This is a genomic window from Thalassotalea sediminis (assembly GCF_030295915.1).
GTDB classification, from domain to species: domain Bacteria; phylum Pseudomonadota; class Gammaproteobacteria; order Enterobacterales; family Alteromonadaceae; genus Thalassotalea_C; species Thalassotalea_C sediminis.
In genome coordinates this window covers 2,018,507-2,076,177 of record NZ_AP027361.1, presented here as the reverse complement: position 1 = coordinate 2,076,177, position 57,671 = coordinate 2,018,507, and the positions used below count along the sequence as shown (strand labels likewise).

Below are 57,671 nucleotides of genomic sequence, written 5' to 3'. Positions count from 1 at the left end.
ATGCCTCTTACGATTCGCTAAAAGCAAGTTTTTTGCCTGTTGCATGTTCAAATATAGCGCAACTTTTCTATTATCCCACTTTTTATTAGAAAAAGGCAATTAAATCGTCAGTTTATTTACGCGATTATTCTATATTTTATGATAAACTTGCGCATTATGAACGATATTACAAAACCACAAGTTCGATTTATTACTGTAGATGTTGAAGATGCAGGTCAAAGAATCGATAACTTTTTATTAAAGACCCTTAAAGGGGTACCTAAAAGCATGATATATCGTCTTCTAAGAAAAGGCGAAATTCGTGTTAACAAAAAACGCACTAAACCCGATTACAAGTTAAATGATGAAGATGTACTTCGTATTGCACCAATTCGTGTTTCAGAGAAGTCTGCCCCCGTTTCTACTCAGTTAAATGTAGTTGCAAACCTAGAAAAGCAAATTTTGTTTGAAGATGATAGGTTACTAGTGATCAATAAGCCCTCAGGTATGGCTGTTCATGGTGGCAGCGGGGTAAATTTTGGCGTGATCGAGGCATTACGGGCATTAAGACCTGATGCACGGATGCTTGAACTTGTGCATCGTCTTGATAGAGATACTTCAGGGTGCTTAGTTGTCGCTAAAAAGCGTTCTGCGTTAAGAAACTTACATGAGCAACTTCGTCATAAAAAAGTTCAAAAATTTTATCATGCATTGGTAAAAGGTCGATGGTCATCAAAATTAACACGGGTAACAGAAGGCCTCAAAAAGAACGATTTGAAATCAGGTGAGCGGATTGTTGTTGTCGATAACATTAACGGCAAAGAGTCAGAAACCCGTTTTAAAGTTTTGCAATACTTTAAAGATGCGACCTTAGTGCGTGCGTTTCCTGTTACAGGGAGAACACATCAGATAAGGGTACATTGTCAAACAAAAGGTCATCCTATTGCAGGTGATAATAAATATGGACACCCTGAATTTGACGCACAAATGAAGTCATTAGGGTTAAAACGTCTTTTTTTACATGCTGCGAGTATTGAATTTACCCACCCATTAACAGAAAAACGGGTAAAAATAGAAGCGCCGCTAGAGAAATCTTTAGAAATACTACTGACGAAATTAACCGCAGAGAAACCATCATGAAACAATACCAACTGGTAATTTTTGATTGGGATGGAACATTAATGGATTCTATCGCGCGTATTATTTCTTCGGTTCAACAATTGGCAATGAGTGAAAACCTTGCGTTGCCAAATGAAGACGCGATAAAAGGAATAATTGGTCTAAGTTTAGATGAAGCATTAACAACGTTATTTCCTAATGCCGATAGCCATGATGTAGAACAACTTAAACGGGGTTATAAAAAGCACTATGTTGACCTTGATCCTACTCCTGCACCAATATATGACTATGCTCACCAACTGCTATCAGGGTTAAAAAATCGAGGCAAGTTTCTCGCTGTAGCAACAGGAAAAGCTCGAGAAGGACTTCATCGTGTTTGGCAAGAAGCTGCGCTCTGTGATTATTTCGACAGTTCGAGATGTGGTTGCGAATGTACTTCTAAGCCGCATCCAGACATGATCGAGCAGTTACTTGAAGAGTTTAATATTGCACCTGAGAACGCAGTTATGATTGGTGATTCTATTCTTGATATGGAAATGGCCAAAAGAGCCGGTGTAGATAGCATCGGGGTAACACATGGCGTGCATGAACGAGAAAAACTAAGTCTATATTCTCCCACAGCCATCGTTAATTCGCTTCAAGAAATAGAAGAACTCATAAATTAAAAGCACCCTAAGGTGCTTTTAATTAAATCGCTTTAGTAACATCTACCGACAGTTTTATTTTTTGGCCTGGTTGTAAATATTTTTTGCGGCTAAGGTTATTCCAACGCTCAATTTCTCTAATGGTGACGTTAAACTTATTTGCAATTCGCGCAAATGAATCACCTTTACGTACTCTATAGGTAATATTTCTTACGATTGGGTTTGATGATGGAGAGTTAGCGTAAGCAACTTTCGCTTTACGCCAAATAACCAGTTTTTGACCTATCCTGAGCGAGTCGCGCGGTGCCATGCCATTCCACTTCGCAAGTTTACGATAGTTAACACCGTAAGCACGGCTCAAGTCCCAAAACGTATCACCGGCTTTAACGATATGGGTAATTTTCTCTGAGCCTCTCGGTTTATTTTGTTTTTTCGCTAAACGTTGGTCACTTGATAAGATATATTTATCAAGTGACTTAGCTGCAACAGGTATTAATAAATGCTTACCTTCACGAATTTGCGTGCCGCGTATATTATTAATTTGTTTAATAACACTAATATCTGTATTGAAGCGTTTCGCAATTATGCCAAGGCTATCGCCACGTTTAATTTTATATCGTTGCCAAGCAAGTCGTTCTTTGGTCGAAAGTTTACTTAAACCTGATTTGAATGCGTCGACTTTATTGTTTGGTAATACTAAATAATGTGGACCATTTGGATCAGTTGCCCATCGATTAAACCCTGGATTTAAATGCTGTAACTCTTTTAAGGATAATTTTGCAAGTTCAGCAGCTTTTGCTAAATCAATCTGAGAACCAATATCAATGGCTGATATTACAGGTTCATCTGCAATAGCATAAAAGGAAACATTAAACGCTTTAGGGCGTTTTACGAGATCAGCAAGTGCAAGTAACTTTGGTACGTAAGCACGAGTTTCTCTGGGTAAATCAAGTGACCAAAAGTCAGTTGGCTTGTTTTTTCTTTTATTGGTTCTAATCGCTCGTTGAACACGACCTTCACCTGAATTGTATGCCGCTAATGCATGCATCCAGTTACCATCAAAGAATTTATGTAAATATTTTAAATATTTAATAGCACCTTTAGTTGATGCAACAACATCACGTCGACCGTCGTACCACCAATTTTGTTTCATACCAAAGCGCGTACCAGTACCAGGTACAAATTGCCACATGCCAGATGCTCTGCCGTGGGAGTATGCAAATGGATCAAAGGCACTTTCTACAATAGGTAACAGTGCGATATCCATAGGAATACCTGATGCCTCTATCTCTTGAACGATAAAGTGCATAAATGGTTCGGCTCTTTTTGCTACGCGATCTAAATATGACTGATGTTTAGCGTACCAATTACGTTGTACAATAACGCGTTTGTTTTGTGGTATGTCAAAGACAAGTTGGTTCCGTATGCGTTGCCAAATACCATCATTAATGATGGCACTATCGTTTAATGGAATATTGACATCAGCAACTGGATGAATAACGTCTGCTGTTTCGTCTGCCAAGAGCGCATGACTAACGTCTTCAGGTGAGGCAAGCTTATTAGCAATGTGCGCAGGGAGCTGATTTTTTTGTGCTAGTGTACTGTTGTTACCACTGATTGATTGGCAACCCGTTAGCATCACTAGTGCAGATATAGATAAACTTAAATACTTCATGAAAGCCTTTTTTCTAATTCGTTAAGCTAAGTGTCACTTATTTCAATGTGTTATTCAATAACGTTGCCGCTATTGTTTAGAATTTGTCTTTTAAAGTACGAATTGTTGTAAAGACAGACAATTCATCTTGATGTTTAATTTGCGCATACTCATCTGCACTGTGACGTATTTCATCCTGTTGACATCGAAGAAAAGGGTTTATTGCTAATTCTTGTTTAATCGTAGAAGGTAAAGTGATCATATCTTGTTCTCTCATTTTCACCACTTTATTGTAGTAATTAACTAATTCAGTATTGCTTGGTTCAATTGTTAGCGCAAAATTAACATTAGCAAGGGTATATTCATGAGTGCAATACACGCGCGTATTTTCTGGCAATGAGGCTAAATACTTCAATGAGTTGAGCATTTGTTTAGGTGTGCCCTCAAATAAGCGGCCGCAACCAGCTGAAAATAACGTATCTCCGCAAAATAACATGGTATTATTGAAATAAGCGACATGTTCCAGTGTATGTCCGGGTAGTGCGATTACCTTTAATCGTAAAGATAGTGTGTTGATTTCAATGGTATCATCATTATTTACAAAGTGAGTAATGCTGGGGATTTTGTCATGTTTTGGTCCAAATACGTCGACATTCCAATGTTTCTGCGCTGAATATTCGATTAATTCGTCAATGCCACCAACATGATCAGGGTGGTGGTGAGTAATAAGAATGGCGTCTAATTCAAGATTGTTTCGTTCAATATAATCAATACAGACCGAGGCATCGCCAGGATCGACTAACACTAATTTAGAAAACCCAGCGATATGAAGTGCCCATATATAATTGTCAGTAAATGCTTTTATTGCATTAACTTGTATGGCAAGGGGGTGTTGAGACTGTGACATAACAAACCTTAAGTGATAACATTCTAACCTGGTAATTGTATCTATTATTTACTATGAAGAACACTATAATAGTGTGAGAGTAAATATCCATTATTCACGTTTTATTGGCATTTATAATCTATGAAACCTGCACTTTCGTTCAGACAGCCACATTCTCCCTCATCATGGGAAAAGTTACCAAACGGGAAACTCATTGTTGAAGCCATTGATACAGTACTAGCACCTTGGTGGCCTAAATTTTTTGGCTATCATTTATTAAAAATAGGAGCCCTTAGCCATAACATAGATACAACCGCATCGGCTATACAACATCAAGTGACAATATCAGATCATAAACAACACGCAGACATATATGCTGAAACTGATGATTTACCTATTTTAGAGCATAGTGTCGATGTATGTTTACTAAGTCATGTTTTGGAATTTACACTAGACCCACACCACGTGATCCGAGAGGCAAACAGAGTATTAATTCCTAACGGATACCTCGTTATTACTGGCTATAATGCGTTTAGTTTGGCAGGCTTAAATAGTTTTGTGCCATATCGACGGCAGCAACCACCGTGGAATGAACGTTTTTTTTCACCAATGCGGGTTAAAGACTGGCTACATTTAATGGGATACGAAATTCTGAGTGATGAGCGTTGTTTGCATTCAATGTTAGCGTCTAATATCAGCCATAACTTTGTCGCAAGACATTGGTGTCAATTTACACAACGATTTCTACCGGGGCTTGGCTCTATCTATGTTATTGTCGCCAAAAAACGTGTGTTGCCGTTAACACCAATAAAACCTCGATGGAAGCTAAAACCAAAGCTAGCACCCATTAATGTTTCTTCCATGCATTCAAAAACAAAGCCAATTGAAAAATAATACACAGAGTTGAGAACATCTATGAAAACCGTTGAATTTGAACACTATTTGAATACATTATTAAAACCGGAGCAAATTAAAGATTTTTGTCCTAATGGATTACAAGTGCAAGGAAAAGATAGCATTAATAAAGTTATTACCGGCGTTACTGCGACACAAGCACTAATTGAACGCGCTATCGATGAAAACGCAGATGCAATTGTTGTTCACCATGGCTATTTTTGGAAAAATGAATCCTACGTTATTCGTGGCATGAAACACCAAAGAATTAAGGCGCTATTGATGAATGATATTAATTTGTTTGCCTATCATTTGCCACTTGATATTCATCCAGAGATCGGAAACAACGCACAACTTGCGTCAATATTAGGTATTGACACAACAGGACCTTTAGAAGATGGCAATCCTTTAAGTGTATCTTTACAAGGGCAATTAAAAATAGCGCAATCAGGCGAACAATTTGCTCATTTGATTAGCGAAAAACTTGCTAGAACCTGTTTACATATTGCTCCAGAAAATAATAAAAAAATCAAAACCGTTGCGTGGTGCACTGGTGGTGGTCAAAACTACATTGAATTAGCTGCTGAACAGGGAATAGATGCTTTTATTAGTGGCGAGATATCGGAACAAACAACTCATGTGGCCAAAGAAATGAATATCCATTACTTTGCAGCCGGTCATCATGCAACAGAGAGGTATGGAGCTAAAGCACTTGCTAAAAAAGTAGTATCAGATCTTTCACTTGATGCAACGTTTATTGATATTGATAACCCCGCTTAATAAAAAAGGGGCGCTAATTTTGCGCCCTTGACTAATTTACTGTTAACTCGAAATAAACTGAACAATTCTGCCCATAGTTTCATACCAGGCATGTGATGTTTGTTTTAGGCTTTCAACTTTAGGCACATAATAAGACCAGTTCTTTTCTTGTTCGAGACCTTTTACCCAAGGACTTGCTGGCGCCGGGATTACTTCAACGCCTTGTAATTTAAAGTAGGTTACACTGCGCGGCATATGGTCAGCGTTTGTGACTAACACAACTTGCTTGCCTTTAACCCTCGGTGCTATTAATTCTGATTCTTCTTTTGTATCTTTTGGAAAACTTTCAACATATATTTTTTTACTTGGTACACCAAAACTCATCAATGCACGTTTTACCATAACTGCATTTGGTGTTGGATCTCCTAACGCTGCCCCAGAGGTTATAAATTGTGCTTCAGGGTGTAGCTTCGAAATGCGAAAACCTTCTACCATTCGTTGTAATGAACATGGTTTTAATTGCGATGTAGGAGGTAGCTTAGCATCGGTTGTGTGACCACAGCCGAGTATCACAATATAATCAATAGGCGTATGGTGCTTTTCGAAGGCGGGGTAGCTTTCTTCTATCGGAGCCATTAATCGATCGCTCACCCAAGGGGTCGATAACACGACTAAAAGTAGTAATGCTGATATTGCAGCTCTATAACTCCATTTACGTGATGAGCTCCATAATATCGCAGCAGTAACTAATAGTAATATACTGATACTCATTGGCATAAGTAAAAAACCGACTAACTTTTTAAGAAAAAACAAATCCATAGATAAAAGCCTATATAACCCAATAAAATTGATACAGAAAACGCTTATAGCATATCAAGTTAACGAGACATTTTGTATGGCAGATCAGTAAAGAGTATTTTTATTAAAAGAGGCTTGTAATTTAATTTCATATAACGTTTAATAGCGCTATCTCAAAATTAGAATATTTGCTCAATTTTGATGATCCAGAAGAGGTGCGATAGCCAGGTAGTTAACTCTAGGAACCACATTCCAATGAGAGTTAATGAGGGGGACTATCGCCGAGGACTTATTTTTAGTGGAAAAATAATGTTCGGTTACTAAGGTTGAATCCTTAGGGCTGTCACCTCTGTTGCAAAACAGATGGGGTGGAGGGCTTCTGGCTGATAGAAAAGCTGTATCTTCACACTTGTTCTTCTCAGTCATGCTCTTCCTAATGTATTAATTGCCAAGAATTTGGCCAATGGGGAGACCTTTTAACATGTTACTTTTAACAATTTATACTAATACTTTTCAATGCGTTGAGGTGTCAATATGACGTCATTAACGGTAGCTAAGTTTGGCGGTACAAGTGTCGCTGATTATGCAGCAATGTTACGTTGTGCTCAGATTATTAAAAATAATCCTGACAATAAGCTCGTTGTAGTGTCAGCAAGTGCTGGTGTTACGAATTATTTAGTACGTTTATCACAAGCGAATGTACCTGAAAGTGAGCAGCGAGAAATTATTGAAAGTATTGCTAACATTCAGTTTAACATCACACAATACCTTACTGAACAAACGATTATTGATCGAGAAATTTCAGTGTTACTTGATGAGTTAGCTGCTTATGCAAGCGCTAACGCTTTAAACCATAGTGCTCGTATTTCTGATGCCATATTGTCATTTGGTGAGCAAATGAGTTCGCGTATCTTTGCAATGGTATTGCGTTCTATTGGTGTACCTGGCCAGTATTTTGATGTACGACAAGTCATGAAAACCAATGACTTGTATGGACAGGCAGTCGTTAACATTGAAAAGTTACAACAAAACGCAACAACAATCTTAGCGCCACAATTGAGTACTAACGTTCTAGTAACACAGGGCTTTATCGGCCAAAATGATGCTGAATATACTACTACATTGGGTCGAGGTGGATCTGATTATAGTGCTGCACTTCTTGCGGAAGCATTGAATGCAGATAATCTCGCTATTTGGACTGATGTTGTCGGTATTTTTACCACCGATCCTCGTATTACCGATCAAGCACGTTCTATTAAAGAAATTAGCTTTGGTGAAGCAGCAGAAATGGCGACATTTGGTGCAAAAATATTGCATCCAGCCACGTTAATACCTGCTATGCGTAAAAATATTCCAGTGTTTGTTGGCTCCAGTAAAGAGCCTGAAAAGGGAGGAACTCGTATTCAGCAGTCAGTGGCATCCAAGCCGACTTATCGTTCTATCGCATTACGACGAGAGCAAACACTGGTTACGGTTAAAAGCCCAGCAATGCTGCATGCAAGTGGTTTTCTAGCCAAGGTTTTTACGGTACTAGCAAAACATGAATTGAGTGTCGATTTAATCACGACAAGTGAAATTAGTGTGGCAATGACTTTTGATAATCCAACGGGGTCTACGCAAGCGCTATTAAACTCTACCGTTGTTGAAGAGTTAGAACAGTTGTGTGAAGTAACGGTTGAACATGGCTTATCGTTAGTTGCCGTTGTTGGTAACAATATCCATAAAACAAATGGTGTAGGTACTGATATTTTTGACGCTTTATCGGGTGTAAACGTGCGTATGATTTGTCAAGGTGCGAGTGAACATAATCTATGCTTTTTAGTTGATGAGCAACAAGCTAATTTAGCCGTAGAACAATTACATACGAGTCTTTTTAACGTGGCTTAATTTATACAGCGCCGACGGTTTAGTCGGCGCTGTAGCTAAGTAGATAGGATACTTAGCTAATCTCATAGGCTAAAGGGTCGACGGCTTTATTTTCACTGAAGGCTTCAAGTCGTTCTTGGCAAGCCCCACATTTTCCACAGGCTTTTTCTCTACCGTTATAACAAGTCCATGTTTGGCTGTAATCGAGTCCCATGGCTAATCCATCGGTAAGAATAGCCGTTTTACTGACAGTCAAATAAGGGCTGTATATTTCTACTGCTTCATAATTTGCAATTTGGCAGACGTCATTCATTTTTTGTACAAATTCGGGGCGGCAATCTGGGTAAATAGCATGATCACCAGAGTGAGCACCATAATATACTTGGCTTGCGCCGACAGATACAGCATATCCAACAGCTAAAGAGAGTAAAATCATATTACGATTAGGCACTACTGTTGATTTCATCGAAGACTCTTCATAGTGACCTTCAGGAATGTCAATATCGTCTGTCAATGATGAACCTGCTAGCAATTGGTTGATTGCTGAGATGTCGATAATTTTGTGAGCAATGCCCAGAGAAGAACAAACATTTGCTGCGCAATCTAGCTCTTTAATATGACGTTGACCATAGTTAAAAGACAGCGCGTAAACTTCTTTACCGTCTTGCACGGCTTTATTTAATACAGTAAATGAATCCATCCCGCCTGAATAAATTACTACGACTTTATTACTCATATTTGTTCTCACTAGGGTATAATAGAAATCCTGCGCATTTTACTTGAATTCGTTTAACCATTAAATAGGCAATCTGCAAAGCAACATGAGCGTTACATATAAAATCAATGAATTATTTGAAACTATCCAAGGTGAAGGTAGTTTTACCGGGCAACCTTCAATTTTTTTAAGAATCCAAGGGTGTCCTGTTGGATGTGCTTGGTGCGATACAAAACATACCTGGGATATTGAGGTTGTCGATCAAGTTACGCCAAACGAAATGGTAAATAAGCAGGAAGAGTCAAAAGCTTGGGCGAACCTGTCTGAACAAGATATTTTAGAGATATTCTCACAACAAGGTTTTAATGCGCGTCATGTTGTTATTACTGGTGGTGAACCATGTATGGTTGATTTAACACCACTTTGTAAGCTTTTAGAATCAAAAGGTTATTCTACACAAATTGAAACCTCTGGAACCTTTGAAATTAAAACCACGGAAAGTTGCTGGGTAACGGTTTCACCAAAAATTAATATGAAGGGTGGATACCCGGTATTAAAAAGTGCATTAGATCGCGCCAATGAAATTAAACACCCAGTGGCAACAGATGCGCATGTCATGGATTTAAAGGCGTTACTTTCACAACATAACATTGTTGATAAACCCATTTATTTGCAACCAATCAGCCAAAAGCAGCGTGCAACTGAATTAGCAATAAACACCTGTATTGAGAATAATTGGCGCTTATCAATTCAAGTACATAAATATATTGGTATCGAGTAAACCCAATAAAGTCATGTTAGCTTCGTATCATTGCGCTGTGTTTATTAGTTACTAATCTACTATGGGAAGTTCTATCGTAACCGTAACACCACCAGGGCTGTGATGATCACTCGCAATGATGCTACCATGATGAAATTCACAGATCAGTCTAGCGATATAAAGACCTAGACCTAAGTGAGGGCGTTTGTCCCGCTCTAAATCATGCCTGTTATCACGAATAGAGACCATTGAATCAAATAACCGTTCTGCCATTACTTGCGGTAGGTGTTCGCCATTGTTGCTGATATAAAGGCAAAACTTTTGTTGCTTTATCGCTGTACTGACAGTGATTTGTTGATCACAACTAAATTCAACGGCATTTGAAAATACTTTATCAAGCAGCTGTGCAAAATGTTCAGGAGAACCATTAATGACTACTGCGTCTATTGTATTGTGAAAATTAATATGATGATCAGTATAAATTTGTTGATAGCCCATTAAGCAACCATCTAAAACTTTAATAATATCAAAAGGTACAGTTTCAGTATTCTTGAGCATTTGCGTTAAGTTAGTTGCTTCACTCATATTGGTTAAAATTAAATTGAGGCGTGTTAACCCCCCTTGAGCGCGCTCAACCGTTTTTGTTGTTGATTCAGGTAATGGTTGTAGTGATAGATTTTCTAACGACGTTCTTACAACAGCAATTGGTGTTCTAAGTTCGTGTGACAATCGTGAAGACATATTCTCTAAGTATTGGTTATACTGATTTAAACGGCTAACTGCAGTTGAAAAACTACGAGACAAATCACCTATTTCATCATTAGTGGTCGCTGCAGGTACAAGCTGCTTAATACGTCCATGCTCATCTATCGCTTGTTCTGCCTGGTTTCTTAACGATCTAATTCTATTTGTGATCCGACTGGCAAAAAAGAAAAATGCTAAAATACCGAATATCATAATAGCGAGAATGCTAGTGAACAGCTTTTCTAAAGCTTGGTTGCGCACCGTTCTTATGCCATTGTTAGTTTCTTCAACAATAACAGCGCCCTTTACTTGGTTATTGATGTAGATAGGGTATGCTGCGGTTAAAATCACAGCTTTTTTATCTGCTGACAAGCGCCATTGGCTTTTGGGCGTGCCAATCAGTGCTGATTCTATGTGTTCACCCGTAACGTTTTGGGCATCATAAAGTTGGTCAACAAAATCTCGAGGAGGTTGTGTGAGTAACTTTTCAAAGAGTGGGGTCAACCAGTCTGCAAAAATTTCATGCCACTCATTTTGCTCTGCAATACCTGATGTTTTGTGCCAAAGGCCCTCAGCATTTGTAATGTCTCCTGCACGGGCTAAAACGCGATTATGTTGATCGACAACCCATATACTTGATTGTGTATATCGCATACCTTTTACGATTCTTTCAATCTCCGGTGAGGGTACTAAAATTGTGCCGAGCGTTTGAGCACTAGTCGTGTCTGCACTAGCTATAGTAGAACGTGTTTCCCCAAACTTTTCATCAACATCATGTACAGCGAAAGCCAGATTATCGCTAATATTATCTTGAGGAATACGCAATTCAATATTGTAGCCTTGATTGGTATTTAACCATTTTCCCTGTATGAACGGTGCTCGTTTCGGATATTTTTCGCCTTCAATCAGCCTGAATGCATCAAGCCATCCTGCCGATTTATTACTAATGATGTATCGTTGAAATTCACCGTTTGGTGTAATAAACGCGAGCTCGATTCTATCGTTTAGTTGTATGCTAATGGCATTTTCATCTCTAAAAATAACCTTATCATCAATAATACTTAAGTAGAAATAGAGGTATTTGTCATATTTGCCAACAGCCGCAGTGTAATTTAGCGTTAATGGTGAAGTTTGCTTATTTTGTGATAAAACGTTTTCAGCTCCGTAAAAATGCGCTTTAGTGAGGTAATTTGGCCAATCAAAATGTTGACCATCTAAATTAATGGGTTGTGACAGTGGATACGTATATAAGTCTTTACCTTTTTCGACACTAGGTAAAAAGCTTGCTTGGTTATTAAAGAGGTTAGGCCGTTCATGGAGCGCTGTAGCAAGAGCTCGAGCTGTACCTAATATTGTTTGTTCTTGTCCAAAACGTAGGTATTTTTCCATTTCCCACACGTATTGATAACCAAACCATGGAATTGTTACTAAAAAGCTCGATAATAAGAGTAGTTTACTTCTTAAGCCAAAACGCAATGACATGATTAGCACTCGGCTTTCTTAGGTTCATTCCAACGATATCCCATACCATATACTGTTTCGATACAATCAAATTGTTGATCAATTTGCATAAACTTTTTACGTATACGTTTGATATGTGAGGTGATAGTACTATCGTCGACAAATATTTTTGAATCTTGCATGAGTTGTTGGCGATTTTTTACATGACCAGGAGATTTGACGAGCGCATGCACCATCCAAAACTCTGTTATTGTCAGGTCAACATGTGAAGTATGCCATTTTACTGTCATTCGTTGTGTATCAATGATTAATTGGCCAAAGGACAATAAGTGATCTTCCTTGGTAGGTTTATGCTGAGCTTCCAAGCGCCTGAAAATAGCGGCAATGCGAGCCGTTAAATGCGGTAAACTGATATCCTTAGTTAAGTAATCATCTGCTCCGATCCGTAGCCCTGATACTGTGTCGACATCGTTATCTCGCGCTGTTAAAAAGATGATGGGTAAAGTTTGCGAAATGCTCCGTAACCATTGGCATAATGTAAATCCGCCATCGTATTCTTGTTCGAGGCCTATATCTAAAATGACCAGTTGAGGCAGCTTGATACTAAATGCTTTTGTTGCAGTTTCTCTATTGGCATATGTTTGAACTTGATATCCCTGTGCGCGTAAAACTTCCGCGTAATTTTCGCGAATAGCCGCTTCGTCTTCAACAATAGCTATATGCTTCAATCTATAAATCTCTTTTTCTATTTAATGAATGCACTATATAAAAATTTTTTCCTAAAATCGCGAAAAATTGACAATTGCCATATTGTTGCCACATTTGATCGCCACATTGCCATTTTAGATACGCATAATTGCCTGATTCTTTTGGTTAAATAACTTTCATCAACGAAATAGTTAACTAACCATAAATAGGAAGAGATAATGAAAATTAAAAATAATGCGAAAAGAAGTCTAATAGCAGCGATAACGTTAAGTGCAATGGTTGCTCCGACAACTTATGCGAGCGAACAGGAGAGCGATGAAACTAAATTGTTAACTCATGAACAAGAAAAAAATAATGTGCATATTGGGTTTGGATCTGGTGCTGTAATTGGCGCCGTCGTCGCCGGGCCTTTAGGCGCTATTGTTTCGAGTGCAATTGGTGCTTTTGCTGCAAAACATTATAACGCAAACGAACAAAGAGAAGGGCTAAGCGCTAAATTGAGTCAGTCTCAAGAGAAATACCAACTAGCCCTTAAAAGCTATCAAAATAAGCTACAGCAGGCTGAGCAAGAGTATCAGCAAGAGTTAATGGCAATGCAGCGTGAACATCACAACACTTCGCAGTTACAGGCAGAAAACTTACTTATGAGTATTCAATTTTCAACGGGGGAAAGTGAATTAAAGCCTCATTATAAAAGCCAGTTAGATGCATTAGCTCAGTTATTGGCAATATCGCCAAAAGTTAACGTTGATTTGTCTGGTTACACAGATTTACAAGGTAGTGAAGAGCGTAATAAAGCATTATCGATTGCACGTGTCAATGCAGTAAAAAAAGCGCTGATAGAACGTGGTACTGAGCCCGACAGAATCAACTTGTTTGCATTTGGTGAACAAGCACCTGTTGTAGCGAATAATGAAAACGAAGTGAGCTTTTATGATCGACGGGTGGTGATAAAGCTTCAGCATAATGAATCTTCAAGCACAGACATTAAAACGGTAAGTAATAATTAAGGAGGTGAACATTCTAATAGCCAATTGTTAAACCAGAGCTTTGCTCTGGTTTTTTTCTTCTGCAACGAGTGTGTTATGGTGTATGGGATATATCGTCAATAAAATGTGAGTAGCAATGGCAAAATTTTGTGTACCGTTATTAACTGGCTATGTGCTTTTCATTTTGTGTTTTAATACCTTTGCACATGATCAAACGCTTATACTTAAAAGTGTTGAGAGTGCTGACCTACAAGAGCAAACGCTAACAGGAAATACAAAAATCACCTATTTAGGCAATGAAGCTTTGCTTATTAATGCATCAGGGCAAAAAATACTGTTTGACCCGTTTTTTAGCCATGACTTTGGTATTTATCAATTAGTTCCTGCACCAATTACTCAGGCTATTTTGACAAATAAAGCGCCATTTGATGATATTGATGCAATATTTATTAGTCATGCTCATCGCGATCATTTTTCAGCTGAACAAGTTGCTAAATATCTAGCAATGTATCCAGGTGTAAGGCTGTTCGCTTCTCAACAGGCAATTTCACAAATTAACGCAGTTAAATTGTATAGCGATGATATTTTACCTAAACAGTTACATGCTATTGCGCTTAACTTTGGTAGTAAACCTTGGCAAAAAACGTGGCAAAACTTTGTTATCGACGCTGTTAGAATTCCTCATGCTGGTTGGCCTGCGCGCGCTGATGTTGAAAATTTTGTTTTCAGGGTTACATTTAGTAATGGCGACTCTGTCATGCACATGGGAGATGCAGATCCTGATGATCAACATTATATTCCTTATATGTCACATTGGGCGAAAACACGTGTTGATGTAAATTTTCCACCTTATTGGTTTTTTATGTCAGCAGAAGGCCGAGATATTTTATTTGAAATACTAAATGCAGATAAACATATTGGTATTCATGTACCGAAAAAGGTACCTCGTCAATTGAATAAACAAACTAAAGATTATTTTTCGATACCTAAAAGCACGCATTTCATTAAGTAACCGCTATACTTATTTCCGATGAATAATAACGAAAAAGGACTTTTATGCGCATAATAAATCTTTGTTTATTTTTCATATTGTTAACAGCAAGTAGCGCGACACGTGCTAACGTAAAAACAATGAATATTAGTATAGTAAATGACTCGCCTGTCTTGCTTTGGTATAAAAAATATATAGAACATGCATATAATCTTATGCAGTATCGTGTTGCGTTTCGTCAATTACCGGCTGGCAGAGGAGCGGTAGAGGCAAATAAAGGAAATATTGATGCTTTAACGATCAGAACGTCGGTAGTAGAGGCGTCGTTCCCAGACTTTGTTCGTGTACCTATATTGTTAGCTAAAGGCAAGTTAATGCTATATTGCCAACATAATATTGAATGTAATGAAGCCATTGTAAATCAAGCAGGTAAAACAATTGGTACCGTGGCAGGTGTTAATGTCACCATGCTTTATATGGCTGATAAAAAAGCTAATATTTATGAAGTAGCATCAGGCTTTAAAGTGGCAGAAATGTTTCAGAAAAATCGTTTAGACTATATTTTAACGATTAATTCTCCTGACTTTGGAAACTATGTTTCTATTGAGCATGGAAGTTATCAAGAGGTAACATTAATGGAAATAAATGCGTACCATTATATTCATAAACGCCACAGCAAGATGCTTCCTGAACTTGAAAAAGCGTTATCGGCAGCAGTTAAAGAAATTGGCTCAATACCTAAATCTTTTGTTAACCGAGTAACGAACGAATAGTTTTCTGTTTAGCTGCGTTTGTAAGGAGGCAGTGCAGCTAACAAGTCTTGACCATAACGTTTAGTTTTCAAACGTTTATCTAAAATCGTGATCACACCTGTGTCTTTTTCATTTCGTAAAAGTCGCCCCGTTGCTTGGACAAGTTTTTTACTTGCTTCTGGAACACTTATAGACATAAAGGGATTACCCCCTTTAGCGGTTACATACTCAGCATGTGCTTCTTCGACAGGACTTGTAGGCACTGAAAAGGGTAATTTTGTAATGATCAAGTTTGTTAAATACTTTCCAGGTAGATCTAGCCCTTCAGAAAAACTTTGTGTGCCAAACACAACGCTTGCTTTTTGCTCATCACAGCGCTTTTTATGGTTTTCAATAATATGTTGTCTAGACTGCTCACCCTGTAATAAAATAGTTAACTGGTGCTTTTCGCGCAATGCTTTTGCTACCGCCTCCATTTGCCAATAAGACGAAAATAATACCAGTGTTGCTTTATCCTGTTTAATCAGCGCAGGTAATCGCCTAATGAGTTCGTCTGTAAAACGGTCATCACTTGGTTCATGGTCGGTATCGATAATGTTAAGGTGAGCACTGTTTCGATAATCAAAAGGAGAGTCAACCTTTTGGTATTGTGTACCGTCAGTATTATCTAATCCTACTTGGCGTCGAAAATGGTCAAATGAATTTAATGCCATAATAGTTGCAGAACATAAAACAGCTCCTTCGCATTTTGACCATAATTTATCCTCTAATGTAAAGCCAACTTCTATCGGTGAAGCTGCTAGCAAATAATCAGTTTGCTTATGCTCGGTTAATTCGCACCAACGGGCGATAGGCGCACCTTTTTCGCTATCTGTTTTTGCGTACATTGCCCATAAGGCATGAAAATTTTCTAACCGTTGATTTAAAAACCCGTATTCAGAGAGTAAAGGCTCAGCTAGATAACTTGCTACTTCACCATCTTTCACGGCTTCCATGAGCAGAAAGTAAAGCTTATTAGCGTTGTTTAAGCACTTTTTACTTAGCTCTTCCAAATCTTCTGCAGGTTGTTTAATTGCCTTAGGCAGTACACCGTGCTCAAAGCGGTAAATAGTAGCGTCTTTTGCTGACGAAAATTTAGTGTGTTTTTGTGAGGTAAAGTAGTGACTCTTGTTGGCTTCAACAAACGTAAGTACTTTTTGTAAGTCGGTTAATAAATCAGTGCAGTCATCGGCCAATTTTAATGAGGGAGATATGGCACTTTGTGACTTGATTAATTTTGCCATTTTTGCAGATAAGTCTTTTAATTTTTCTAGCCATTCTGTTGCGCCCTTTAAACCAATTGCAGCACTTGAATGATCACGCGTGATTTTAGGTAAATGATGTGCTTCATCAATAATGTAATAAGTATCTTCTGGCTCTGGTAATATTTTACCCCCACCCATTTCTAAGTCGGCTAACAGCAAACTATGGTTTATTACCAATACGTTACTGTTGTCCATTGTTTCCCGCGCCTTATGGAATGGGCAATGCGTGTGTTCAGCGACATTGCGTAAACAACTATATTTGTCTGATTGTATTAACTGCCAAATATGTTGTGGGATAGGATCTGTCCACGAGTCCCTATCTCCTTGCCACCGGTTTTCTTTTAATGCCTCATGTAAATGTTTGAGCAGTTTTAAATCAAATTCAGAGGGCTTTTCAGCAAAGGTAAAGCCTGCTTGAGGTGTGTCTTGAGCGCTAACCGCAGCGGCTAACTTTTGACGGCAAACATATCGCTGGCGTCCTTTTACGAGGGTGAACGAAAAATCAATACCACTATGTGACTTTAAGAATGGGAGATCCTTTTCTACTAACTGTTCTTGTAACGCTACCGTTGCAGTTGAAATACAAACTTTTTTATCTCGTGCGATAGCAAGAGGAATAGCACCTAACGAATATGCAAGTGATTTACCTGTGCCTGTTCCAGCTTCAATCGCAATAAGTTTACGGTGTTTGCTGTATTCACCCGCAAGGGTTTTTGCGATTTCGGCAATTAAAAAAGTTTGCTGTTTTCTCGGATTAAAGTTCTCTAAATTTTCACCAAAGGCTTTATAAGCCGTTCTAATTGCTTGTTTTATTTTGTCGGAAAGCATAGAAAGCTTTAACTCCCTGTGACAGTTTATTCTAACGTCGTTTTAATTTACAATGCTGTATATAATAACAGTTCGATTAACTGATTGATAACGTTTTAAGGAATTTATTTGCTGCAGTTAAGCAACACGATTAAAGGCTTTATTTTAACAAGGCATGCCTATGATAGTCGAAATGGCATTGTACTGTCTTATTGGGTTAAAACCGTTGATAAGATATGCCTTGTTAATGTTTATGGTGAGCAAGCTTTATTTTTTATCGAAAATGATCAGGTTAATAAGGCGCTATCCATTCTAAAAACTGGCAATGTTAACGTGAGTAAAACCGTAGCGTTAGCGTTAAAAACGTTTTTACAAAAGCAGGTTACTGGTTTTTATTTTGATTCGATGCAACATTTTTATCGCGCAAGAGAATTATTATCACAACATCATATTAAACGTTACGAAGATGATATTAGACCTGATGAACGATATCTTATGGAACGTTTTATAACTGCTAATGTAGAGTTTGTCTGCCGGCACGTCTCACCCAATGAGTTATCTGTCCCTGCTAGTTATGTAGCAATTAGAAGCCGAAGTCTTGTTGAGGGTAGGTTACGTTTCCCTATCAATTTCTCCATTGTATCGTTAGATATTGAGTGTGCGTTGAGCGGAGCCTTGTTTTCAATTGGACTGCATTTGAAGACCGATCAGCAAAATACTGTTAATACTGTTTTTATGATAGGCAATGATACCGGTTGTTATTCAAAGAAATTACAACATGATGAGGCCCATGAAATATACCAGCATGTTGTCTGGTGTAAAAATGAAAAGCTTCTACTGGTAGCATTACTAGACTGGTTTAATCATTATGACCCTGACATAGTTATTGGCTGGAATGTCATTAATTTTGATTTTCAAATATTACAGCAGCGATTTGATTTATATCGTATAGATTTTTCTATTGGTCGAGATGGACATTCACCTCGATGGAGAAAAAACCGAACCAGTGAGCAACAGTTTATTGATGTTCATGGCCGCGTTATTCTTGATGGTATTGATGTACTTAGAACAGCGACATACTCTTTTGCGAGTTTTTCATTAGATGCGGTTGCTTCCGAGTTGCTTGGGGTGGGAAAAAAAGTAGAAGATGTTGACAATAGGGTAGCAGAGATTGTTGATAACTTTCAAAGAGATAAGCTTGCACTCGCCGCATATAACTTACAAGATTGTATATTAGTAACACGAATTTTTGAGCAAGCAGATTTACTGTCTTTCGCTAAATTACGAGCTGAGTTAACCGGTTTATCAATAGATAGAACAGGTGGCTCTGTTGCCGCTTTTACAAATTTATATTTACCCAAATTACATCGTGCGGGCTATGTTGCGCCAAATTTAGGCGATGGCATGAAAGATCTCGTATCTCCGGGCGGTTTTGTGATGGATTCGTTACCAGGTCTCTATCAAAACGTATTAGTACTCGACTTTAAAAGCCTGTATCCAAGTATTATCAGAACTTTTAAAATAGATCCAATGGGGATGGTAGAAGGACTTCTAGACAAGGATCATAGTATAGAGGGCTTTGACGGAGCGTACTTTTCTCGCGAGGAACACTTTTTACCAACAATTATTGAAGAGCTTTGGGCAGAGCGAGATAAAGCCAAGGCTGAACAAAATGACGCGCTATCGCAAGCGATAAAAATTATTATGAATTCATTCTACGGTATTTTGGGTTCAACAGGTTGCCGCTTTTTTGACCCTCGATTGGCGAGTTCTATTACTAAACGTGGACATGAATTACTAAAAACAACAAAAAGCTGGATTGAAAAACGTGGCTACCAGGTTATTTATGGTGATACCGATTCTATATTTGTCAGTGTGCCAGACCACCTTGATGAGCAAGCATGTCGAGCTAAAGGTGAAGCGCTTGCAACCTATATTAATCAACGTTGGCAAAGTGATTTAGCGGATCGTTATGGAATTAATAGTCAATTGGAAATTGAATTTGAGACGCATTTTCTCAAATTTTTTATGCCGACAATACGAGGTACGGATGTAGGTACCAAGAAACGGTATGCCGGTATAATAAACTATCAAAGTAACAATAAGATTATATTTAAAGGTTTAGAAAGTGTTAGGTCTGACTGGACGCCACTTGCTAAACAATTTCAAAAAGCGCTGTATTTAAAGGTTTTTAATGACGAACCCGTTGCCGATTATGTTTTAGATATTGTAAAACAGACGTTGCAAGGAGAGTTGGATCATCTATTGATATACAGAAAGCGCATTAGACGAAAATTAGAATTATACGTTAAGAATGTACCTCCTCATATAAAAGCGGCACGTTTGGCAGATGAGTTAAATCGAAAAAATGGGAAACCACTGCGCTTTCAAAACAAAGGGTGGATTGAATATGTATTAACAACAGCGGGCCCTCAAGTTGTCGGCTATGTTAATGCACCTCTAGATTATCAATTGTATATTGACCGTCAGCTATCGGCAGTTGCAGATGCCATATTACCATTTATAGGAGAGTCTTTTGAGCAGATCGTGGCACCGCAACAATCTTTATTTTGAATATTTGAACACTGCTACATAGATCACTAACGATTAACTAATAACAGAACTAGCTGAAAAAAAGCGTGCGTTTCTTGCCAATAAGCAGTAAGTTGTATTTAGATGGCTAGATAGCTAAAAAAGATAAGTGAATGATATGAAAAAACAAACTCAGATAATAAATGCAGGACGAGATAGTAAGTGGACACGTGGTGTTGTAAATCCACCCGTTGAACGCGCGTCTACTGTTGTATTTGATTCCGTTAAAGAAATGAAGCATGCAATTGCTAATCGTGGCAATCAAACCCTTTTTTATGGCCGTAGAGGTACATCTACCGCGTTCGCCTTCCAAGATGCAATGGTTGAATTAGAGGGCGGAGAGGGATGTGCGTTGTACCCGTCAGGTACCGCAGCAATTACGAATGCCATCCTTGCGTTTGTAAAAGCTGGAGATCACATATTGATGGTTGATACTACCTATGAACCAACTCGTGACTTTTGTGATAATGTACTTGCAAAATTTGGTGTGGAAACGACGTATTATGATCCGTTAATTGGTGAAGAAATTGAATCACTTATTAAAGATAATACACGGCTTATATTTTTAGAGTCGCCAGGCTCGATCACGATGGAAGTGCAAGATGTACCAACCATCGCCAAAATTGCTCATCAACATGATTGTATTGTAATGCTAGACAATACTTGGTCTGCGGGCATTTACTTTGATCCTTTTGCTCACGGTGTTGATATTTCTATACAAGCGGCGACCAAATATATTGTTGGCCATTCAGATGTTATGTTAGGTACGGCTGTCGCAACTGAAAAATATTGGCCACAATTACGTGAAAATAGTTATTTAATGGGGCAATGTACTTCTCCTGACGATTTATATCTTGCTTTGCGTGGTATTCGAACGTTAGGCGTACGCTTAAAACAGCACCAAGAAAACGCATTAAAAGTTGCGCGTTGGTTAGAGAGCCGTGATGAGGTAGATGTTGTTTTACATCCTGCTTTTGAATCTTGTCCGGGTCACGAGTTTTTTACACGTGATTTTACAGGCTCAAATGGCTTGTTTTCTTTTGTGTTGAAAGATAGCAATACGAAAGCATTAAATGAATTCTTAGATGGTATGCATCACTTTAAAATGGGCTTTTCATGGGGAGGTTTTGAAAGTTTGATCTTAGCAAACAATAATATGGCGCGCTTACGAACTGCCACTGATGTTCGGTACAATACAGCGGTTATTCGATTGCATATTGGTTTAGAAGATCCCGATGATTTAATAGAAGATTTAGCTCAAGGGTTAGAACGCTTGAAGGCGTCGTTATCGCAATAATGAGATTATGGCTAAGGTCAATGTAGTGTGTATTTCTAGGCATTGAAACAAATATAAGGAAGTTACAACATGAAAAAAGGGTTATTAGTAAATGCGTTTGTTTTATTTAGTGTGATGAGTCAAGTGAGTTTAGCTGGTGAATATACTGAGCAGCTAGGTAAGTGTTTAGTGTCATCAACCACAGAGGATGATCGCAATAAACTCGTGCGTTGGATGTTTGTCGCTGCGTCTAATCACCCAGCAGTTGATGATCTCGTGCAGTCATCCGCTGACAAACTTGATATGGCAAACAAGCATTTAGGGCAGTTGATAACACGTTTGGTTACCGTTGCTTGTAAAAATGAAACTAAGCGCGCAATTGAAAATGAGGGTGAGGTTGCACTTGAAGCTAGCTTTAACGTACTTGGGAAAGTAGCAGGGCAAGAGCTTTTTTCTCATCCTTCAGTCGCTATTGGTCTTTCAGGGTTAAGTCAGTATGTAGACGGGGCAGCGATAAATAACAGTATTAATTAGTCACGAGTGTTTCTTAAACGCAAAAAGCCAAGCGAATGCTTGGCTTTTTATTAATCATTACAGGGTAGCAAGACTAAAATGCAGATGTATCTGTGAATAAGCCAACTTTTAAGTCTTTCGCTGTATATATCTCTTTACCATCAACAAGTACGCTGCCATCAGCTATACCCATAAATAATTTGCGTTTGATTACACGCTTTAGGTTAATTTTATAGGTTACTTTTTTTGCCGTAGGAAGTATTTGGCCGGTAAACTTAACTTCTCCCACACCTAATGCTCTACCGCGACCTGGACCACCTGCCCAAGCAAGGTAAAACCCTACAAGTTGCCACATTGCGTCTAAACCTAAACAACCTGGCATTACTGGGTCGCCTTTAAAGTGGCAATCAAAAAACCATAAATCTGGTGTAATGTCTAGTTCGGCAATGATTTCACCTTTGCCATATAAACCACCTTCTTCAGTAATAAGGTTGATACGGTCCATCATCAACATGTTATCTGCAGGTAATTTACTGTTTCCTTCGCCGAAAAAGTCGGTTGTGCCCGCTAAAACGAGCTCTTCTTTTGTATATGAATTTTGTTGTGCCATTCGCTTTTCAATTTACTAGACTAAATTTTAAAGGCGCTACTTTAGCGAACACTTGTACACTAAACAACTCTGAGCAGTGAAATTTTTTAAGATTTGTTTGTTTAAAGCACTGGAGAAGGTTAGAATAAAGTAACGCATAACCATTTTAAATTAGTCAATAATGTCAGCTAAAGATATGAATGATAAGAAGAAAACTCGATTAACAAATGCAGAGAAACAAAAACGTTATCGAGAAAGGCAAAAAGAGCGTGGAAAACAGGAAATTCGTGGTTATATGTCGAAAGAAGCAAAAGAGTGCTACCGGTTAATCACTGAACAAACAGGATGGAATGACAGTGTCATTATGAGTAATGCTGTGCGCCTTACCTATGCAGCCTATAAAAATGGACAGATAGCGTTGCTAAACAACTGGTTGAAAAAAAATAATTTATAAGCTGTTCGGTCGTCTATAATTCATCAATGAGTTATAAAATATAAGTCACAGCAGCCATATTTTCCATTGTGTTGCTTGAGTTTTAACTATATTCTAAAGAGCTTAGAATCTTAGTTTCGCAAATAACAACAAGTAAATTTTAAAGTGTAAGGTAGTCCTCCGTTGATTAACGTTTTATTAGTAGATGATCATGAGTTAGTACGTACAGGTATTCGAAGAATACTTGATGACGTTAAAGGTCTTAAAGTTGTTGGTGAATGTAAAACGGGTGAAGAGGCCGTTAGTTTTTGTCGTAAGGACGAACCAGATGTTGTATTAATGGATATGAACATGCCAGGCATTGGTGGATTAGAAGCGACTAAGAAAATAATTCGCTATGCGCCGGATGTTAAAGTCATCGTGTTAACTGTGTATTGTGAAGATCCGATACCAACAAAAGTCATGCAAATAGGTGCTGCTGGGTATTTAACTAAAGGTGCGGGCTCGGATGAAATGGTAAATGCCATTCGTGCAGTAAATAGTGGTCAGCGTTATTTAACTCCAGAGATTGCTCAGCAAATGGCTTTGAATCAATTTAAATCTCCTGAAGAAAACCCTTTTAATGTGTTATCTGAAAGAGAACTCCAGATCATGTTGATGATTACACGCGGAGAGAAAGTCCCTGATATTTCTGAACAACTCGTTTTAAGTACTAAAACAATTAACAGCTATCGCTATCGTATGTTTGAGAAATTACATGTTAGCAATGATGTTGAACTTACTCACCTTGCTATTCGTCATGGTATGTTGAAAACAGAAACCTTGTAATTTGTTTTGTCTAAACAATTAACTCCTTTTGATCATAAAGCTTTCCTCGCATCTGTTACGGAACAGCCTGGCGTTTATCGCATGTATGACGATAAACGCACGGTTATTTATGTTGGAAAAGCAAAACAACTTAAAAAAAGACTTTCAAGCTATTTTAGAAAAGATGTTGGTAGTAATAAAACTCGCGCTTTAGTTAAACAGATCTGTGCGATTGACGTAACCGTCACTAATACAGAGGGTGAAGCGTTAATACTCGAAAATAATTATATAAAAAAATACCTGCCTAAATACAACATCTTATTACGGGATGATAAATCATATCCTTATTTACTGATCACCGATCATAAACACCCAAAACTTGGTTTACATCGCGGTGGTAAGAAAGTTAAGGGCGATTATTTTGGCCCATACCCGAGTGCGGGCGCTGTTTGGGAAAGTTTACGATTAATGCAGAAACTCTTTCCTATCAGGCAATGCGAAGATAGTTATTATCGCGCACGAAGTAGGCCATGCTTACAATACCAACTAGGTCGCTGCTCTGCGCCATGTGTAGATAAAATTAGTGAACAAGATTATCGTGAGCAAGTAAATCTTGCTAAATTATTTTTGCGAGGCAAAAGCTCCACCGTCATCGCGGATTTAGTAAAAAAAATGGAAGTAGCAAGCGAAGCGTTAGCTTTTGAACGTGCAGCGGGATATAGAGATCAAATATCGACTCTTAGAAAAGTACAACAACAACAATACGTTAGCGGTATCGCGGCTGAAATGGATGTCATAGGTTTTTGCCGAGAAAGAACTCAGGTTTGCATTCATTTGTTGTTTATTCGAGATCATAAGGTGTTAGGTAGCAAAAGTTATTTTCCTACGGTACCTGGTGATACTAATGACCAAGAAATAGTAGAAGCGTTTATTCAACAGCATTATTTTGGCGATACCTTAGATACAGGTAAAACGCCTAAAGAAGTAGTTGTTCCGTTAGCCATTGAAAACAGCGATGAATTAGCCGGTTTATTAAGTCAACAAGCAGGGTTTGATGTTAAAGTTTCACATAGAGTTAAATCAGAGCGCGCCCAGTATATAAAACTTGCGACAACAAATGCACAAATCGCACTACAAAGTAAGAATGCTCATAAAGAATCGATGCAAAGCCGGTTTGATGCATTAAATGAAGTCTTTGAAATGGCAAACGGTATACAACGTATTGAATGTTTTGATATCAGTCATACAATGGGTCAGCAAACAATAGCGTCTAATGTTGTATTTAATCGAGAAGGGCCGTTAAAGAGTGATTATCGCCGTTATAATGTTGTTGGTATTACACCTGGTGACGATTATGCCGCGATGGCCTTTGCGCTTAATAAGCGTTATGGAAAGCTTACTAATGAAGATAACTTGCCAGATATCGTTTTTATTGATGGCGGTAAAGGTCAATTAGCGAAAGCTGAACAGTTTTTTGCTGAGTTAAATATAGAAAACACACCTTTACTTGTAGGTGTTGCTAAAGGTGAATCTAGAAAACCAGGATTAGAGACGCTTATTTTAGCAGGTTCTCATCAGTTAATATCTTTACCTGGTACTTCACCGGCACTTCATCTAGTACAGCATATTCGTGATGAGTCACATCGATTTGCTATTGCAGGTCATCGCGCTAAAAGGCAAAAAGCAAGCAAAAAATCTACGTTGGAAAGTATTCCTGGCATTGGTGCTAAAAAACGTCAAGCCTTACTGAAGTTCCTCGGTGGATTACAAGAAGTACAAGCTGCAGACAAAAATACTTTGTCAAAAGTACCAGGGATCAGTAAGGCGCTTGCAGAAACTATTTATGATGCATTACATGACAATTAACACCAGTTGTGTAAAATGTCCCAAACGATTGTAGACGTTGGCTAAAACGAACCACGTTAATCGATATTATAATGAGCCTTGAAGTAATATGTGGACCATCCCAAATCAAATCACTTTGTTTAGAATTATCTTAATTCCTATTTTTATTACTGTATTTTATTTACCGATATCGTGGAACCATTTTGGCGCATTTGCGGTGTTTTGGTTGGCTGCAGTAAGTGATGCACTGGATGGTTATTTAGCCCGTAGACTGAATCAATCATCTGCTTTTGGCGCTTTTATCGATCCAGTCGCTGATAAACTAATGGTCGCTGCAGCATTAATTATGATTGCGGCAGATTTTGAAGTTTGGTACATCGCAGTACCTGCAATGATTATGATCTCTAGAGAGATATTTATCAGTGCTCTACGTGAATTTATGTCGTCAAAAGGAAAACGAGATATTGTTGCCGTGTCTACTTTGGGAAAATATAAAACAGCAGCGCAAATGTTGGGTGTAATGGGGCTGATATGGCAACCTGATTATGACATTCCATTGATCTTGTTTAATTTTCCTCATGAAATACTTATGTTTGCAGCTTATGGCTTTTATTATATTGCTACGATACTTACCGTTATAACAATGGTCAGTTATTTTAAAGCGGCTTGGCCTGAGTTAAAGCACTAAAATGGACAGAAATTTAGTAAAAAATCGACAGATTAGTCGGTTTTTAACCACTTGAAATAAAATTGATATTAAATTGTTGACTCACATAATTTTCTATGTAGAATGCACCTCCAGTTGACAGGGAGTCAGCGAAATGAAGCGGCTGTAGCTCAGTTGGTAGAGCATCACGTTGCCAACGTGAATGTCACGAGTTCGAGTCTCGTTAGCCGCTCCAATTTTTATAAGGAAATAAATTTGACTACCCACGTGGTTGATGAAACGGCGGGTTGGCAGAGTGGCTATGCAGCGGATTGCAAATCCGTGGACCTCGGTTCGACTCCGGGACCCGCCTCCACTTTGCCCGGGTGGTGGAATTGGTAGACACAAGGGATTTAAAATCCCTCGCTGGTAACAGCGTGCCGGTTCAAGTCCGGCCCCGGGTACCATTTCATCTAACGTTTGTAGTTGAATTATAAAAAAGCTTGCGCTATTATGCGCGACGCTGAAAATAAAGCGGCTGTAGCTCAGTTGGTAGAGCATCACGTTGCCAACGTGAATGTCACGAGTTCGAGTCTCGTTAGCCGCTCCAATTTTCGAAACATATAAAATAAAGCGGCTGTAGCTCAGTTGGTAATGCATTGTTTTCAATGTGATTGTCACTAAGGTACAGAGAGTGAGTCTCGTTACTTGCTAACGCTGCTCTTTAAATAGAGTAAATAACATGAAGCGGCTGTAGCTCAGTTGGTAGAGCATCACGTTGCCAACGTGAATGTCACGAGTTCGAGTCTCGTTAGCCGCTCCAATTTCTTACTAGTAGTTGAAGGTAAGAGAGTAGGTCAAACCAATACCTACTATAAAAAAACTCCCTTTATGCCCGGGTGGTGGAATTGGTAGACACAAGGGATTTAAAATCCCTCGCTGGTAACAGCGTGCCGGTTCAAGTCCGGCCCCGGGTACCATTACTTTATGTAATAGCAAAAATACTTTTTAAGTATTAATAAGCGGCTGTAGCTCAGTTGGTAGCGCATTTTTTTCAATGTGATTGTCACTAAGGTACAGAGAGTGAGTCTCGTTACTTGCTAACGCTGCTCTTTAAATAGAGTAAATAACATGAAGCGGCTGTAGCTCAGTTGGTAGAGCATCACGTTGCCAACGTGAATGTCACGAGTTCGAGTCTCGTTAGCCGCTCCAATTTCTTACTGGTAGTTGAAGGTAAGAGAGTAGGTCAAACCAATACCTACTATAAAAAACTCCCTTTATGCCCGGGTGGTGGAATTGGTAGACACAAGGGATTTAAAATCCCTCGCTGGTAACAGCGTGCCGGTTCAAGTCCGGCCCCGGGTACCATTAGCTATATCTTTTTCATCGAAATTAAATCTCTTTGTTTAAAAAGTATACGTTCCAGGAATAAATGATTTAAAGCTTTTCTCTCAGTATTAGATTGATGTTCTAGTTAACTCTTTACTTCTATTGATAAAATTTAATATTTCAATTTTGTTCACATATACGACGTAGCAGTGGTTTCATGTGTCACTGTTAATAAAATTAAAAATTTAACTCCCAAAACGTTCTCATCATTCGTTAATACCCTCGAGCGGCACAAATATTATGTGTCATTTCACCTTGTTTAATTTAATTGGGAACCTTGAGGAAATCTTCTGTGAAACTAAATACAAAAATATCACCTATAGCACTTGCTTTAGCTACTACCATTGCTTCAACAAACGTTACACTCGCTGAAGAGCAAGTAAAACAAAAAGAAAATAAAGCGTTATTAGATTTAGAAAAAATTGTTGTAACTGGTTCTACGGGGAGAGGCGTTACTAAATTAGAATCGTCAGTGTCGATAACTACATTAAATGAAGAACAACTAGCGAGAGAGATGCCTTTAGGAACAGCGGACTTATTAGAAGTTATTCCCGGGTTTTGGGTTGAAGATTCTGGCGGAGAGACTAACAATAATGTTGCACCGCGTGGTTTAAGAGGTGGTGAAGGCTTTAGATATATTGGCGTTCAAGAAGACGGGTTGCCCGTAGTGTATGATGGTGTATGGGTTGATTTTTATCAGCGTCAAGACATTACAATTCAAACTATGGAGGCGGTTCGAGGAGGCACAAGTGGTTTGTTAACTACTAATGGACCAGCTGCACTTGTTAATTTTATAACTAAAAAACCGGATGACATTAATGAAGGCGCCTTAAAGCTCAGTGCAACTGACTATGGTATGTATCGAGCAGAAGGTTTTTATAGTGGGCCAATATCTGATGATTGGAAAATGCTAATTGGAGGTTTCTACAGACAATCAGATGGTGTGCGTGATACACAGTTTACTGCTGACAGAGGCGGCCAACTACGAGTAAATTTAGTGCGAGATTTAGATCGTGGTCAATTAACTATATCTGCAAAGCACTTAGATGATCATACAACGTTTTTTGTGCCTATTCCTTTGCAAGATCAGAGTAATCCTAAAGGAATTCCTGGCTTTGATCCGCAAAGTGATACGATGATTGGTAATGGTCAGCGAAAATTAAAATACTTAAAACAAGATGGAAGCTATAAGACTCGTGATTTAAAAGATGGTCAACACACTATTCACAGTACATTGGGAGCCCATTTAGAACTTGATCTAACGGATAATTTATATCTTGATGCAGCTGCGCGATATTCAAAGTTTGAAAATGATATGTACATATTGTTGAATTTTGATAATTCAACCTTAGTTGAAGCGCAATCGAGGTTACTTGCTGACGATGCAAAAGCGTTGGTTGAACAGTTCGCAAATCAAGGTGCTACGTCAGCAAAACTAAGATATGTTGATACTCAGCAACTGGTAGAAGATCCAAGTACTTTAAACGGCAATGGATTGGTAACAACAAGCTATCCATTATTTTCAAGATATGAAGCAGATCAATTTGTCTCAAAGTTAAGTTTAACTTACGAAAATGACCGTCATAGTTTAACCGCTGGTTGGTTGTATGCGTTTGTTGATGCTGATGACCTACCTGTTGATAAATGGGAATCATTTTTCTTAACAGATGTCTCAAACAATGCTCGGTTGCTCGATATCGTTGCCGTTGATGATGAAAATAATGTTATTGGTCAGTTAACTGATAATGGCTCTACAGGTTATGCACCTGGGTGGGGGCAGGCAACCGCTTATGGTGAGTCGAGTTCACATTCATTATTTGTTAATGAACAATATCAGGCCACTGAAAACCTACGTTTAGATGCGGGTATAAGAATAGAGTGGCTTGATTTAGATAGTACAGCATCAGGCACAATGTTTGCGCTACCTGTTAACGGTGCTTTTGACGAATATGGTCAAGATATCGATAACAATTTGGCAAATAACTATACAGATGCGCCATCAAACGAATTTTACAAAAAATCACTTAGTGAAACGGAAACAGCTTGGACAGTCGGTTTTAATTATAAATTTAATGATAATGTATCAACATTCGGTCGATATGCAGATGCATTTGAAATGCCTCGATTATTAAGTCACGGACAAACGATTCATGCCGGTGAAAGTGCCAACTTTAATGACGTTGTTAATCTTACCTTTTCAGAATTAGGTGTACGTTATGCTAGCCAAGATTTTGGTACGTCAATTACGCTATTTAATACTAAATTTAAAGATTTAACGGAGCGTAATTTTACGGGGGCTGATGGCACTGTTGCCAATCAAACTATAGATACGGTCACAAAAGGTATAGAGTATGAAGTAAGCTGGCGCCCTACAAGCAATATAAATGTTGAAGTTGCGGGTGTAGTGCAAAGACCAGAAATGGAAGGGTTTACCGGTAACTTTTCAAGTTGGGAAGGAAATCAAGTTAAGCGCACACCAAAAATACAGTTACGAGTAACGCCAACCTATTATTTTGATAATGGTAATGCTTATCTGACGGTACATCATATTGGCGATCGTTTTTCTGATGGTCAAAATCAATTTGAACTACCCGCGTACACTACATTTGATGCGGGTGTTAACTATGCGTTTTCAGATAATGTTAATTTACATGTTAAAGCAACCAATTTAACTGACGAGATTGGCCTTACCGAAGGAAACCCCAGAGCGATTAATGATGAGCAGGCCGGTTACGAGTATTATTACGCGCGTCCCATTCTTGGCCGAACATTAACAGCTTCTGTCACTATTAATTTCTAACTTTACACACGTTTAAGGCATAGATGCGTTGTTATTATTTTTCAACGCCCATTATTTTTATTGCCCCCGCAGGTAACTGCGGGCTTTTTATTTTAGGAATAAATTGTGAAATATCTAATTGCGTTAATTTTCATTATTTTTAAAAGTCCAGCGTTTGCTGCACAGCATAAGTTACCTGTACTATTCCCATACCCTGAGGAAGTTCGTTGGCAATCAGGCCACTTTAGCTTAAATAGTCGTACGAGTATTTATGTTAATGAGAAAGGGGCACATGCAACTGCAATGCTCTTTTCTCAAGAAGTTCAGCCAACAACTGGGTACTTATTTCCACTGTCAGAAACCCCTAAGAAAAACCAATTGCGTTTTGTTATAGATAAAACAATTAGCCACCTTGAAGGCTACACCATTGATGTAACTGACAACATTGTTTTGCTAAAAGCGAGTACCCCCAAAGGGCTCTTCTACGCAAGCCAAACATTGAGGCAATTATTAGACGCTGACATTGAAACAAAAACACCTATTAATCGGTCTGCTTGGTTGATCCCTAACGTTATTATTAAAGATAAACCCGCCCATCAATATCGTGGCATGCATTTAGATGTCAGTAGACATTTTTATGACGTTGACTTTGTAAAGCGATACATTGATTGGTTATCACATCATAAGTTTAACAAGTTTCAATGGCACTTAACGGATGATCAAGGTTGGCGAATTGAGATTAAATCGTTTCCTAGATTAACTTCTATTGGAAGCGCGCGTAATAAAACCGTTGTAGGACATACATACGACTATCAACCTTTATACGATGATTTACCGCATCGTGGCTTCTATACACAAGCCCAAATTAAAGAAATTGTTGAATACGCAGCGATCAGGCATGTTGAGGTAATTCCAGAAATTGATGTTCCTGGACATTCAACGGCGATACTTGCTGCCTATCCCGAATTTTCCTGTCATGGTAATAATATTAGCGTTGAAAGTCATTTTGGTATCTTCGAACAGGTACTTTGTCCAACAGAGAAAACAATGAATTTTTTAGCTGATGTATTTCAGGAAGTAGCGAGTCTTTTCCCTAGTAAGTATATTCATATCGGCGGCGACGAAGTGATTAAAAAACAATGGTTAGAAAGTAATTCAGTGCAAAAGCTAATGCGAACGTTGAATATTACGTCGGGCGAACAATTGCAAAGCTATTTTATTCACAGAGTAACGAATATTTTAACCGAGCTAGATAAAGTAGCCGTTGGCTGGGATGAGATTTTAGAAGGAGGCGCACCAAACACAGCGCTTATCACTTCTTGGCGCGGAACTGAAGGAGGTATAGAAGCAGCTAAACGCGGTAACAAAGTAGTAATGACACCTTATCAGTTCACTTATTTTGACGCATATCAATCTCGTTCTATTGACGAACCTAAAGCAATTCATGGTTTCTTGCCGATAGAGAAGGTTTATCAATTTAATGTAATGCCTGAACAGTTAACACCTGAGCAGCGCCAAAATATAATCGGCGTTCAAGGCGCACTATGGACAGAATATATAAAAACAGAGCAACATGCGCAGTATATGATCTTTCCAAGATTAGCTGCACTTGCAGAGGTTGCATGGTCTACTAATAAAAGCTGGGCTCGATTTAATGAACAGTTAGCAGCGCTATCTGATCGTTATCACGCAATGGGAATTAATAGCAGTAAATCTTATTTAGTCCCTTGGGTTAAAAAGGTGAACGCTACTACAAAGCAAGTATCGGTGTCTTTTGCTCAACTTAACAAAGAAAGGCAATTGGTTATCGAACATGACAACAATACGAACAATAGTCGAACATACGCTAACGTACAGACTATTGATGTCAGTGGTGCTCGTTTACACACGATTAAAGCACACACTAGAAACAAAGGTGAACGTTCAAAATCAGTACATTTAACAGTCGCACCGCATAAAGCGATTAATAAGCCGATCAGTTTTAAATATGCACCTGTTGAGAATACTGCACATCGAATTAATGACGGTATTTTCGCGTTTGATCAATATTATGATGTTAATAAATATACTATTTTTGAAGCAAAAAACTTAGATGCTGTCATTAACTTTGAAGAGATAACGCAAGTTTTCCGTGTTGTTTTTGGTATCGATGCAGGCAGGCATAGACAACTGGTGCCTCCAGAAAGTGTTGAAATACATAGCTCTGTTGATGGGATTAATTGGCAATTGATTAAAATGCTAAGTAACAATGATATTCATGGCCCCGTCATTGATATTACATTTACGACAATCGCTACACAGTATTTAAGAGTCGTAGCAGTAAACAAAAAACAATCTCTAGATGCTCAAATACCACTTTTACCATTATACATAGATGAAATAGCAGTATTTTAGAATTTTAAATTATTTATTCCCAAAAACAATAACTCGTTCGTTACTGTTACTATAGGGTAACTTCGAGAAAGTAATTTGTTAAATGACTAATACATTAAGGAAAATCGAACAGTCGTCACAAGATGAAAAATATAAAGCGCGAATTAAAGCGCTTTATGTTGACCACTACAAACGATTGATACATCACATTGTGAAAAAAGGTTTGTCGCATAAAGAAGCAGAAGATATTGCACAGGAAGCATTTGTTAAATTACTGGGTCTAGAAAGCAACGGAATTAGTAATTATATACAAGCGTACTTATATAAAATAGCGACTAATTTGTCTATCGACAAGCTTAGAAGGCAAACCAGAAATCCTGTCGAAGCAGACAACAATCAGATTTCACAGGGTATTCATTACACATCACCTGAAAGGTCAATAGAACACCAACATGCGCTAACCTTGGTAAAAGAGTCACTTCGTAAATTACCGTTAAAATGTAGACAAGCATTTGTATTATATAAAATTAAGGGTATGGAATATCGAGAAATTGCTGAAATAATGCAAATATCTGAGAGTATGGTACGTAAGTATGTCTTACAGGCAGTGAGAAGTTGTTACCAACATATAGCAGTGAACTCGTAGAACCGATCAAACATGAGAAAACAAATGAACAATGTAACGACCGATAAAGCGCAACAACTACATGTTGAAGAAGCTGCTGCTAAGTGGCTATTATTGCTTGAAGAATCGCCTACAAAAGAAAATACCGAAGCGCTGAAGTGTTGGTTAGATCAAGATGAGCGCCACAAAAACATTTACCATGATATGAAACTAGCTTGGTCTGAGGCTGCTCTTTTAACGGAAAGTGATCTATTGCAACCTCACGAACGAATAGAAGCTTTAACAGATAAAACGCCGATAATTCAAAGGTTATATTCGCGTTTTAGTTGGCCAGTTGCTTTTGCCAGTTGCGTGTTATTAATTGTGGCTTTTACATTCATAGAACTATCCCCAGTTCTACAAAAAGGTGAACTTACACAAAAAGTAACTACTGTTAATAAACCTGAATATTATACGACTCCAATAGGTGAGTCGAGAATAGTGAGATTAAGCGATGACTCTACTATTGCAATAGCGTCAGGAAGCGCTATTTCGGTAAATTATACCGAGACAAAAAGAAGCATTGAGTTACTTAAAGGCGAAGCGCTTTTTACTGTCAGTAAAAATAAAATAAAACCTTTTGTTGTTACCTACAAAGGTCGAATTGCGCAAGCTTTAGGAACCGCATTTAATGTTAAAGAATCGCAAGGTGACATGCACGTACAAGTTTTAGAAGGCACTGTTAAAGTTGCATCTATTGCAAACAGTAATTTATCGAAGAAAATTTTAACAGCAGGACAGGGTATTTCTGTTAATCAAAATGGCAGTATGTCCGATGTAAGTCGACATACCAATAGTACACAAATGGGGTGGCAAAAAGGCCGTTTAAGCTATGTAAATGTGGCACTGTCCTCTGTTGTGTACGATATAAGCCGTTATGTACCCTTACATATTTACATTCAAGACAAAAGTGTGGCAGACATGCGGTTTACAGGCAATATTAAGCTTGAAAGGATTGAAGAATGGTTCGCAGATCTTCCAGATATTTTTCCATTAGATATTCAACAATATGGCGATACTAAGGTGATGACAAAGAGGGAATGACCTTAATGTCCTAATAATAAAAATGAAAACTCTGAAGGACAATATTCAAACAATACACTACCAAGCCAGATATCCAATATACTGGCTCTTTTTGATCGTATTACTTATGCAATCATTTAATGTTAGAAGTATGTCAGTTACTTCGCTACACAATTATCAATTTATTGACGAAAGTATCGAACAGGCATTAATTGAAATTGCAAAGTTAAATAATACTCAATTAATAATGCAATCTGGGGAGTATTCTCAACAATATGTTACCTTGACTTGTTTATGCAGTCTGACAGAGGTTTTGGATAAACTGTTTAAAGATACTCACTTTCAATATCGTTTATCAAAAAACGGTAGTTTACTTGTTTATGTGCAAGCGAAAACATCTAAGCAATCACAAGCTATAAACAAAGAAAGTTATGAACGGATACTCGTTACAGGGTTTACACATAAAGCCAAGTCTATTTTGAGAAGCTCAAGTGCTGTAACTGCTTATAATAAATCGACCTTCATTGATCAAGGGCAACCCAATAGTGCTGATATGTTGAAGCATGTGCCTGGCTTTTGGGTAGAAGACTCTGGAGGTGAAGCAAATAATAATGTTGCCCCTAGGGGCCTTAGAGGAGGCGAAGGCTATAGATTTATAAGCGTTATGGAGGATGGTTTACCTATTAGCTACGATGGGATATGGGTCGATTTTTTTCAACGTCAAGATATTATGACAAGCTCCGTTGAAACTATTCGAGGCGGTAACAGTGGTATTCTTAGTGTAAATGGGCCTGCAGCCGTAGTGAACTTTATTTCAGAAGATGGAACGACTTCTCAGGACAATGAAATAGTGTTGAAACAAGGGGTTGATCACAAGTCAACACGTGTAGATCTAAGAATCGTAGAAAAAATCAGCGATAGTTGGCACATAGCATTTGGAGGCTTTTACCGTAAAAGCGATGGTATACGAGAACCAGGTTTTACTGCTGACAATGGCGGTCAATTGAAAATTGTCAGTAACTATCAAAAAAAAGATACTAGCATTAGTGTCATTGCAAAAGTGCTAAATGATAAAACTACTTTTTATTCTCCAATCGTTTTTACTGGCGAAAAATCACCTAAAGCCGTCAAACACCTATCTGCTACGCATGGTACTATGTTAAGCCGATATTTTTCTAAGTTGACTTTTACGCCACCTATTGAACAGTCAAATGTCATTGAAGACTATGATATTCGAGATGGACAACAAACTAACATGACGTCATTAGGCATATTTGGTCATCACGACGTAAATGAAAATTGGCGGTTTTCTTATAAAGTACGTTATTCGGATATGCAAAATGACATGCTTGCAATGATCAACTTGGATAACAATACTATTTTCACTGCAAATGAGTACCTATCATCACCAGAGGTTCTAGGTTTCCTTAATCAAAACAAAGCGGTTGGCGCTACTGAAGCAATTTTAAAAAGCGTCAATGATAACTTTCAAGTTCAAAGCGATAGTACAAAACTTTTTTCAATTGCCTACCCATTATATTCAAATTATCAACAATATCAGTGGTTCAGTAATGGTAATATGTCCTTTGATTATGACGTGTTAAGCGGTAGTTTAGGGCATTATTTTGCACGTAGTAAATATACATCATTACCTTTTGATAAGTGGCTTGGACAATACTTAATTGATGTGAAACACCAACCTCAAAGATTCGATATTATCGGGCTAAATAAAGTGGGCGATGAGGTAGCTAAAATGACAGAAGAAGGCCAACTTTCATCATTAGGTCCTGCTTACATTGATGGAAAAGGTTTCGTAGAATCGCATTCTCTATATGGGCAGCTTAGCGCTAACGTTTTAGATATGTTGACGTTTGATGTTGGCATACGACTAGAAAATTTATTATTAGAGTCAACCGCAAGTACTGACAAACTCTATTTTGAAGAACACTCTTTACCGATCAGGTATATTTCTAATTATCAGTTTTCACGGAAGAAAAAATTCAAGGAGTCGGCTTGGAATATTGGTGTGAATTATACGCCAAATGAACATATTGCTTTATTTGCGAATACTGCTGATGCGTTCGAAATGCCAAGAGTGACAAGTTTTGGAAACGCTATAGGTTGGTCAGACTATGTCGATAATGTGCCTGATACACTTTCATTTGAACAGCCAGTAAGGCTTACTTTCAGTGAGTTAGGGTTTAGATATGATCAAAATAATTCACTTATCACCGCAATATTGTTTAAAACAAAGTTTGATCCCTTATTGGTCAATGTCTATCGAGGAAAGTCTGCGTCTGAAACAGTGTTTATGAATACGGAAACAATAGGCGTCGAACTAGAATTTTTCCACCAATTAAACAAAATTCTTACAGTTAAGGGCACTAGTGTTTGGCAACGAGCTCGTTTTAGTAATATTTCACAACGCTTTGAAGAAAGTATTTATAATCATAATCAGATAACTAGAACACCTGAACTACAACTTAGGTTGGAGACTGTATTTGATATTGAAAATATCAACATGGCAATTCGTTATCATTATATAGGCGATCGTTATTCAGATATCGCAAATAAACGTAAATTGCCAAAGTTTCAATATGTTGATATGAATATTAAATGGCAGATTTCTCCGCAGTTCGCCGTTAATTTAGTGGGTAACAATATATTCAATTCTTATGGTTTAACTGAAGGCAATCCTCGTACTAACCATGAATTAACATCGTCTACTTATTATTACGCGCGACCAATTTTTGGTCGCTCATTTAGTTTATCGTTTCAGTATCATTTTTAGTGTGTAAGGGTCTCAACTAATACATTTTCATATCGTTTATCAATTAAAATTAACCCATTATTTACTTACGTTATATTGAACATCACTGATTCTATATTAGAGAAAAAACGTTAACTCGTTTAGCTTAAAGGTCATACCACTTAGCATATTTAGCGACGAGGAAAGTGAAATGACAACAGCAATAATACCCCCTGTACAAGGGCAAGAAATTTCTATAAATAGTCAAGGAGCACTCGTAGTGCCTAACTTCCCGATCATTCCATATATTGTTGGTGATGGTATCGGTGTAGATATTACACCAGTAATGCTAAAGGTCGTTGATGCTGCTGTTATGAAAGCTTATGGCGGAGACAAAAAGATTGCATGGCTAGAAACATATGCAGGTGCAGCCGCTATAGAGCACTACAACGATGATATTTGGCTACCTGAAGAAACCGTAACAGCTTTTAAACGATATAAAGTTGGTATTAAAGGACCTTTAGATGCGCCTATTGGAAGTGGGCTGCAATCTTTAAGTATTCAACTACGAGAACAGCTTGATGTTAAACATTGCCTAAATACATTCCAGTGTTTTGATGGTTTACCCAAGTGTATTAATCATCAGCAACTCATTGATATCGCAATTTTTCAGTCAGAACCTTCGGTGGTGTCTACAAAGAATATGACGATTGAAAATGAAGAAGAAACCTATGCAAGCACTATTTCTATTAATAAGTTGGATGTAGAGCAATTATTAACTCGTGCGATAGAGCATGCAATTACCCAAGATAAAACCAGCGTTGCAATTGTACATGATGGTGGAGATACAGCACAGTTTAGCGACGCTATCTGTAAATGGGGCTATCACCTAACGAAGGCTTCATTTGACGGACGAGAGATAAACGGTGGTCCATGGGTAAATATTAAAAACCCTATAACCGGCAAAGAAATTACGATTAAAGATTTAAGTATTGAATCATTAATACAACAACTTATTTCTAATCCTGCTGAGTATCAGGTGTTAGTTGCACCATTTGCTTATGGTTCAAGTCTACGAAGTTTACTGTCAACGATAAGTAATACTATAGGTATTACGCCTGCATGTTACTTGAGTAAAGAAAGTGCTATTTTTGAAGCAACACACGGAACGGCACAAAAATATGCTGGATTGAATAAGGTCAACCCTAGTTCATTACTATTAGCCTCGGTGTTAATGTTAAGGCATATTGGATGGCATGAAGCAGCAAATTATATTGTTACTGGCATGAGGGGAGCCATAAGTGCGAAAACCGTCACCTATGACCTTGCTAATAAGATCGCTGACAGCACTATTTTAACGAGTTCGGGTTTTGGTGATTGTATTTTAGAACATATGAACTAGTGGCGAATAAATTGGCCATAAAAAAACACAGCAATTGCTGTGTTTTTTTATTACAGATATTACTATTCGCTAATATCATCTAAATCAGATGGCTTGATTACCGATGCATGATGACCCTTAGGCCCTGCATTTAGTTCGTAATCAACATCTTGACCTGCTTTTAATGTACGATAGCCGTCCATTTCAATTGTGGAATAGTGTGCAAAAATGTCTTCGCCACCATCATCAGGGCGAATAAAACCGAAACCTTTTGCGTTATTAAACCACTTAACTTTACCGTGAGCCATACATCTACTTCCTTCTAAATTCATCGGTAATTAGGTATGCTTCCCCAGAAACACTAAAACACTAATTAGTGACTAAAATTTAGTCACTAATTAAATCGTAGATAATAAAATAAATTAGTCAAGTATATTTCACAACTAATTAACGTTTTATTTTTAATTTTTAACAAAAATGTTAAAGCAAATTTTTCTACCACAGACTAATATAAAAGTATGAGTAATTGGAAAGAAATATTCGACAACCAAGAGTTGTTAGAAGACGAGGTTGTAGAACAGTACCAAAAACCACCTATGTATACCGTGGTGCTATTAAATGATGATTACACGCCGATGGATTTTGTTATCGACGTTTTAAGAAAGTTTTTTGGCATGAACGAAGAGAAAGCAACCGATGTTATGCTTGAAGTTCATTACAAAGGAAAGGGTCGTTGTGGCACATTTACTGCAGATGTAGCAGAAACCAAAGTCAGTTTAGTATGCGATTATGCAATGGAAAATCAACATCCATTGATGTGTACTATGGAAAAAGCGTGATTTTGCGTAGTGTTGAAGTGGAGTAGCCGATGTTAAATAAAGATTTAGAAATTTCGTTAAATATGGCCTTCCGTCAAGCGAAGGAATCTCGTCATGAGTTTATGACGGTAGAACACTTGCTGTTGGCGCTGTTGGATAATCCGTCATCATTACAAGCATTGAAGGCTTGCGGTGCAGATATGACGAAACTTAGACAAGAATTACTCGATTTTATATCAGAGACAACGCCTGTAATTCCTGAAGGGGAAGAGGAGAGAGAAACACAACCTACTTTAGGGTTTCAACGTGTTTTACAACGCGCTGTATTTCACGTGCAATCTTCAGGAAAAAGTGAAGTTAATGGTTCTAACGTTTTGGTTGCTATTTTTAGTGAACAAGAATCGCAAGCTGCTTATTTTCTTAAAAAATCAGACATTAATCGTTTAGATATCGTTAACTATATTTCACATGGTATTGCCAAGGTCGATGGTCAACAAAGCACTAAACCTCATGAAGAGCTTGGACAACAAGAAGAAGAGCCAAGAACGGTAGAGAACTTTGCCACTAACTTAAATGAGCAAGCTAAAAGCGGCAGAATTGATCCGCTTATAGGCAGGGCAAGTGAATTAGAAAGAACATTACAGGTACTTGGGCGTCGCCGTAAAAATAACCCTTTATTTGTTGGAGAAGCAGGCGTTGGTAAAACAGCAATAGCAGAAGGGCTTGCTAACCTTATTGTCTCAGAAAAAGTGCCTGAATTTTTAGCTGATACGACGATCTATTCTTTGGATCTTGGTGCTTTATTAGCGGGTACTAAGTACCGAGGTGATTTTGAAAAACGATTTAAAGCACTGTTAAAAGAATTGGAAAAAGAAGGTAATGCAATTTTATTTGTTGATGAAATTCATACGATTATTGGTGCCGGTGCTGCATCGGGCGGTATGATGGACGCTTCCAATTTAATTAAGCCGCTACTTTCTTCAGGTAAACTACGTTGCTTAGGTTCGACGACTTATCAAGAATATCAAAGTATATTTGAAAAAGATCGTGCGCTTGCACGTAGATTTCAAAAAATAGATATTGTTGAGCCTAGCGTTGACGATACAACAAAAATTTTACAAGGCTTGAAAGAAAAATACGAGTCTCACCATGGTATTCGGTACACGAACAAAGCGTTACGGGCCGCTGCCCAGCTGTCAGCAAAATATATAAACGAACGCTTTTTACCGGACAAGGCCATTGATGTTATTGATGAAGCAGGAGCTAAGCAACAGCTTCTAGCAAGCTCTAAGCGTAAGAAAGTCATTAATGATGGCGATATTGAAACCATTGTTGCAAAAATTGCGCGAATACCTGAAAAATCAGTATCGTCATCTGAAAAGGACAGCCTTCATACGTTAGATAGAAATTTAAAACTGGTCGTGTTTGGTCAAGATCATGCAATTGATGAACTCACATCTGTTATTCGCCTGTCTCGTGCAGGACTAGGTCAAGAGAATAAGCCAATAGGCTCTTTCCTATTTGCAGGACCAACTGGTGTTGGTAAAACAGAAGTCACTCAGCAACTTTCAAAAATACTAGGTGTAGAACTATTACGTTATGATATGTCTGAATACATGGAAAAACACGCCGTAAGTAGGTTAATTGGGGCGCCACCGGGGTATGTTGGTTATGAACAAGGTGGGTTATTAACAGATGCGGTTATTAAACATCCTCATGCTGTCGTTTTACTTGATGAAATAGAAAAAGCTCACCCTGATGTTTACAATATATTATTGCAGGTAATGGATCATGGTACGTTAACAGACAATAATGGCCGTAAAGCTGACTTTAGAAATATTACCTTAGTGTTGACTACAAACGCAGGTGTAGCTGAAACGACTCGTCAATCTATCGGTTTTAAACAACAAGATCATAGTGTTGATGCGTTAAACGAAATTAATAAAGTCTTTTCGCCAGAGTTTAGGAATCGATTAGACAATATCATTTGGTTTAATCACCTTGATGATATTGTAATTCAACAAGTTGTTGATAAGTTTATCGTTGAATTACAGGCGCAATTAGATGATAAAGGGGTTTCTTTAGAGTTAACGAAAGACGCGAAAAAATGGCTTGCTACCAATGGATATGATAAAACGATGGGCGCACGACCTATGGCAAGAATTATTCAAGAGCATCTTAAAAAGCCACTTGCTAATGAACTATTGTTTGGTGAGCTTGTACAAGGTGGCGTTGCTAAAGTAGGCGTGAAGAAAGATAAACTCGTGCTAAGTTTTGAATCTAAAAAGGAATTAGTAGAGCATTAAAAACTGAGTATTGTTGCTATAGCGCTTATGTAAAAAAACGCCACATTATCGTGGCGTTTTTTATACGTTATTTTATCGTCTTGCGTTTTAATAACATACTCATAGTAAGTAAAGTTAGGAGATACCATAACGTACCTCCACCGCTTCCTCCTCCGCTTGAAGAAGGAGGCGTAGCAGTTGAATCGTTATCTAGTATCGTAATCGTGGTTGTATTTGTTGTGCCTATCACGCCTTCGTTATCTGAAGAGATCGTAACGGAAAAATTTTCGTTACTTTCATCAACGTTATCGTCAATAATGCTAATAGTGATACTTTTTTCTATCTCGCCATCTGCAAAAATTACTGTACCATTTTTAGATGTGTAGTCACTGCCGCTTAATGCTGTTCCATCTAGGGTTTGATACGCTACGTTTAATTCACCATATGAGCCATTTTCACGAATTAATATTAGTGATACTTCACTGGTATTCTCGTTTACAGACGCAGTAGAGCTTGATAGCGACACTGAACCTTTGGCAGGTTGCTCATCATCCACTATGGTAATCGTTAATAGCTTGTCCTCGCTGGTTACAACTGCGCCGACAGCGTCGGTCAATGTTAAATAAAAGGTTTTGTCTCCTGAATAAACATCATCATTCACCAATTCAATATTAATATCCTTACTATATTCACCGTCAGCAAAGGAAATGGTTTGCTCGGTAAACTGATAATGTTCACCATTTATTGCGCTATAGTCCGTATAGCCAACTTTAACCGATGCAGCATTTTCTGCTTTCTCAGGGCGTTGCAATGTTAAAGTTAAAAAGCCAGCATTCTCTAATACTTCAATATTACTTTGTAGCCATGCAATATTTGCTTGATCGTTGTCTTTCATCGTGACATCAATTGTATCAGGAGAACCTACGGTACCATTTAATACATTTTTTAGGGTGATGCTAAACGATTTGCCGTCATCATAGCTGTCGTCATCGACGGCACGTAAATTTAACGTCTTGAAAAACTCATTTTCAGCAAAATCTAAGGTTTGAGTTATACCTACGTAATCACTTCCAGCAATCGCTGTTCCAGAATTGGTAACAATATCAACACTCAAAAAACCTTTTCCGCCTTGTGAACGGATCACGTTAATTCTTGTTGGGCTCGCGTCTTCATTGAGCACGGCACTGCTAAATTGAAAATGTACATTTCCTGGTTCATTGTTATGGTAAATTGGATAGCTGCCGCTATCTATTTCATTTCTATTAGATACACCATCACCGTCAAAATCTTGCGTGTCCTCTGTTGAACTACAATTAGCTGAAGCCGTAAAGGTAATAACCGTTAGATAGTTTTTAACATAGTCTTGTTGCCAACATTTGATTTCGTTAACGCCTGAAAAGTTAACAACTTGCCATGTGTTATGAAGTTCAAATATGGCACTTATGTCACTGATATCTGTATTGCTTAAATCGAAATTGTTTAAAAAGTAAGCATTTTTAAGAGGTGTTATATCAATAACATTGGTATTGCCGATATTTAAAGAGGTTAGCGCCGGTAGTTGTTTTACAAATTCAAGCGAATTAATCGCTGTATTATATAAAGAAAATGTTTTTATATTTGTTAAATTTGATAATTCTGGTAATACCGTTATTGGATTTCTATCTGCATATAAACTTGTTAGGCCTGATAAGCTTTGAATTGGTGATATATCGGTAATATTATTACCACGAATTTCTAATGTTACTAACGATGTAAAAGCATTTAATAACGAAATATCCTGAATATCGTTATCATCTATGGCAAGTTTTGCTAATTTGGGTAATTGGCCTGAATTAGGTAAGATCGTTATTTGGTTGCCATCCAATTCTAAATCTACTAATGATTTAAGCGCAAATAAAGCATCAACATTTGAAAGTTGATTGTAGTAAAGCGACAGCGTTTCTAATTTAGGTAGGTTAGTTAACGAGGATATATCATTAATTTGATTTGAGCCCAAATTTAGTGTTTTTAACACCGGTAGATTACTAAGTGGAGACACATCGCTAATTTCATTAGCGCTTACATAGAGTTGTGCTAGAGCATCAGCGTTTTTCAACGGCTCTAAAGATTTAATGTTATTGTCAGATGCGTAAATAAAGCGCAACGATTGCTTGTTTGATAATGCAGCAATATCCTCAATATTATTATCGCTCATCCAAAGCATTTGCAGGTTGTCACTTGCGGTTAGTGCCGAAATATCGGTAATGTTATTATGATCTAAATAAACTTGCGTTAACGATGTTAGTGATGACAACGGTGAAATATTACTGATAGCGTTACTGTCAAGATAGACAATAGATAGTTTAGTTAAGTGAGATAGCGATGTAATGTCACTTATATTATTGTTGTTTACAACTAAACTTACGATATTTGGAAAGTTTTCAATGCCAGTTAATGAATCAATATTACTATAAGCGCAATATACGTTAGTTACTTGTCCAGCATACTTTATATTGTTGTTGTTTACTAAGTTGCTTAAGCAGCTTTTTAAATTGTCATCCGATATATTTGATAACGCATCACTCGATAATATCAGGTTCGGATCTTGTGTATATAAATTTGCTAGGTCACTATTTACTTGGTTAAGGGCAAATCGAGCATCTGCACCATTAATGGGATCATTTCTATCGACACCGCATGGTAACTCAGTACAAAGAATCTCTGGGTTTGAAAATTTATATACTTTACTTGCATTGTTAACAGCATATGCCATAACAGAAGAAAAACCATTTTCAGGATCAGCTACGCGATGGCCGAGCGCGAATGGAAACGTATATCCTGTATCTCCTTGTGCTCGAGAATGGGCAAGCCCCATATTATGCCCTAATTCATGCGCTAATACATAGTCCCCACAGTCTATACTTGTATGGCTATACATGTAATTTATTGAGGTCGTGATTGATGCATTTCCCCAGGCAAGTCCACAAGCAGAATCGCCATCAACATATGGGCGCAACAACGCGACCATGTCTGCACCTTTTTCATAGCGTAAGTTTTTAATATCACTGAAAGCTGCATGATCATTAAATGTGATATCGTCCAATGCGGCATCAGAGTCTAAATCAGATGGATAGTCGACAGAAATAATATCTGCGGCAGAAACAGTTAGGTTGACGTTACTATCAACATATATTTGATTTGTTACTTCGATAAGGTGTTGAATACGAGTTAGCACGTCGCCATTATATTCGCTGTCAATAAAATCTTGCGGTATAGCATAAACAAACAGTACATCAACATTGGCAATATCAGATTCGTTACTCGCACTTTTGTTTGGTTTACTTACAAAATCAGCGTTATTTGCTGTGATCTCAGATCTATTTGTTAATCTATTTAACTGTGCATCTTGGTTTTTCGTAACTTGGTGTTTGGGGATTTTCACATCATTATTAAGCGGCGCAACCTGCTTAACGTTTTCATTAATTAACCAACCAGAGTGCGTCTTCCCTTGCGCAACCCATGTTTGTTCTGGCGATACTATTCGCATAAAAAACTGGCTTTTACCCTGAGTAATAACAACAGGGAGTTGTTGCTGATCTGTTTTTATATGGGCAATGATATGTTTGGTGTGCTTTTTGTTCTTGATGTTGGTGACAATAGCCTGATAGCTTGCACCGTTTTTGAGATTAATCGTAAAGTTGTCGCCGATACTATAAGAAGACAGGGCAGTTGAATCAATTGAAAACTTTTCACCTTGTTGATACTTGGTACTTATACCAGCGTTAGCTTGTTTATCAGCGCTAACGTCTCGCCACGTAAATAAGTTATCTGCAGCCAAAAGCTGTGGTGCTATGAGTAAGGATAGGGCACCGAGAATGTTTCTCATATAAACTCCATATTAAAATGATACACCTAAAGTGTATCACACCCTATAAAATGTAAATATAAAGTTAATATAAAAATGGCTAAGGGATATTTCCTTAGCCATTTATGAAAGCCTTATTATTCAAATAGGCTTAAAACGTCACTTATATTTATCAATGACTTGTCACCTGTGATGCGGTTTTTAACTTCGATTTTATTTTCATCTAAGTTGCGTTCACCTACAATCAACAATAGCGGTGTACCTATCAATTCATGATCAGCAAACATTACGCCAGGGCGTTCTTTACGATCATCAAATAATACGTCAACACCAACATTTTTTAACTGTTTGTAAAGGTTTTCAGCGGTTTCTTTTACGCGTTCTGATTTCGCCATGTTCATAGGCACGATTGCAGCCTGAAAAGGCGCTATCGCTTTTGGCCATTTAATCCCGTACTTGTCGTGGTTCTGTTCAATTGCGGCCGCTACAATACGAGAGACGCCAATGCCATAACACCCCATTGTTAAGGTTTGGTTCTTACCAGATTCGGTTAATACGCCACAATTCATCGCTTTGGCATACTTATTACCAAGTTGGAAAATGTGCCCCACCTCAATTCCTCGTTTAATAACGATATTACCTTTGCCACATGGGCTTGGATCACCCTCGACAACGTTACGAATATCAGCGACGTCATAGTCAGTGATGTCTGTATCCCAGTTTACACCTGTAAAGTGAAAACCATCTTTATTAGCACCACAAATAAAGTCCGCTAAATGGGCGGCACTATGATCAACAATAACAGGTATTGATAGTCCAACGGGGCCAATAGAACCTGCCTCGCACTTCACGGCTTGATTGATTTGCTCTTCGCTTGCAAAAGTAAGCGGGCTAGCAATTTGTGGCAAGTTTTCGGCTTTGATCTCATTTAGTTGATGATCACCGCGTAACACTAAAGCAACAATAGGCTGACTTTCGCCTTCTGATTGCCCTAAAACAAGCAAGGTTTTAACTGTTTGTTTAGCATCAACTTTTAATTGCTGAGCCACATCATCGATTGATTTTGCATTTGGGGTCGATACTTCAGTTAATGATTGTGTGCTTTCTGGTCGTTCACCGCTTGGTGCTAAGGCTTCTGCTTTTTCAATATTTGCGGCGTAATCACTGCTATCAGAAAAGACTATGTCGTCTTCACCTGATTCTGCGAGTACATGAAATTCATGAGATCCTTCACCACCAATGGAACCATTATCTGCTACAACAGGGCGGAAATCTAAGCCTAAACGCTCAAATATTTTGCAATATGCTTCAAACATTGTTTGATAAGTTTTCTTCAAACACTCTTCAGTAATGTGAAATGAATAGGCGTCTTTCATTAGGAATTCGCGACCACGCATAACACCAAAACGTGGACGTATCTCATCACGAAATTTCGTTTGAATTTGAAAAACATTCAGTGGTAATTGTTTATAACTGTTCACTTCGTTTCGCACGATCGCTGTAATAACTTCTTCATGCGTTGGTCCTAAAACAAAAGGGCGCTCATGACGGTCATGTAGTCGAAGTAATTCAGGGCCGTAATCTTCCCAGCGACCAGATTCTTGCCATAAATCAGCCGGTTGAACCATTGGCATTAGTGTTTCGATAGCACCGGCTTTTTCCATTTCTTCACGAACAATGTTTTCAACTTTTCTTAAAACACGTAAACCTGTCGGTAACCAGGTGTACAGTCCAGAGGCAATATTACGTACTAGACCTGCACGTAACATTAATTGATGGCTAATTACTTCAGCGTGCGCTGGCGTTTCTTTCAATGTTGAAAGTAAATATTGGCTTGTACGCATGGATGTGTGTTTCCGTTTCTGTCATGAATAGATTAATGTCCCTATTCTAGCAGGGGCGCTGAATGTGCAAAAGAGAAAATTGCACTAAATAAGGTTGGCGATTCGTTTTTTTCTATCGCGTCATTTTCTTTACAAATACAACCACGAATAAAGCGATTGTAAAACTGCCTGTAAAAGCTTGAATTGCGGCAATCGCTCTTGAAATTCCTACAGGTGTAAAATCACCGTAACCCAGTGTTGTGAAGGTGACAACAGAATAATATAAACAAGAGATAAAAAAAGAGAAGTTTTCGATAGCTGTTTTACTTGCATCAAAGGTAAGCACTTCACCGCGAAAATTTAAGCCAGTGAAAGTATAACAAAGTGCACAAATAAAAATTATTATCAATGATAAACCTACTATTCTTAACGGATCTTCGCCATAGCCACAAAACAAATCAACTATTTTAGAACCTATCCGTTTAAAAGAATACTTAGGCATTTGATAGCGTCGCATGGTGAGCTCTTTTTGGATTAGTGTACCACCAATGCTAAATAAACCTTCTTGCTCGGCATGTTTTCGTAAATCCCGGTATATTTCTTCTGCTTGTTGAAAGTAATCTAACGCAAGCAATGGCTTATTGGCCTTTAGTGCTTGCTTGGCATTAATTTCTTGCATCAGTTTTTTACCGAAATTGATATTTTCGATTTTACAGCCTTTCCATTTAACGCCAAGCAAGTTGCAACGTGTTAAGTTGCCACAATTTAATTTAGCGTCGCTTAGGTCAGCTTTCATTAAACTGGCGTTTGATAAATTGATGTTAAATAAGTGTGCACCCGATAAATTGGCGCGATAAAAATCTGTATATGAAAAGTCGTAACCAACTTTTTGATGATGATTGACTAAATCAATACCTGTTAAGTTTGCTTCTTTCAAACAAATACCTCTCGTCAACCCTCCTGAACGAACATATTGCGTTAACTTGTCTTGGATATTGTCATGCGTTTTATCTATTGTTTTATCATGCCAAAAACAATACCCAGAAGGTTCAGCCTGCGCTTTGCATTTGTAACCTTCCGGATCGTTATATTGACATAAGTTATTTATAGTACTCATGTTTAAGAGTATAGATATTGAGACGTGATCTTTCTAATCAGTTAAATATTAAACGTGTTTTTGTCGTTAAAGTTTCAACGCTAGAAGTTAATTTTCTTTCTACCACCTTTAACTTGCCTAGGTGCAGAGCTTTTTTCTTTAGGCAATTGTTTGGTTTTTTTTATTCGTTTTTCGGGAATCTTTGGAGCTTGGTGACAGATCAACAAGATATTTTCACCATTAAAGCTGACAATATCTTCATGATAAACTTTTTTACGTTTCTGAACTACTACTTCGCCGTTAAGCTGAACATAACCTTCCATTATAACTATTTTAGCTTCACCACCACCGCTAACTAAGTTTGCAATTTTAAGTAATTTGTATAATTCGATGGGTTGCGATGATACTTCTATTTCTATAGTCATTATATATCCGGTGAGTATTTATCATGAAGATCTATTTTAACGATTTGTCTGTTGAGTTGATAGATTGAATTATTGAAACATAAAAGAAACAAAGTTTTACTTGTAATTTTGTTTGATATCTATACAATGCGCGCAACTAGAAACGGCAAGGTACTTGAAAGGGTATTACGCAAAGCCACCAGTCTACGGATTTATCTATGACAGTGGGGCTACCTAAGTGTTACAAAAGCTTTTCATGCTTGTGGTTTCTTAAAAGTTATTAACATACTTTAGAAAGGGTAATCATGAAAAACTTACTAATCGTTGCTTCTTTATCATTAGCTACATTATTTGTTGCACCACAAGCCAAAGCAAACGTTGTTGCGCAAAACTTATGCGAATTTGTTGCTGCGGATGCTAAATCAGACTTACGTAGATACTTAAAATCAAATCGTATTAAAATTCGTAACGTATTTGACACTGTTCAATGTAACGGTAAAAACTTATTACAATTTGCTGCGACAGCTAATGCTACAGAAACAGGCACAATGATGATTGGTAAATTATCAAAAAAAGTTGTATCAGCAAACCTTGCAAGTATTACAAATACTGGTCTTAAAGCTGCTGCTAATGAGCGTGTAAACGGTTAATCATTAGATTACAAAAGATTTTAATAAAGCGGGCGCTAAATGGCGCCCGTTTTTTGTTTTGTACGAGTAAATTTTCTTCGTCAACGCTTAAAAATTATTTAGCTATAAAACATCCTATTGCTATAAGTATTCGATCTAAATTATTTACCCTACGTAGATCAACTTTAAAATAATGTACTTACCTGATTACTTACATCACTTTAACAATCAATTTACATGTTGTTGTTTGAAGCATTCTCAATTTTTCTCTATGGTTATTGATAAAGGGAATTAAGTTTAAACGAGGAATCTTGTTTAACTTTGTGATGACGATGAGAGGTAACGTTATGTATTTTCGAGCGTATAGTCGATTAAAGTATGACATGGTTAAGCTTGTGTCAGTATTATCTTATATAACCATTATCGGCTGGGTCATTGCCGCTTTTATTTATGGTAATAATCGTTCTGCCTTAGCTAAGTTCCATCTACGTGACTCTTTAGGCTTAACCTTAACTGGGGCATTATTAGCGTTAGTTCCTTTTGTCGGATGGTTATTATGTTTGGGCGTCGCGGTGTTATGGTGTGTTGGTCTTTTTCATGCCTTAATAGGGCAACGCACGGCATTACCAATTGTTGGTGATTTTTATCAAAAACACTTAGATTTCATTCGATAAATTGCTAAAAATTAAGTTTATTACTCATATACTTATGAACGACATACGTTAATACTTACGGTAACAAGTATATTTATCGGGCATTCAGTTAATCGTTGCTAGTGTTTCTTGAAGCGATATGATTAAATTCTCTGTAAAGAATACGATTAAATGGATGCCCTTTGATATACCTTTATCCTGCTAATAAGACGGAAAATTTATTGGCATTGGCCAATAGAATACAAGAAATATCTCCACTTCCTATTTTTTCAAAAGATGTATATATCGTGCAAAATGCCGGTATGCAGCATTGGTTAAATATGTCTTTGGCAGACTTATCTGGCATTAGCTTCAATCATGAATATGCATTACCCGCCCAATTTTTATGGAAATTAATGCGTTCGTTGGTTTTACCAAAGCATATGATTGAACAGGATCCATTTACCCGTGAAGCGTTAAGTTGGCGCATCTATCAGTTACTAGACGACAACGAAATAACGGATGATCAAGACTTTCTAGAAGTTACACAATATTGGCGGAATAACAGTGACAAGGTTGATAATTTAAAACGATATCAACTGGCCTGCCAACTCGCTGATTTGTTTGAACAATATTTAATTTACAGACCTGATTGGCTATCGCAATGGCAAGTTAACCAGAGGCCACAAGCGTTTGATAACCAAGAAGCATTACACAAAGAAGAATGCTGGCAACGAAAGCTTTGGGCAATATTGACGCGTGAACAATCCTATGACCCAATTGCTTTAGTCGAAAACGCAATAGGGCAGCTTGCTGAAAAATCACATGTATTACCTAAAAGAATCAGTTTTTTTGGTATTAATGCAATGGCACCTATTTGGCTGTCGTTTTTAGAACAAGTAAGCAATTATACGCAAGTTCATTTTTACCACCTGAATCCCTGTTTTGATTACTGGGGTGATATAATTAGCGAAAAACAGGCAATGCGCCAACTTGATAGGTGGACTGAAAATTTAGATCAGTTAAACGAATCAGTGGGAAACCCTTTGCTTGCAAATTTGGGGCAACAAGGCCGAGAATTTTTATCATTATTACAACAATACAGTACAGTAAGTATTGATGCTTTTGAAACCGATGTTGGCGGTAATTCCTCCAAACCAAGCGTTTTACAATCGTTACAGCACGATATTTTAACCTTAACCGACCGGCGGCAATTACCTGAAAAAGTTAAAGATGAATCTATAGTGATCACTAGCGCTCATAGTCCTTTACGGGAAGTACAAGGATTACATGATTGGTTGTTGCACCAATTTAATCAAGACCCAACGATGACACCTAAAGATGTCTTGGTTATGTGTCCACAAATAGAAGATTATGCGCCATATGTAAATGCTGTATTTGCTCAAGGTTGGCAAGATTACGCAAATGATGTACCACCATTACCATGCTCCATAGCAGACCGTGTAGCGAAAGACTCAGATCCTTTAGTTATCGCGTTTAGTGAAATGCTTGCTTTACCTGATAGTCGGTTTCAAGTGAACCAAATCGTTTCTTGGCTACAATTATCTGCACTACAATCTCGCTTTAAGTTGACAGCTTCAGACATTGATAAAATGATAATTTGGCTGAATAAAGCGACCATTCACTGGGGATTAAACGCTGAACATAAATCTCAAGTGTTAAATACCAAAGGCGTTTCGCCACAATTTACCTGGCAATATGGCTTTGCTCGTTTGTTAGAAGGGTTTGCATTTGGTGATGTTGAAACTATTTTTGATGATAAGCTGCTTATACCTGATGTAGAAGGGCAAGATGCGTTGTTACTAGGGCAATTGATGGAAATCATCGAACGCTTGCAAGCTTTTAGAAGTGCGTTAAGTCAAGCGAGATCTCCTAAACAATGGCATGTTTTGTTAACGACTATGTTGGGAGATTTCTTTGATGAAAGGGATGACAGTATTGCTATAATTTCTCAAGCAATTGATAGTTTATTGCAATTTACAGAACAAGCTAAGTTTGAGCAAGATATTGAACTGAGTATTGTTAATGAATTTTTAACAATGCACTTTAGTCAACCAGATCCAGGTCGTCAATTTATGATCGGACAAGTAACATTTTGTTCGATGTTACCAATGCGCAGTATTCCTTTTAAAATTATCTGTGTACTTGGGCTCAACGATGGAGACTTTCCTCGTATAAGGACACCTTTTGGTTTTGACTTACTCGCTAAAACCAATGCAAGAATAGGGGACAGATCGCGCAGAGGCGACGATAGGTACTTATTTTTGGAAGCCTTACTTTCAGCGCGTCAATCTCTTTATTTAAGCTACCAAGGAAGAAACATTAAAAACAATAAAGAAAAGCAGCCTTCTTTAGTATTGAATGAGTTATTGGAGTATTTGCACCTAGGCTATGGTTGGCAATGCTTTAATGAGCAAGTTAACGACATCAGACAGTTACCAATGCATCCGTATAGTTTAGCGAATTATAATCACGAGCTTTCTAGTTTTGATGCTAATTGGCTTAGATTGGGGCAACAGGTATCTGCATGTGAAAAGCTTCGAGATAACACTGTTGAGCCATTGATAATCGCGCTACAAAGAGAAAATGAATTGACGCTAGATGTTAAACAGCTCTTGCGGTTTTTATCTCATCCAAGTAAGTATTTTGCAGAGCAGTCGCTATCGTTGTATTTAGATCAACAAGCACTTGAGCTTGAAGACAGCGAACCTTTTGACGCTGATCATTTGAGTAAATATTTACTCAAACAAAATGCACTACAAGGGTTATTGAACCCTGAGCAAGAGCGTACCCAAGATTTTGAACAACAAGTGTTATCATATTGGCAACGATACGCGTTGTTATCTGGCAAGTTTGCTGATTCATCAACTGGCCATGAAGATATAGAGAAGCTCTTATCTGATAGTGAAGCCTTATATCGAAATATCCAACAGTCGTTGGCGAGTGAAATTATTGAACATGATTTGTATACGTCAATAGCCATATCTTTAGCTCAGGAGGGTGTTAACGTAAAGCTACAGCATCGCATAACAACTGCAAATAATAAATTGGTTGTTATACGGGCAAGTACGCCAAAAGCTAAAGATTACCTACAGATGTACCTTTCAACTGCATTGTTACAACATGCTCAACAATCAACTGCGTTAGATCACCCAATACAACAGATAGATGCAACTCGTTGCGTTGGTTATTTTTTTGATAGCAAAGCGCAGAAAAACATTATGGTAACATTGAGTAGCGTTGAACTCTCGCATGTTAAACAGTTTTTAGAACACTTTTATCAAGGGCAAATATCGCCACAATTAACTAATGCTGAATTTGCATTAAATATGGCGAGTGCTAAATCATTTGAAGCGACACAACTAGAAAAACTTTGGCAAGGCGACGGTAATAGTGGTGGTATCGGGCAAGATCCTTATATTCATTATTTTTGGCAACAGTGTCCTGATTTCCATGAGTTTACTCAACCTTTGATGCATGTATATGACGATATTTTCACCCGTTTTACAAAGGAAAAACAATAATGTCACTTGTTGAATTTTTCCCTTTAGAGGTTGAAACCATGCCTCTGCAAGGTAGACACCTTATAGAAGCAAGTGCTGGTACAGGTAAAACGTTTAATATTACTCGTATTTATTTGCGACTATTGCTCGTAAAGGGCCTTACGGTACAACAAATACTCGTGATGACGTTTACTAAGGATGCTACGGAAGAAATAAGGGCGAGAATTGATAACTTTTTACGCCACGCTTTGAATCATTGGCAAGATGCAATTACACGAGATCCTTATTTTATTGCCTTAGCAAAAGAGCTTAAGGAAGTTGGTGTTACTGATCGTCAAGTAAGTATGCAATTAAAGCGTGCTTTATTATTTTTAGATGAAGCATCAATTTACACCATTCATGGCTTTTGTAAAACTGTTCTGTCTCAGCACGCATTCGCTACTGGAACGGCGTTTAATGCTAACTTGGAAGCTCAACAACAAGATATTCAGCAGCAAGCCATAGAGGATTGGTATCGACAACTAGCGGTTGCTGATCCTAAGGCATTTTCGCTTGTATCGGAGTTTTGGTTAACCCCAGATGCGTTTGCTCAGCAATTTGTCAGTCTTATTGGACATCGTGGCCAGTTAGAAGTTAATGATCCGAAAGCTGAAATAACGCAGTTTTGTCAATTGTCAAAACAAGCATCTGAAGCGCTAATAGCAAATCAACCTTTTTTATTTGAACACTTGGTGGATGTAAAATCTGGAAAGGAAAAAACGTCAAGAAAAGAAGAGTATAATCAGCTAATTCAATGGTTAAATGCAGCTAGCGAGGATCATCTACATAGCCAAAAAACAATGCCTGTCAGCTTTATGGATGGTAGAAGGTTTAGCCGCTCAAAAGTAAAACCTCAGTTGGTAGAGATATTTGCACAGGCGAACAACGTTAAAAAAGCAAAAGATAATCTATTAAGCAATATTCGTAAATTATCGGCATTGCAACACATAGTTTCAGGGCTGACCATAATTTCACAACGCGTTGAGCAACAAAAGGCGTTACAAAAACAGTTAAGCTTTGATGATTTGATACAAACGCTTGCAGATACCTTACACGGCGAAAATGCTGCTCAACTTATTGCTACTTTAAGTAACCAATTCCCTTTTGCGCTCGTAGATGAGTTTCAAGATACTGACTTTGATCAATACCGTATTCTTAACGCATTGTATCAGCATAATGATACAACTGGGTTAATTATGATAGGTGATCCAAAGCAAGCGATTTATGGATTTCGAGGTGGAGATATATTCACTTATATGGCTGCTAGAAAAGATGCTCATTACCGTTGGCGAATGAATACGAATTGGCGTTCGTCTAAAGCAATGATCACCAGTTACAATCGTCTATTCTATGGTAATACGTTAACTGCAAAAGCCTTGCCTGTCTTTGGCTATGGTATCACTTATACGCCAGTAGCGTCTTCTCCTAATGCCTCTAAAAAAGCTAAAGATACTGAATCTGCACTCAAATTTGTCTATTTTCCACCTGAAGATCAAAAGGCCGTTGCTCAGCCTTTTAGAAAGCAAATGGCATTATGGTGTGCGCAAAAAATATCAGCGTTATTGTCTCAAGACGATACGTTGGTAGCAAAAGACATTGCGTTACTTGTGCGTGATGGCGCTGAAGCCCAAGAAATAAAACAAGCTTTGCATGATGCAGGGTTAGCATCGGTTTATCTTAGTGATCGTACAAACCTTTGGCATAGCGAAGAAGCTAAATATCTTATTCCGTTGTTACAAGGGATAATACATTGCGAAAAAGATCGCGAGTTTTGTCGCGCAATGGCAAGCCCATTATTAGCAATATCTGCCAAAGACTATTATCAAATTCGTGGTGATGACGCACAATGGCAAAATTATAAAGAACAGTTTACTCAGTTAAAAGAAACGTGGTTCAAACAAGGCTTTGTTACCATGGCGCTTAAGCTGATGCACAGCTTAATTGCTGTTAATGGCCAGGAAAGTGAGCGTTGTTTAACCAACTTATTGCACCTGTTCGAATTATTGCAAACGAAAAGCCAACAACTTAGACAACCAGAAGAGTTACTGTATTGGTTTGAACATCAATATAAGCTTGATCTTCCAGAACAAGAAACAGAATTAAGATTAGAAAGCGAAGAAAATCTCATTAAAATAGTGACGCAGCATGGCTCTAAAGGGTTAGAGTACCCTGTTGTATTTATCCCGTTTAGTACACGTCATAAAAATCCACTTAAGTTTGGTAACAAAAATATTCAAGCGGTCTCCTACCATGATGAAGACGGCAAATACCGGGTAAGTTTATCAGCGGATCAAAAAGCGTTAACTGCCATGTCTGATGAAGCCTATGCAGAATCTATTCGCTTACTTTATGTAGCGATAACTAGAGCAGAGCAGCGATGTTATATACTCGCAACCCCCTTTGATAAGTTTTATTTGTCACCATTGGGGAAAACACTAGGTTTAACCAGTGAAGATAATTTAGTGGATTGTATTCAACAATTGGTAACCGATCAGCCTGATGAAATTTCATTAGAAGTGGTTGAACAAATTCCCCTTGTTAATCATAAGCTAACAAAACAAGTAATAGCGAATGCTGAAGTCGCTTGTTTTACGGGGCAAATTGAACGTGATTGGTGGTTAAGCTCTTTTACTGCGCTTAATCGAAACATACGGGATGTGGGTGTGTCACAACCAGAACGAAATGATGATTCCAATGTTGTTACTCCACTAGCCTTAACTCAAAACAAATCAGATCATCAAGGGCAGTTAAGGTTTGCGTTAACTAAGGGGGCGGCAGCGGGTAACTTGTTGCATGATATTCTGGAAAATGCGCATTTTTCACAGCCAAACTGGCCAGTAGATTGCAATTGGCCATTAAGCAAATATGGTAATTTACCTGATGGTTTCGAGCAGGAAGATCTTTATCAGTGGTTAAATGAGATAATATCAACACCGTTAATCATTAATGAACATGAAAAACCTTTTAAATTGGCGAATATTAAAGATACGTGTTGTTTAAAAGAAGTAGAGTTTTATTTTCCGCTAAAAAATGCCAGTACGAAAGCATTAACTAATTGCTTATTAGCACACCGTAAACAACAATGCCAAGCATATGGTATAGCGACAACAAGTCGTCATTTTTATCTACCAGGCTATCAAGCCCTTAAAGGGATGATGCATGGTTTTATAGATTTAGTTTTCGAACATCAAGGTAAATTTTATGTTTGTGATTATAAATCAACGCATTTAGGTAATAGTTTCAATGATTACCAATGTGCATCGCTAGTCAATGATATTCAGCGTCATCACTATGATTTACAGTATTTGATTTATTCAGTTGCGTTGCATCGCTACTTAAAGAGACAACTACCAGATTATAATGTTGAGCAACATTTTGGAGGCGTATTTTATTTGTATTTACGTGGTATGGAACAAAAACAGGAGAAAACAGGCGTTTTCTATACAGAGTTAACCAAACAGTTACTTAACGACCTTGATAACTTATTTGGCAATATTAATGAACAAAGCAAGGTAGGTTAAACATGTTACATGAAGCTAAACTTGAAAATGTTGATGTTAAGTTACCTTATAGTTCTATACAGCACGCAAAAACACAATTATACGGTATTGAATCAATAGATTATTATACTGCGTCACAACTTACTCCGTTATTAATTTCAAGGTGTAAAGCGAAAGAAAGACTCACA

Annotated in this window: 41 protein-coding genes, 8 tRNA genes, 1 pseudogene and 2 riboswitches (1 of these 52 cut by a window edge); of the genes and pseudogenes, 37 read left to right on the top strand and 13 right to left on the bottom strand. The window is 37.9% G+C overall.

From position 1 onward, the window contains the following. The first annotated feature begins 156 nt into the window (after positions 1–156). Both rluC and QUE09_RS09535 read left to right on the top strand, forming a co-directional pair. Positions 157–1,119: a 23S rRNA pseudouridine(955/2504/2580) synthase RluC gene (rluC, locus tag QUE09_RS09540; protein ID WP_286232535.1), complete on the top strand. Its 963-nt coding sequence runs from the start codon at positions 157–159 to the stop codon at positions 1,117–1,119. Further along, positions 1,116–1,763, top strand: coding sequence for an HAD family hydrolase (locus QUE09_RS09535; protein ID WP_286232533.1), 648 nt, complete (start codon positions 1,116–1,118; stop codon positions 1,761–1,763). The genes rluC and QUE09_RS09535 overlap by 4 nt, the downstream gene beginning before the upstream one ends. Before the next feature lie 22 nt (positions 1,764–1,785). Here the strand turns inward: QUE09_RS09535 and QUE09_RS09530 are convergent, their stop codons facing one another. Together QUE09_RS09530 and gloB are read right to left on the bottom strand one after the other, a co-directional pair. Continuing rightward, positions 1,786–3,417, bottom strand: a complete 1,632-nt coding sequence (locus QUE09_RS09530) for a LysM peptidoglycan-binding domain-containing protein (RefSeq protein WP_286232532.1) — start codon at positions 3,415–3,417, stop codon at positions 1,786–1,788. Positions 3,418–3,493: 76 nt separating this feature from the next. Next, positions 3,494–4,303: a hydroxyacylglutathione hydrolase gene (gene gloB, locus QUE09_RS09525; protein ID WP_286232531.1), complete on the bottom strand. Its 810-nt coding sequence runs from the start codon at positions 4,301–4,303 to the stop codon at positions 3,494–3,496. Between the two features lie 120 nt (positions 4,304–4,423). On the opposite strand from gloB, the gene QUE09_RS09520 reads away from it, so the two are divergent. Together QUE09_RS09520 and QUE09_RS09515 are read left to right on the top strand one after the other, a co-directional pair. After that, positions 4,424–5,176, top strand: coding sequence for a class I SAM-dependent methyltransferase (locus tag QUE09_RS09520; RefSeq protein ID WP_286232530.1), 753 nt, complete (start codon positions 4,424–4,426; stop codon positions 5,174–5,176). Between the two features lie 21 nt (positions 5,177–5,197). Next, complete coding sequence (locus QUE09_RS09515; protein WP_286232529.1) at positions 5,198–5,956, top strand: Nif3-like dinuclear metal center hexameric protein; 759 nt, start codon at positions 5,198–5,200, stop codon at positions 5,954–5,956. A 42-nt stretch (positions 5,957–5,998) separates the two neighbouring features. Here the strand turns inward: QUE09_RS09515 and QUE09_RS09510 are convergent, their stop codons facing one another. Beyond that, on the bottom strand, positions 5,999–6,754 hold the full coding sequence (locus tag QUE09_RS09510; RefSeq protein WP_286232528.1) for an ElyC/SanA/YdcF family protein: 756 nt from the start codon (positions 6,752–6,754) through the stop codon (positions 5,999–6,001). A gap of 181 nt (positions 6,755–6,935) precedes the next feature. Further along, positions 6,936–7,120: riboswitch (Lysine riboswitch) on the top strand. Positions 7,121–7,267: 147 nt separating this feature from the next. Between QUE09_RS09510 and lysC the strand changes: the two genes are divergently transcribed. Continuing rightward, positions 7,268–8,620 (top strand): lysine-sensitive aspartokinase 3, encoded by a 1,353-nt coding sequence (gene lysC / locus QUE09_RS09505; protein WP_286232527.1) that lies wholly within the window; start codon positions 7,268–7,270, stop codon positions 8,618–8,620. Between the two features lie 52 nt (positions 8,621–8,672). Here lysC and queC read toward each other — a convergent pair. Continuing rightward, positions 8,673–9,353, bottom strand: a pseudogene (gene queC / locus QUE09_RS09500) (7-cyano-7-deazaguanine synthase QueC); the annotation flags it as partial. A 67-nt stretch (positions 9,354–9,420) separates the two neighbouring features. On the opposite strand from queC, the gene queE reads away from it, so the two are divergent. After that, the gene (gene queE / locus QUE09_RS09495; protein WP_286232526.1) at positions 9,421–10,095 is read left to right on the top strand and encodes a 7-carboxy-7-deazaguanine synthase QueE; all 675 of its coding nucleotides are present in this window, start codon (positions 9,421–9,423) and stop codon (positions 10,093–10,095) included. Positions 10,096–10,146: 51 nt separating this feature from the next. On the opposite strand, the gene pdsS is transcribed toward queE, so the two are convergent. Together pdsS and pdsR are read right to left on the bottom strand one after the other, a co-directional pair. Next, complete coding sequence (gene pdsS / locus QUE09_RS09490) at positions 10,147–12,300, bottom strand: proteobacterial dedicated sortase system histidine kinase (protein ID WP_286232525.1); 2,154 nt, start codon at positions 12,298–12,300, stop codon at positions 10,147–10,149. A 2-nt stretch (positions 12,301–12,302) separates the two neighbouring features. Beyond that, on the bottom strand, positions 12,303–13,007 hold the full coding sequence (pdsR, locus tag QUE09_RS09485; RefSeq protein ID WP_286232524.1) for a proteobacterial dedicated sortase system response regulator: 705 nt from the start codon (positions 13,005–13,007) through the stop codon (positions 12,303–12,305). A 198-nt stretch (positions 13,008–13,205) separates the two neighbouring features. Between pdsR and pdsO the strand changes: the two genes are divergently transcribed. The 3 genes from pdsO to QUE09_RS09470 all read left to right on the top strand — a co-directional run bounded on the left by pdsO (position 13,206) and on the right by QUE09_RS09470 (position 15,740). Beyond that, the gene (gene pdsO / locus QUE09_RS09480) at positions 13,206–13,997 is read left to right on the top strand and encodes a sortase-associated OmpA-like protein PdsO (RefSeq protein ID WP_286232523.1); all 792 of its coding nucleotides are present in this window, start codon (positions 13,206–13,208) and stop codon (positions 13,995–13,997) included. 115 nt (positions 13,998–14,112) lie between these two features. Next, positions 14,113–14,988, top strand: coding sequence for an MBL fold metallo-hydrolase (locus QUE09_RS09475; protein ID WP_286232522.1), 876 nt, complete (start codon positions 14,113–14,115; stop codon positions 14,986–14,988). 119 nt (positions 14,989–15,107) lie between these two features. Then, positions 15,108–15,740: a hypothetical protein gene (locus QUE09_RS09470; RefSeq protein ID WP_286232521.1), complete on the top strand. Its 633-nt coding sequence runs from the start codon at positions 15,108–15,110 to the stop codon at positions 15,738–15,740. A gap of 8 nt (positions 15,741–15,748) precedes the next feature. Here the strand turns inward: QUE09_RS09470 and dinG are convergent, their stop codons facing one another. Next, entirely contained in the window at positions 15,749–17,851 is a 2,103-nt protein-coding gene (gene dinG / locus QUE09_RS09465) for an ATP-dependent DNA helicase DinG (protein ID WP_286232520.1), read from the bottom strand. 108 nt (positions 17,852–17,959) lie between these two features. On the opposite strand from dinG, the gene QUE09_RS09460 reads away from it, so the two are divergent. The 3 genes from QUE09_RS09460 to QUE09_RS09450 all read left to right on the top strand — a co-directional run bounded on the left by QUE09_RS09460 (position 17,960) and on the right by QUE09_RS09450 (position 22,232). Further along, the gene (locus QUE09_RS09460) at positions 17,960–20,404 is read left to right on the top strand and encodes a DNA polymerase II (RefSeq protein WP_286232519.1); all 2,445 of its coding nucleotides are present in this window, start codon (positions 17,960–17,962) and stop codon (positions 20,402–20,404) included. Between the two features lie 136 nt (positions 20,405–20,540). Further along, on the top strand, positions 20,541–21,719 hold the full coding sequence (locus QUE09_RS09455) for a cystathionine beta-lyase (protein WP_286232518.1): 1,179 nt from the start codon (positions 20,541–20,543) through the stop codon (positions 21,717–21,719). A 69-nt stretch (positions 21,720–21,788) separates the two neighbouring features. Continuing rightward, positions 21,789–22,232 carry a hypothetical protein gene (locus tag QUE09_RS09450; protein WP_286232517.1) on the top strand — a complete coding sequence of 148 codons (444 nt, stop codon included), beginning with the start codon at positions 21,789–21,791 and terminating at the stop codon, positions 22,230–22,232. Positions 22,233–22,305: 73 nt separating this feature from the next. Here the strand turns inward: QUE09_RS09450 and fabA are convergent, their stop codons facing one another. After that, on the bottom strand, positions 22,306–22,821 hold the full coding sequence (fabA, locus tag QUE09_RS09445) for a bifunctional 3-hydroxydecanoyl-ACP dehydratase/trans-2-decenoyl-ACP isomerase (RefSeq protein ID WP_286232516.1): 516 nt from the start codon (positions 22,819–22,821) through the stop codon (positions 22,306–22,308). Positions 22,822–22,981: 160 nt separating this feature from the next. On the opposite strand from fabA, the gene QUE09_RS09440 reads away from it, so the two are divergent. From QUE09_RS09440 to QUE09_RS09355, 18 genes are all read left to right on the top strand, one after another. Continuing rightward, entirely contained in the window at positions 22,982–23,254 is a 273-nt protein-coding gene (locus QUE09_RS09440; protein WP_286232515.1) for a hypothetical protein, read from the top strand. Between the two features lie 162 nt (positions 23,255–23,416). Further along, a complete protein-coding gene (gene uvrY / locus QUE09_RS09435; protein ID WP_286232514.1) occupies positions 23,417–24,061 on the top strand; it encodes a UvrY/SirA/GacA family response regulator transcription factor in 645 nt (214 codons plus the stop codon). Positions 24,062–24,067: 6 nt separating this feature from the next. Further along, positions 24,068–25,906, top strand: a complete 1,839-nt coding sequence (gene uvrC, locus QUE09_RS09430; RefSeq protein WP_286232513.1) for an excinuclease ABC subunit UvrC — start codon at positions 24,068–24,070, stop codon at positions 25,904–25,906. 88 nt (positions 25,907–25,994) lie between these two features. Continuing rightward, positions 25,995–26,573: a CDP-diacylglycerol--glycerol-3-phosphate 3-phosphatidyltransferase gene (gene pgsA, locus QUE09_RS09425; protein WP_286232512.1), complete on the top strand. Its 579-nt coding sequence runs from the start codon at positions 25,995–25,997 to the stop codon at positions 26,571–26,573. 138 nt (positions 26,574–26,711) lie between these two features. Beyond that, positions 26,712–26,787: transfer RNA gene (locus tag QUE09_RS09420), tRNA-Gly, on the top strand. Between the two features lie 46 nt (positions 26,788–26,833). Beyond that, positions 26,834–26,907, top strand: a tRNA-Cys gene (locus QUE09_RS09415). Between the two features lie 4 nt (positions 26,908–26,911). Beyond that, a tRNA-Leu gene (locus QUE09_RS09410) sits at positions 26,912–26,998 on the top strand. Between the two features lie 67 nt (positions 26,999–27,065). Then, a tRNA-Gly gene (locus QUE09_RS09405) sits at positions 27,066–27,141 on the top strand. Between the two features lie 137 nt (positions 27,142–27,278). Continuing rightward, positions 27,279–27,354 (top strand) — tRNA-Gly (locus QUE09_RS09400). A 70-nt stretch (positions 27,355–27,424) separates the two neighbouring features. After that, positions 27,425–27,511 (top strand) — tRNA-Leu (locus QUE09_RS09395). A gap of 156 nt (positions 27,512–27,667) precedes the next feature. Continuing rightward, positions 27,668–27,743 (top strand) — tRNA-Gly (locus QUE09_RS09390). Between the two features lie 69 nt (positions 27,744–27,812). Continuing rightward, a tRNA-Leu gene (locus tag QUE09_RS09385) sits at positions 27,813–27,899 on the top strand. A gap of 313 nt (positions 27,900–28,212) precedes the next feature. Continuing rightward, entirely contained in the window at positions 28,213–30,720 is a 2,508-nt protein-coding gene (locus QUE09_RS09380; RefSeq protein ID WP_286232511.1) for a TonB-dependent receptor, read from the top strand. A gap of 105 nt (positions 30,721–30,825) precedes the next feature. Next, positions 30,826–33,093 carry a beta-N-acetylhexosaminidase gene (locus QUE09_RS09375; RefSeq protein ID WP_286232510.1) on the top strand — a complete coding sequence of 756 codons (2,268 nt, stop codon included), beginning with the start codon at positions 30,826–30,828 and terminating at the stop codon, positions 33,091–33,093. A gap of 82 nt (positions 33,094–33,175) precedes the next feature. After that, on the top strand, positions 33,176–33,718 hold the full coding sequence (locus QUE09_RS09370; RefSeq protein WP_286232509.1) for an RNA polymerase sigma factor: 543 nt from the start codon (positions 33,176–33,178) through the stop codon (positions 33,716–33,718). Between the two features lie 24 nt (positions 33,719–33,742). Continuing rightward, positions 33,743–34,780 (top strand): FecR family protein, encoded by a 1,038-nt coding sequence (locus tag QUE09_RS09365; RefSeq protein WP_286232508.1) that lies wholly within the window; start codon positions 33,743–33,745, stop codon positions 34,778–34,780. Positions 34,781–34,910: 130 nt separating this feature from the next. Beyond that, positions 34,911–37,550: a TonB-dependent receptor gene (locus QUE09_RS09360; protein WP_286232507.1), complete on the top strand. Its 2,640-nt coding sequence runs from the start codon at positions 34,911–34,913 to the stop codon at positions 37,548–37,550. 169 nt (positions 37,551–37,719) lie between these two features. Beyond that, entirely contained in the window at positions 37,720–38,910 is a 1,191-nt protein-coding gene (locus QUE09_RS09355) for an isocitrate/isopropylmalate family dehydrogenase (RefSeq protein ID WP_286232506.1), read from the top strand. 62 nt (positions 38,911–38,972) lie between these two features. On the opposite strand, the gene cspD is transcribed toward QUE09_RS09355, so the two are convergent. Further along, positions 38,973–39,197: a cold shock domain-containing protein CspD gene (cspD, locus tag QUE09_RS09350; protein ID WP_286232505.1), complete on the bottom strand. Its 225-nt coding sequence runs from the start codon at positions 39,195–39,197 to the stop codon at positions 38,973–38,975. 210 nt (positions 39,198–39,407) lie between these two features. On the opposite strand from cspD, the gene clpS reads away from it, so the two are divergent. Beyond that, a complete protein-coding gene (gene clpS / locus QUE09_RS09345) occupies positions 39,408–39,728 on the top strand; it encodes an ATP-dependent Clp protease adapter ClpS (RefSeq protein ID WP_286232504.1) in 321 nt (106 codons plus the stop codon). A 29-nt stretch (positions 39,729–39,757) separates the two neighbouring features. Further along, positions 39,758–42,013, top strand: a complete 2,256-nt coding sequence (clpA, locus tag QUE09_RS09340; RefSeq protein WP_286232503.1) for an ATP-dependent Clp protease ATP-binding subunit ClpA — start codon at positions 39,758–39,760, stop codon at positions 42,011–42,013. A 67-nt stretch (positions 42,014–42,080) separates the two neighbouring features. On the opposite strand, the gene QUE09_RS09335 is transcribed toward clpA, so the two are convergent. The 4 genes from QUE09_RS09335 to QUE09_RS09320 all read right to left on the bottom strand — a co-directional run bounded on the left by QUE09_RS09335 (position 42,081) and on the right by QUE09_RS09320 (position 49,180). Beyond that, entirely contained in the window at positions 42,081–45,857 is a 3,777-nt protein-coding gene (locus QUE09_RS09335; RefSeq protein ID WP_286232502.1) for a Calx-beta domain-containing protein, read from the bottom strand. Positions 45,858–45,973: 116 nt separating this feature from the next. Next, positions 45,974–47,680, bottom strand: a complete 1,707-nt coding sequence (locus tag QUE09_RS09330; protein ID WP_286232501.1) for a proline--tRNA ligase — start codon at positions 47,678–47,680, stop codon at positions 45,974–45,976. A 112-nt stretch (positions 47,681–47,792) separates the two neighbouring features. Continuing rightward, entirely contained in the window at positions 47,793–48,776 is a 984-nt protein-coding gene (locus QUE09_RS09325) for an ion channel (RefSeq protein ID WP_286232500.1), read from the bottom strand. An 80-nt stretch (positions 48,777–48,856) separates the two neighbouring features. Next, positions 48,857–49,180: an RNA-binding S4 domain-containing protein gene (locus tag QUE09_RS09320; protein ID WP_286232499.1), complete on the bottom strand. Its 324-nt coding sequence runs from the start codon at positions 49,178–49,180 to the stop codon at positions 48,857–48,859. A 134-nt stretch (positions 49,181–49,314) separates the two neighbouring features. Then, a riboswitch (cyclic di-GMP riboswitch) is annotated at positions 49,315–49,397 on the top strand. A gap of 67 nt (positions 49,398–49,464) precedes the next feature. On the opposite strand from QUE09_RS09320, the gene QUE09_RS09315 reads away from it, so the two are divergent. From QUE09_RS09315 to recD, 5 genes are all read left to right on the top strand, one after another. Then, complete coding sequence (locus QUE09_RS09315; protein WP_286232498.1) at positions 49,465–49,809, top strand: DUF3718 domain-containing protein; 345 nt, start codon at positions 49,465–49,467, stop codon at positions 49,807–49,809. 326 nt (positions 49,810–50,135) lie between these two features. Next, on the top strand, positions 50,136–50,462 hold the full coding sequence (locus tag QUE09_RS09310) for a hypothetical protein (RefSeq protein WP_286232497.1): 327 nt from the start codon (positions 50,136–50,138) through the stop codon (positions 50,460–50,462). Between the two features lie 161 nt (positions 50,463–50,623). Continuing rightward, entirely contained in the window at positions 50,624–53,965 is a 3,342-nt protein-coding gene (gene recC, locus QUE09_RS09305; RefSeq protein WP_286232496.1) for an exodeoxyribonuclease V subunit gamma, read from the top strand. After that, on the top strand, positions 53,965–57,504 hold the full coding sequence (gene recB / locus QUE09_RS09300) for an exodeoxyribonuclease V subunit beta (RefSeq protein ID WP_286232495.1): 3,540 nt from the start codon (positions 53,965–53,967) through the stop codon (positions 57,502–57,504). Before recC ends, recB begins: the two co-directional genes overlap by 1 nt. A 2-nt stretch (positions 57,505–57,506) precedes the next feature. Further along, a protein-coding gene (gene recD, locus QUE09_RS09295) for an exodeoxyribonuclease V subunit alpha (protein WP_286232494.1) crosses the window boundary here: on the top strand, positions 57,507–57,671 show its 5' portion. Its footprint extends 1,764 nt past the window's final position; the window shows 165 of its 1,929 coding nt (coding positions 1–165); the start codon lies at positions 57,507–57,509; the stop codon falls past the right edge of the window.

Bases quoted from the DNA above. Each gene is read 5' to 3' on its own strand.
- QUE09_RS09355 (WP_286232506.1), top strand. From the start codon at position 37,720: ATGACAACAGCAATAATACCCCCTGTACAAGGGCAAGAAATTTCTATA.
- queE (WP_286232526.1), top strand. From the start codon at position 9,421: ATGAGCGTTACATATAAAATCAATGAATTATTTGAAACTATCCAAGGT.
- fabA (WP_286232516.1), bottom strand. From the start codon at position 22,821: ATGGCACAACAAAATTCATATACAAAAGAAGAGCTCGTTTTAGCGGGC.
- QUE09_RS09530 (WP_286232532.1), bottom strand. From the start codon at position 3,417: ATGAAGTATTTAAGTTTATCTATATCTGCACTAGTGATGCTAACGGGT.
- QUE09_RS09455 (WP_286232518.1), top strand. From the start codon at position 20,541: ATGAAAAAACAAACTCAGATAATAAATGCAGGACGAGATAGTAAGTGG.
- pdsS (WP_286232525.1), bottom strand. From the start codon at position 12,300: ATGTCATTGCGTTTTGGCTTAAGAAGTAAACTACTCTTATTATCGAGC.
- clpA (WP_286232503.1), top strand. From the start codon at position 39,758: ATGTTAAATAAAGATTTAGAAATTTCGTTAAATATGGCCTTCCGTCAA.
- rluC (WP_286232535.1), top strand. From the start codon at position 157: ATGAACGATATTACAAAACCACAAGTTCGATTTATTACTGTAGATGTT.
- QUE09_RS09520 (WP_286232530.1), top strand. From the start codon at position 4,424: ATGAAACCTGCACTTTCGTTCAGACAGCCACATTCTCCCTCATCATGG.
- QUE09_RS09320 (WP_286232499.1), bottom strand. From the start codon at position 49,180: ATGACTATAGAAATAGAAGTATCATCGCAACCCATCGAATTATACAAA.
- QUE09_RS09510 (WP_286232528.1), bottom strand. From the start codon at position 6,754: ATGGATTTGTTTTTTCTTAAAAAGTTAGTCGGTTTTTTACTTATGCCA.
- QUE09_RS09470 (WP_286232521.1), top strand. From the start codon at position 15,108: ATGAATATTAGTATAGTAAATGACTCGCCTGTCTTGCTTTGGTATAAA.
- pdsO (WP_286232523.1), top strand. From the start codon at position 13,206: ATGAAAATTAAAAATAATGCGAAAAGAAGTCTAATAGCAGCGATAACG.
- QUE09_RS09360 (WP_286232507.1), top strand. From the start codon at position 34,911: ATGTCAGTTACTTCGCTACACAATTATCAATTTATTGACGAAAGTATC.
- QUE09_RS09310 (WP_286232497.1), top strand. From the start codon at position 50,136: ATGTATTTTCGAGCGTATAGTCGATTAAAGTATGACATGGTTAAGCTT.
- QUE09_RS09330 (WP_286232501.1), bottom strand. From the start codon at position 47,680: ATGCGTACAAGCCAATATTTACTTTCAACATTGAAAGAAACGCCAGCG.
- QUE09_RS09515 (WP_286232529.1), top strand. From the start codon at position 5,198: ATGAAAACCGTTGAATTTGAACACTATTTGAATACATTATTAAAACCG.
- QUE09_RS09315 (WP_286232498.1), top strand. From the start codon at position 49,465: ATGAAAAACTTACTAATCGTTGCTTCTTTATCATTAGCTACATTATTT.
- QUE09_RS09365 (WP_286232508.1), top strand. From the start codon at position 33,743: ATGAACAATGTAACGACCGATAAAGCGCAACAACTACATGTTGAAGAA.
- gloB (WP_286232531.1), bottom strand. From the start codon at position 4,303: ATGTCACAGTCTCAACACCCCCTTGCCATACAAGTTAATGCAATAAAA.
- QUE09_RS09440 (WP_286232515.1), top strand. From the start codon at position 22,982: ATGTCAGCTAAAGATATGAATGATAAGAAGAAAACTCGATTAACAAAT.
- recB (WP_286232495.1), top strand. From the start codon at position 53,965: ATGTCACTTGTTGAATTTTTCCCTTTAGAGGTTGAAACCATGCCTCTG.
- QUE09_RS09335 (WP_286232502.1), bottom strand. From the start codon at position 45,857: ATGAGAAACATTCTCGGTGCCCTATCCTTACTCATAGCACCACAGCTT.
- QUE09_RS09475 (WP_286232522.1), top strand. From the start codon at position 14,113: ATGGCAAAATTTTGTGTACCGTTATTAACTGGCTATGTGCTTTTCATT.
- QUE09_RS09535 (WP_286232533.1), top strand. From the start codon at position 1,116: ATGAAACAATACCAACTGGTAATTTTTGATTGGGATGGAACATTAATG.
- clpS (WP_286232504.1), top strand. From the start codon at position 39,408: ATGAGTAATTGGAAAGAAATATTCGACAACCAAGAGTTGTTAGAAGAC.
- QUE09_RS09370 (WP_286232509.1), top strand. From the start codon at position 33,176: ATGACTAATACATTAAGGAAAATCGAACAGTCGTCACAAGATGAAAAA.
- QUE09_RS09325 (WP_286232500.1), bottom strand. From the start codon at position 48,776: ATGAGTACTATAAATAACTTATGTCAATATAACGATCCGGAAGGTTAC.
- dinG (WP_286232520.1), bottom strand. From the start codon at position 17,851: ATGCTTTCCGACAAAATAAAACAAGCAATTAGAACGGCTTATAAAGCC.
- QUE09_RS09450 (WP_286232517.1), top strand. From the start codon at position 21,789: ATGAAAAAAGGGTTATTAGTAAATGCGTTTGTTTTATTTAGTGTGATG.
- pgsA (WP_286232512.1), top strand. From the start codon at position 25,995: ATGTGGACCATCCCAAATCAAATCACTTTGTTTAGAATTATCTTAATT.
- cspD (WP_286232505.1), bottom strand. From the start codon at position 39,197: ATGGCTCACGGTAAAGTTAAGTGGTTTAATAACGCAAAAGGTTTCGGT.
- lysC (WP_286232527.1), top strand. From the start codon at position 7,268: ATGACGTCATTAACGGTAGCTAAGTTTGGCGGTACAAGTGTCGCTGAT.